Raw genomic sequence first — 50,470 nt, forward strand, 5'->3', positions numbered from 1 at the left:
CTGGGGATCCACAAGAAGAAGGAGCGGGTGCTCTTCGACATGGAAGCCCGCCGCCAGCTCGAAGTCTAACCGAGGGAGGTCAACGAGATGTCGAGGATTATTTGTGCTGCCGCGATCCGCGGGGCCCACGCCATCGTGGACCGCGTGGAGAAGAAGGTCAACGACGCCATCGCCAAGTTCGGCGAGGACAAAGAGGTCAAGCTCCCCAACACCGGGTACTACCTGCCCGTGATCTACGGCATCCTGGGCCACAAGGTGGAGAAGCTCGCCGACATGAAGCCGGTTCTGGCCAAGTGCCGGGAGCTCCTGCCGCCCCAGGTGGAGGAGAAGCTGTGGGTGCCCTACCTGGGCCACGCCCTCGACGCCGGCATGGCCACCCTGTTCGCCTACGACATGGAGGAGGCGCTGAAATACCTCGAGGATCCGATCCCCTACGTCACGGGTGAGGAGCCCACCGAGGACAACATCTGGCTCGGCGCTGCCGACGACGTGATCATGCGCAAACGCGGCGTCGAGTTCGTGGACGGCTCGGCCCCCGGGTTCGCGGCCGTCGTGGGCGCGGCCCCCGACAACGAGACCGCGGTCAAGATCGCCAAGGAACTCCAGGAGAAGGGCATCTACGTGTTCATGGCCTCGGAGCACAACGGCAAGACCTTTGCCGAGCAGCTCGTGGAGGCCGGGGTCCAGGTGGGCTGGCCCACCCGGCTCGTGCCCTTCGGCCGCGACACCTCGGCCGCCATCCACGCCGTCGGGTTCGCCACCCGGGCCGCCATGGCCTTCGGCGGCGTGAAGCCGGGCGACTATCGGGGCATCCTCCGGTACAACAAGAACCGGATCTTCGCGTTCGTGCTGGCGCTGGGCACCGTGACCGACGAGTGGTACGCGGCCGCGGCCGGGGCCATTAACTACGGGTTCCCGACCATCGCGGACTCCGACATCCCCGAGATCCTGGTCACCGGGATCTGCACCTACGAGCACGTGGTCTCCAACGTGCCCCACGACCAGATCGTGTCGAAGGCCATCGAGGTCCGGGGCCTCAAGATCCAGATCTCCAAGATCGACATCCCGGTCTCCTACTCCCCGGCCTTCGAGGGCGAGCGGATCGGCCGCGACGCCATGCACGTGGAGCTCGGAGGTCCCAAGGCCGACGGGTTCGAGTTCTGCCGGATGCTCGACCTCGACCAGGTGGAGGACGGCAAGTTCGAGGTCATCGGGCCCGATCTGGACGAGATGGAGGTGGGCAAGACCTACCCGATCGGCATCTGGGTCGAGGTGGCCGGCCGGAACATGCAGCCCGACTTCGAGCCGATCCTGGAGCGCCAGATCCACCACCTCCTGAACGGCGCCGAGGGCGTGCTTCATATCGGGCAGCGCGACATCCTGTGGATGCGGATCTCCAAGAAGGCTTACGAGGCGGGCTTCCGCCTGAAGCACTTCGGCACGATCCTCCACGCCAAGTTCCACAACGAGTTCGGGAAGATCCTCGATAAGGTGCAGGTCAAGATCTACACCGAGCCCGAGAAGGTCAAAGAGCTCATCGAGGAGGCCCGCAAGACGTACCGCGAGCGGGAGTCGCGTCTCGGTGCCATGACCGACGAGAGCGTGGACACGTTCTACTCCTGCCTCCTGTGCCAGTCGTTCGCCCCGGACCACGTGTGCGTGATCAGCCCCGAGCGGCCTGGGCTCTGCGGCGCCTACAACTGGCTCGACGGCAAGGCCGCCTACGAGATCAACCCCACCGGCCCGAACCAGCCCGTGAAGAAGGGCGAGGTGATCGACGAGCGCCTCGGCCAGTGGAGCGGCGTGAACGAGTACGTGTACCAGAACTCCCACGAGTCCGTAACCGCGTTCAGCGCCTACTCCTTGATGGTCGATCCCATGACTTCCTGCGGGTGCTTCGAGGCCATCGTGGTGCTCCTGCCCATGGCCAACGCGGTCATGGTGGTGGACCGGGACTACCCGGGCATGACCCCCTGCGGCATGCCGTTCTCGACCCTGGCCGGGTCGGTGGGCGGCGGGGCCCAGACCCCGGGCTTCGTGGGCATCTCGAAGTTCTACATCGGCTCGAAGAAGTTCATCTCGGCCGAGGGCGGCATCAAGCGGCTCGCCTGGATGCCCAAGCACCTCAAGGAGGCCCTCAAAGAGGTGATCCAGAAGCGGGGCGAGGAGGAGGGCGTGCCCGACCTCTACGACAAGATCGCCACCGAGGAGGACGCCACCACCGAGGAAGAGGTGATGGAGTTCATGCAGAAGGTGGGCCATCCCGCCCTCGAGATGGAGCCCATGATGTAAGGCGTCGGCCGGGGGAGGGCCGCCGCCCTCCCCCGGCCGGTTCGTGGTTCAACGGTTTGCGCGGACTGCGCATTGACGAAAGGAGTTAGGGATCATGGGACTCACGGGAATTCAGATCTATAAACTGCTCCCCCAGACCAACTGCAAGGAGTGCGGGGAGCCCACCTGTCTCGCCTTCGCCATGAAGCTGGCGGCCGGGAAGGCCGAGCTCGAGAAGTGCCCCTACGTGAGCGAGGAGTCGAAGGCCCAGCTCTCCGAGGCGAGCGCCCCGCCGATCCGGGAGGTCACCCTGGGCCAGGGCGACGCGGCCTGGAAGGTGGGCGGAGAGACCGTGAAGTACCGCCACGAGAAGACCTTCGTGAACCCCACGGCCATCGTGGTGGCCCTCTCCAACGACCAGCCGGCCGACCACGTGGACGCCCAGCTCAAGCTCCTGAACGAGCAGAGCTTCGAGCGGGTGGGCAAGACCCTGGCCCCCAACTGGGCCTTCCTCTGGGACCAGAAGAAGGACCAGGGCTCGTTCCTGGAGCTCGTGAACAAGGTCGGCGGCGCCACGGAGAAGGGGATCATCGTGTCCTCCGAGGACGTGGCCACCCTGAAGGCCGCGGCCGAGGCCCTGAAGGGCAAGAAGTTCGCGATCCACCCGGTCACCAAGGACAACGCCGACGAGCTCATCGCCTTCGCCAAGGAGGTGGGGGCCGTGCCGGTGGCCAAGGGAGACACCCTCGACGACCTCGCGGCGGTGGGCGAGAAGATCGTGGCCGCGGGCCTGAAGGAGGCCCTCCTCGACACCGGCTGGAAGGGCATCCGGGAGACCGTGACTGCGAACATCGGAATCCGGCGGGCCGCGCTGGACAAGAAGTTCCGGCCCTTCGGGTTCCCCACGATCGCGTTCCCCTGCGCCATGACCGACCACGTGGAGCTCCAGGCCACCTACGCCGCGCTCCTTATCGACAAGTACGCCGGCGCCGTGGTGCTGAGCACCCTGGACCCGGCCGTGACCTACCCGCTGCTGGTGAACCGGCTCAACATCTACACCGACCCCCAGCGGCCCATGACCATGGACCAGGGCATTTACGAGATCAACAACCCCGGCCCGGACAGCCCGGTCATCATCACCACGAACTTCGCCCTGACCTACTTCGTGGTGAGCGCCGAGGTCGAGGCGAGCCGGGTGCCCACCTGGCTCCTGATCATGGACACCGAGGGCATGAGCGTGCTCACCGCCTGGTCGGCCGGGAAGTTCGTGGCCGACGCCATCGCCCCGTTCGTGAAGAAGAGCGGGATCACCGAGAAGGTGAACCACCGCAAGATCATCATCCCGGGCTATGTGGCCCAGATCTCCGGCGAGCTCCAGGAGGAGCTGGGAGAGGGCTGGGAGGTGGTGATCGGCACCCGCGAGGCAGCCGACATTCCGAAGTTCCTCAAGGACTACGTGGCCCAAAACAAGTAAGCCCGGCCGGGGGCGCCGCCGGCGCCCCCCGGTTTTCGCCTTTGGAGGGATAAGATGAAAATCTTCACGATTGCCGAGAGCATCAACATCATGAGCAAGACGATCGGGCCCGCGATCCGCGAGAAGAACAAGGGCCCGATCCAGAAGATGGCCGAGGAGGAGCTGGCGGCCGGCGCCGACATGCTGGACCTGAACCTGGGCCCGGCCCGGAAGGCCGGCGACGAGATGATGCGCTGGCTCGTCGAGACCGTGCAGGAGGTCAAAAAGGACGTCCGGCTCGCGCTGGACACCACGAACACCGCCGCCGTGGAGGCGGGCCTGCAGGTGTGCAACGAGCGGGCGCTCATCAACTCCATCTCGGCCCAGCCCCAGAGCATGCAGGAGCGGCTGCCGCTGGTGAAGAAGTACGATGCGGACTTCGTGGCCCTGACCATGAGCGAGGAGGGGATTCCGCGGGACGCCAGCGAGCGGGCCGTGGCCCTCACCACCATCATGGCCATGGGCGATGAGCTTGGGATCGACCACGCCCGGTACTGGGTGGACCCGATCGTCCTCCCGGTGTCGGTGGACATCAACCAGGTGAAGGCCTACATGGAGTTCCTGCCCATGGTGAAGGACATCATCCCCGGGGCCACGAACACCTGCGGGCTTTCCAACGTCTCGAACGGCGCGCCCAACGAGCTCCGGCCCATCCTGAACCGGGTGTACCTGATGATGCTCTACCACCTGGGCCAGGAGTCGGCGATCGTGGACTCCTACGACTCCGAGATGATGGCGATCTGCCGCGGCGAGCGGATGGACCAGGTGGAGTACATCGGCAAGCTCATGAAGGGCGAGGACGTCCAGCCCACGAACGACACCGAGAAGGTGCTCTACAAGACCTTCAAGGTGCTGAACGGCGACGTGCTCTACTCCCACAGCTGGCTCGAGGACTAACGGATCCGTTCCGACCGCTCGGAACCTCGCGCCCCGGGCCCCACGGCCCGGGGCGTTTCTTTCGGGGGGACCGGTATAGCCATGCTGGAAACGAAGCGGGAGGAATGGGGGTACGCCGCCGTGGCGGCCGCCGCCGTGCTGTGGGCTTCGTCGGGGGTGGCGGGGAAGGCCCTGTTCCGGGGCGGGGTGGAGCCCCTGGCCCTGGTGCAGATGCGGGCCACCCTGGGGGCCGTTGCGGGATTCCTGGTCCTGGGCCTCCGGGGCGCGCCCCTGCGGCTCCCGCGGGCCGAGTGGCCTTGGGTCGCCCTGCTCGGGGGCGGGGCCCTGGCCTTCGTGCAGGTGACCTATTTCTACGCCATCAGCCGGATCGAGGTGGCCGCCGCGATCCTGCTCCAGTACCTGGCGCCGGCACTGATCGCCGCCGTGGCCGTCGGGACCGGAGCCGAGCGGGCCACCCGGGCGAAGCTCATCGCCCTCGTCCTCGCGCTCGGGGGGGCCTACCTCGTGGTGGGGGGCGGGGGACTCCGTCTCTCCCGCATGGACGGGCTCGGGGTTTCCGCCGGGCTCGCCTCGGCCGTGTGTTTCGCGGCCTATAGCCTCCTGGGGCAGCGGGTCATGGCCCGGGTGCCCCCTTGGACCGCCCTCGTTTACGCCCTGGCGTTCGCCGCCGTGACGCTGCACCTTCTGTACCCGCCGTTCCACTACCTCCGGGCCGGGTACTCCCCCGGGCAGTGGGGGCTCATCGCCTACGTGGCCCTGATGGGAACGCTGGTTCCCTTCGGGCTCTACTTCGTGGGGATCGAGCGGATCCGCGCCACCCGGGCGAGCATCGTGGCGCTCCTGGAGCCGGTGGCGGCGGCGGCGATCGCCTTTGCCGTGCTGGGCGAGGCCCTGGGCACCGGCCAAATCGCCGGCGGGGCGCTCGTGCTGGCGGCGGTGGCGGTGCTCAATCGGGAGCGGGAGGCCGGCCGGGCCCCCGCGGGATGAGGAGACGGACCGATGCAGCCGAACGATCACGACGCGCCCCTCCTGGCCGGGGGCGCGTTCCTCCTGGAACACCGGGACGCGGCCGAGACCTTCACGCCGGAGGACTTCACGGCCGAGCAGCGCATGATGGCCCGCACGGCCCGGACCTTCATGGAGAACGAGGTCCTCCCCGTTTCGGACCAACTCGAGGGAAAGGACCTCGACCTCCTGCGCCGGCTGCTGCGAAAGGCCGGCGAGCTGGGGCTTCTCATGGCCGACGTGCCGGAGGACTACGGCGGGCTCGGGCTCGACAAGGCCACCTCGGCCCTGATCGCCGAGAACCTCTCGGGGCAGGCCTCGTTCCAGATCACGGCCCTGGTGCAGACCGGGATCGGGAGCCTCCCCCTGGTGTACTACGGCACCGAGGCCCAAAAGCGCCGGTACCTCCCCGGCCTTGCCGACGGGAGCCTCCTGGGCTGCTACGCGCTTACCGAGCCCACGGCCGGGTCCGACGCCCTGGCCATCCGGACCCGGGCCGTGCCCTCGCCCGACGGGCGGTCCTACCGGCTCACGGGCACGAAACAGTTCGTCACCAACGCCCGGATCGCCGACGTCCTGACCGTGTTCGCCAAGGTGGACGGCCGGCATTTCACGGCGTTCCTGGTGGACCGGGACGCCCCGGGGCTCACGTTCGGCCCCGACGAGCGAAAGATGGGGCTCCACGGCGCCACGACCTGCGGCGTGCACCTGGATGAGGTGGTGGTACCGGCCGAGAACGTGCTCGGCGAGGTGGGCCGGGGCCACAAGATCGCCTTCAACATCTTGAACATCGGCCGGTTCAAGCTGGGGGCCGTGGCCGTGGGGGCGGCCAAGCGGGCGCTGGAGCAGGCCCTGGCCTACGCGCTGGAGCGCAGGCAGTTCGGCCGCCGGATCGCCGCGTTCGGGGCCATTCGGGAGAAGCTCGGCGAGATGTACGCCCGCATCTGGGCGGCCGAGGCGGCCGTGTACCGCACCGTGGGCCTCATTGACGCCCTGGTGGCCCGGGCTGGCCACGGCCGCGGCGAGGGCGGGCTCCGGTCGATCGAGGAGTACGCGATCGAGTGCGCCCTGGTGAAGGTGCTGGGGACCGAGACGCTCGATTTCGTGGCCGACGAGACCGTGCAGTGCCTGGGGGGGTACGGGTACTGCGCCGAGTACCCGGTGGAGGCCTACTACCGGGACAGCCGGATCAACCGGATCTACGAGGGCACGAACGAGATCAACCGGATCCTGGCGCCGACCTTGCTCAAGCGGCGCGCCGGGGCCGGGGAGCTCCCCCTGGAGCGGCGGATCGCCGAGGTGCGCGCCGCCCTCGGCCGGGGCGGGTTGCCGGGCCCGGGCATGGCCGAGGGCCCCCTGGTCGGGGGGCGGCGCCTCGTGCAGGGGCTCAAGGCCCTCGCCCTCCTGGTGCTCGGGGCGGGCTGGGACGCCGGGGACCAGGCCGTGGACCTGCGGATCGCCGACCTCGCCCTTCTCGCGCTCCAGGCGGAATCGGCGGTGCTGCGGGCCGAGAAGGCGGTGCGGGCGAACGGCGAGGCGCGGGCCGCGATCCCCCTGGCGGCGGCCCGCCTCACGGTGGAGCAGGCCGTCCGCAGGGCCGCATCGCTGGCCGAGGAGACCCTGGTCCACCTGGGCGACCGGGAGGCCCTGGCGAGGCTCCCCGGCGTGTTGCGGCGCGACCCGGCCGACACCCTGGCGCTCCGGGAGGAGATCGCGGGGTGGTTGGTGGAGCGGGAGCGGGTGGACCTGTAGCGCGGGGCCGATCCGGGAATTCGTTACTCCTCCAGGAGCTCGATCCCCTCGCGTTCCGCCCAGGCCCGGAGTGCCTCCTTTTGGGCCTCCTCCTCGAACCGATGCCAGTCGTCAAGGAGCCCCCGCTCCTCCAAGAACGCCTTGAACCGACGGTACGCCCCCTTGCGGCGGAAGAACGCGGCGACCCGACCCGCCTCCTCGGGGATCCGGCGATCCACGAACTCGCTCACCACCCGGCTCCCCAGGGCGAGCTCGTGGCGGCCGGGCACGGGAACGTAGTCTTCGCCCAAGCGACCCGGGTCCTCGATGCCCTCGGGGCCGTCTTCGTCAAGCCAGCCCAGATCCTCGCTCCAGAACCAGATGGCGCCGGTGGGCCGGTGCACGAACGCGAGGTGTTCGACAAATCCGGAGCTTTCCACGAAAATGTAGGCCTCGTGCAGGTCGTCCAGCTTGACGGGCATGGCGTTTCCTCGGTTTCACGGTAGAACGCTCGGTGGGGCCGATCCCAGCGGGATTTTGACGTACTGCGGCAGTATGGGCAAGGCCGTGATCTCGAAACCACCGTCCCCCCGAACCGGGTGCGACGGGCCCGTGTTGTCAGGAGTCGGTGGACAGACGACAGAGGACAGGGGGCTCTCTGACCTCTGACTTCTGAATTCTGGCCCCTGATACGGCAGCCGCTCCCACAGGTTGGGACAGCCGCTGACGCTGGAATCACAAAGGATTTTGGCGTTCTAGCATCCCAGCCTCCCAGCGTCCTAGCGGGAAGTGACTTGGAAGGACGCGGGCTGCCCTCAGGGGCGTTCGGCAAACCCGCAATAGGGGAAGTGGCAGACGGGGCACCGTCGGCAGAGTCCTCCGACCCCCCACCGGCGGACCTGTTGGGGGGTGGGGATGACCCCGGCGAACAGGAGCCCGAGCAGGGGGTCCAGGCTGGTCCACTCGTCGTGGACCACGCAGGCCGGGGCACCGACCGCGATCCGGTGGCCCCGCGTCCCGAGCATCAGCATAGACCCCGGCAGCACGGGCACGCCCCGAAATCGCACCTCGGAGCATACCGAACGGATGGCCGCAGGGGTCCGATCGTCCGCGTCGACGCTCATGCCGCCGGTGCACAGAACGACCTCGGCCCCTTCGTCCCAGAATCGGCGAACGGCTTCGGCGATCCGTCGGGGATCGTCGGACACGACGGTGCCGCCGGTGAGGTCGGCCCCGTAGCGGGCGAGTTTTTTCCGGAGTTTGGGGGCAAAGGCGTCTCGCACCAGTCCATCGGCCAACTCGCGACCGGTCACCACCAACGCGACCCGGAGTTTTCGAAACGGAAGCACGCTGACGACGGGGGCCACCGAGAGGGCGCGCTCGAGTTGGGAACGCTGAATCGCCAGGGGCACCACGCGGAAGGCCGCCACGGGGTTCCCAACGTCCACGACCGCGTTCGGGCTCACCGTGGCAAAGATCCAGTCGGGATCCTCGTTCACGCGGTGGACGGAGTCGGGGTCGAACGAGGCAAGGCCCCGTGCGGCGGCCACCAGCGTGCAGCGGCCCTCCGCAGGGCCCTCGACCGTCACGTGCGTTCCGGCGCACCGGGCCGACATTCGTAGCGCGGCCCGGTCCTCGTGGACCTCCTCGGGGTCCAGTTCCAGCACGGTCAGGTGGGCCCGGCCCATGGCACGCAATACGGGCAGGTCTTCCGGCCGGACCACGTGGCCGCGCCGAAATCTGGGTCCCTTGAACCCGGCGGCCGCGTCGATCTGGGTGAGGTCGTGGCTGAGGGGCAACCCAACCGCCTCTTCCAAGGGGATTTCCTTCCGCCTCATCCGAGCCTTCTCCTGTTTCCAGACGCCCTCGGCCGGGGCGAGCGCGGGCGGGCTCGAAAGGCCCAGCCGCCCGTGGGGTTCCCGCGTTTTCGCCGGCCCGTCGAACCCTGCCTTCTTGCGCGGCGGTGCGCGGAGCCCGATGGAGTACCGATGACCGCCGGCACGAAAGGGGCGAACGTGGGATCCCCGGCCTTCGAGCCGCTCCATCGCCTCCGGTCCCCGGGGCGCGCTTCGGTTCGGGCGGGTCCGGGGACCCCGTCCGCCTCGTCAAGGGAAAGCGGCGAAACGCCGGGGAACGAGGGCAGGGATTACCCGTCGGTCGCTTCCGGGTCGTAGGGCGCGGCGGCGTTCTCCAGGCGCTTTCTGATATTCGCAACCACGTTCAGAAAAGCCCGCGCGGCGGGGGACTCCGGCGCCTCGTCGAGGAACGGGCGGCCTTGGTCGCCGGCCCTCACGAGGCGCGGGTCAACGGGGATGCGGCCCAGGAACGGCAAGCCGGCCTGCCGGGCGGTTGCCTCCCCTCCCCCTTGCCCGAACAGGGCCTCCTCGCGGCCGCAGTGGGGGCACACGTAACCGGCCATATTCTCCAGAATGCCGAGGATCGGCAGGTGAACCTGGCGGCAGAACTGGATGGATTTTCGCACATCGGCCAAGCTCACCTCCTGCGGGGTGGTGACGACCAGAGCCCAGGCGTCGGGGATGGTCTGGGCGACCGTGAGGGGTTCGTCTCCCGTCCCGGGGGGGCAGTCGATGACAAGGCAGTCCAACTCGCCCCACTCCACGTCCCCGATGAACTGGCGGATCGCACCGATTTTCAGGGGGCCCCTCCAGATGACGGCCCGGTCGGGGCGATCCAACAGGTTTCCCATGGAAACCACCTTGAGGTTGGGCCCGCAGTCGATGGGTTCAATCCCCTGGCCCGTTACCTTGGGGACCCGGCCGACCACGCCGAGGAGAACGGGCACCGATGGGCCGTGCAGATCCACATCCAGTAGTCCGACCCGGTTCCCCGTACGCGCCAGGGCCGCCGCGAGGTTGGTGGCCACCGTGGATTTTCCGACCCCGCCCTTGCCGCTCATGACGAGGATTTTGTGCCGAATGCCCTCTAACCGTTCTGCGAGTCGACGATCCTGCGCCGCCATCTCGGGGTCCCGCAGGGGCTGCATGGATGAACAGGCCTCGCTCATTCGGTTTCCCTCCTTGTCGTTTCTTCGAGGATTGGTGCCGACCGACGTTTCACGAGTGCATTCAAACGTATCGCCGGACGCGGGCGGGGGACCGGCGCCGGCCGGGCGTGAATTGCCGTTCCTTCCGTGCCCTCGGGTTCGGCGGTCGGGGGGATTTCATCCGATGCCCAGGACCCCTCGTACGGCCTCCCAGCAGGCGCAAAAGTCGTCCCGCAGGGGGCCGGACGCGTGCTCCGGGACCGTGGTTTGGGCCACCTGGGCATCGATCACCCCGGGGTCGTACCGGATTCTGCCGCCGATGGTGAGACCGTTCTCCCCCGCCCATCGCTCCGCCTCTTCGGTGAGGTCGGGGTTGAGATCCCATTTGTTCACACACACCGTGGCCGGCACCCCGAGCTGGTCGGCCAGCGCGGCCACCCGGCGGAGGTCGTGGAGCCCGGACACGGTGGGTTCCGTGACGATCACGGCGTGGGAGGCGCCGGAGAGCGAGGCGATAACGGGGCAACCCACCCCCGGGGCCCCGTCCACGATGACGAGTTCCAGGCCCCGGGCCTCGGCGATCCGGTCCGCCTCCTGCCGGAGTTGGGTGACGAGTTTCCCGCTGTTTCCCTCGGCGATGCCCAACCGAGCATGAACCAAGGGCCCATGGCGGGTCGCGGACACATACCATTCCCCGCTTACGGCGGGCTCGAACGCCACGGCACCGGAAGGGCAGAGCCGCCAGCACAGCCCGCAGCCCTCGCAGGCATAGGGGTCCACGCGGTATCGGTCTCCGTCGGGCCGGATCGCGTCGAAGCGGCACGCCTCGTGACACTGCCCGCATCCCGTGCACGCGTCGGAACGGATGCTCGCCTTTTTTCCCCCCACGAACTCGTGGCGGGACTCCTGTCGCGGACCGAGGATCAGGTGCAGGTCGGCGGCGTCCACGTCGCAGTCCACCAGAATCTTGTTCTCGCTCAGCGCGGCGAACGCGCCCACGAGGCTCGTTTTCCCCGTTCCGCCTTTTCCGCTGATGACGACCAGCCGCTTCATCGGAGCCCCTCCACGATGGCGGTGAGGAGGTCCCGGAACCGCTGCCCGTACTCCGGGATCTGTTCACCGGCCAGTTGTCCCCGGGAGTACGCCTCGGCGACCCTCCGGTCGAACGGCAACTCCATGAGCAGGGCCAGCCCCTGGGCGCGACAATAGTCCCGTACCGACGGGGCCCCCCGGTCGGCGCGGTTCAGCACGACCCCGCAGGGGAGCCCGAGGGCCCGGACCATCTCCACAGCCAGGTGCAAGTCATTGAGCCCGAACGGCGTGGGTTCGGTGACGAGGATCACGAAATCGGCTCCCCGAACGGCCTCCATCGCCGGACAGGAGGTGCCGGGTGGGGCATCGATCACCACGAGATCCGCCCGCTCGGCTCCGTTCCGCACCGCATGAATCACCGGTGGGGCAAGGGCTTCTCCGACGTTCAGCGTGCCCATCCGAAACGCACACCCCAGGGCGGTGCCCTCTTGCACGGTGCCGATCGGCCGGGGTTCCTCGCGGATGGCCTGCTCCGGGCACAGGGCGGCACAGGCCCCGCAACCGTGGCACATGTGATCGAACACGAGCACGGTGCCGCCGAAGCATCCGATGGCGTTGAACTCGCACACCCGGGCGCAGGTGCCGCAGGACGAACACCGGCTCTCGTCCACCCGCGGAACCGGCACGGTGACCGGCTCGACGCGGGAGATGCGGGGCCGAACGAAAAGGTGGCAGTTCGGTTGCTCCACGTCGCAATCGAGAAGCGCCGCCCCCGCGCCACCCGATGCGGCCCACGCCAGGTGCGTGGCCACGGTGGTCTTTCCGGTTCCCCCTTTTCCACTTGCTACGGCGATTTGCACGGCGAGACGACCTCCTGCGGGGCTGACCCGAGCCCGCGGACGGGGGTGTCGAGCAGGGGCGAGGCGGGGTCGCGAATCCCAACCCAAGGCATTCCCGAACGCGGCGTTCTTGCCCCCGAGGAGCCGCGGACGGGTACGGCACTCGCGCCCGGCCGAAGCCGGCCCCCAACTTCGTGGCATGGCAACACGGTCCATGATCTTTGTTGTGCCCGGAAACGGTGCAGAAAAATGGGTAGCCCGACCGAGGTAGCGCCGGGCTACCCGAAACCTCGGCAGTCCCGCGACCCGGGCCCCCGGAGGGCGGGGCCCGGCCACGGCATCACCGACAACGGGAACGTACCTTCCCGGAAACCGGGGGCCTCCGCATCTCTACGGGGAGGCCTGATCCTCGCCTCGGGCCCTCAGCCTCTCTTCCACGGCTTTCAGCTGGGCCCGTAGCGCGGCCGCCCGGGCTTCCAGCCAACTGCGGTCGTCATCCGCATCCGCCCATCGGAACCACCCACACCCGGGCCCCGGCCCTCGGCCCCAGCCTGCCGCGGACCGGGGCGCACGACGGCAGAACCCGCGTCCCCAACCGGTTCCCGGACCCCTTCCCATCGGTCCTGTTCCGTCTCCCCACGGCATGGCTCTCACCTCCTTCTTGCTTGGATTACGCGTGGCTGTGGTGCCCCCCGCACACATCGGTTTCTTGGATGGGGCGGACCAACCCATCGAGGTACGCCTGGACCACCTCCCCCACGGTGGTTCCGGGGCCCACCAGGACGTCGATCCCCGCCTGCTGGAACCCGAGCAGGGGCCGCATGCCGATGCCGGCGACCACGAGGCAGGTTGCTCCCTCCCGGTAAAGAAGTTGCACAGGGACGAGGCACCCCCCCTCCGTATGCTCGACGTTGGGGACCACACGGGTGTCGAGCACCTGTTTGTCTTTGACGGCCACCAGGGTGAAGGCGTCGCACCGGCCGAAATGGCCCGACCGCGGGGCGTCGAGGCCCCCGGGGGCCTGGGAGGGTACAGCGATGACGGTCTTGTCCATTGTCGTCTCCTTTTCCCCTTGCTCACGTGTGGGGCTTCCCCGCCGCGGTGGCGGCGGTGGCCCGGGGGAGTTTGCCTTCGCGCCAGGCTCGAAGGGCATCGGCCACGGTGCCGGTGGCGCCCTGATACGCCTCGATGCCGGCCGCGGCGAGGGCTTGGTACGCCTTGGGACCCACGGCCCCTGTGATGACGACCTTTGCCCCCCGTCCGGCCACGACCTGGGCGGTGGCGATGCCGGCCCCCTGCACCGCGTTGACCCCCTCGGAGTTTTCGAATGCTTCCCACCGGTCCGCGGCGTCGTCGTAGAAAAGAATCCAATACGCCCGGCCGAACCGCTCGTCGACCTTGTCCTCGGGGGAGGGCCCCCTCGATGTGATGGCGATCTTCATGCGAACTCCTTTGCCCTTCGAGGTTTATTCCCTTGGCGTTCCCCGCCCCGGACGCCCATGCCTCCGGGCACCCCGGCGGCATCCGGGGGAAACGCACAACTCGCCCTCTTCCCCCCGCGCCCACCGGCGAAGCGCCTCTTCGGCGGGGCCCCGGTATCCCCAAGCCACCTCCAGGCCCTGCGCCTCCAGCGCGGCGCGATGCCGTGGGTGAATCCCGCCGCAGACCACCCAGCGGACCCCGAGGTCCCGCAACCACAGCGGAAGGGGCGGGTCAACGACCGGGTCCCACTGGACCCACCGAAGGGGCTTGCCGTCGCTGCGGCACCAGTCCTCGCCCGCGAGGCAAAACATCCGGGCGAAACAAAACCGCGGCAGAATGCGGCCTCGGTAAACGGGCGCCGCCGCGAGCCCGGGTACCCGAAAGCGTTCCCTCTGTGCCATGCCCGACCGAAGAGCAAAGGGCGTGCCAGCAGCTATGGACAACGGATGCAGGAATTATGAGGTGATATCGGTGTGTTAGGCTTAGGACCCTGAAAAGGTCCGCCGGAGGGAGTGTTGCAAATGCAACGGTCGGAAACGGTCAGGGCATTGGAATGGCCGGATCACCAGGTGGGAAGCAGGGGGCGGGCCCGGTGTTGCAATGCACACCATGATGCATCACGTGCAACGCAGGTCAGGGCTGGTTTGCCCTTTCGCGTCGAAGCCACCGCCACAGGGTCGTGCGGTGGACCCCGAGCGCCCGGGCGGCCTTGGAAAGGTTGCCCCCGTGCTGGCGCACGATTCGCTCGAGTTCGGCGGGGCTGGGGCGGTTTCGGGAGGGGGGGGCAAGTGCGCGGTCGGCCGATGCATTCTTGATGCTCGGGGGAAGATGCTCGGGGAGAATCTCGTGCCCCCGGCACAGGATCACGGCCCGCTCCACGGCATGAAGCAGCTCGCGCACGTTGCCCGGGTACTCGTAGGCCAACAGCAGTTCGAGGGCCTGCGGAGCGTACGCTTGCACTTTCTTTCCGTATCGCCGGGTGTACCTGTCGAGGGCGAACTCCAACAGCAACGGGAGGTCGTCGGGGCGCTCCCGCAACGGGGGAATCCGTAGCGATACCACGTTAATCCGAAAAAAGAGGTCCTGGCGGAATGTCCCCTCGGCGACCATCCGCTCCAGATTCCGGTGCGTCGCCGCCAGGAACCGCACGTCGGCCCGCCGGGGGCGTTTGGCACCCAGCGGTTGATATTCGCGGTTTTCGATCACGCGCAGCAACTTCACCTGGAGCGGCAGCGGAAGATCCCCGATCTCGTCGAGGAACAAGGTGCCGCCGCTGGCCTGTTCCAACCGACCCGGCCGATCCTCCACCGCCCCGGTGAACGCGCCCCGTTTGGCCCCGAAGATCTCCGCCTCCAACAGGGATTCGGGCAGCGCCCCGCAGTTGACAACGACGAACGGCCCTTCGCGGCGTGGGCTCAGTTGGTGGATCGCCCTCGCAAAAAGGTCCTTACCCGTGCCGCTTTCCCCTTCCAGGAGCACCGTCACATCGCTGGCGGCCACGTCCGGGAGAACGTCGAAAATCTTTCTCATGGCCGCGTTGCGGCTCACGATGTCCTGAAACGAGCACCTGTCCAGGACCTCCTTGCGCAGGGCATCGAGTTCGGAAAGGTCCCGGAACGTCTCCACGCCCCCCACGGGCTCGCCGCTCGGATCTCGCAGCACGGAAGCGCTGACCGAGATCGGAATGGGTCGGTTCGCGCGGTCCAGGATGTCCACGACGCGGTTTCGGACTGGGGATCCCGTGCGCAACGCTTCCCGCACGGGACAGTCCGAAAAGCAGACGTTGGATCGGAAAATCTCGCAACAGGGTTGCCCCAGGGCTTCTTCCCGCCGAAATCCGGTGATTTCCTCGGCAGCCCGGTTGAAGGAGGTGATCCGCATTTCGGTGTCAACGGTGAACACCCCGTCGGCCACGCTGTCGAGGATCGTGGCCAGGTGCACGTCGGGGGGCTGCGGGGACGGATCCCTCATGTCCGGTACCTTACGCCCTGATTCCTTCGAAGGGAAGACGCCTCGCCGGGCGTGCGGCCGCGGAAGTTCCCGGGAAGGGAACCGCCGCGCTTATTTCCCTTAATGTATCGGGCAACACGGCCGATAAGCAAGATAAACCACTTCAAGGAGGTGTGTTATGACCAAGTGTGAGTGTCTCCCCCGGTGCCCCTTCTTCAACGACAAGATGGCCAATATGCCGCGCATGGCCGAAACCTACAAGAAAAGGTATTGCCTGGGTGACAACAGCCAGTGTGCGCGGTACATGGTGTTCAAGGCGTGGGGGAGGGAAAGGGTGCCCCCGGACCTGTTTCCCAACCAGCGCGAGAGGGCCCGGCAACTCCTGGGAAACTGACGCGCGGGCAGCGATCGCCTTGCCGGGATTCCCGCCGTTGGAGCGCCCGCGGGCGTCGGCGGTGCCACCGTGGTCGCAGCAACGGGCTGATGCACGATGCCGGCTGGAATCGCAAGGGTTTTTGGCTTTCTACCCCCGCCTCCTGACGACAAGATCTTTGCTGAGCCGGCGGTTCCGGCCAAGTGTGGCCGACGGGGCCGTCGGCCGGTCCCCGGGAGGGTCCCATGAAGCCTCGCGTCCTCTCCGCCGGCATCGTGCCGGTGCGGCGGTTCCCCGAGGGGCCCCGGTATCTGGTGCTCCGGGCCTACCGGTACTGGGACTTCCCCAAGGGGGAGGTCGAGCCGGGGGAGGACCCCTTGGCCGCGGCGCTCCGGGAGGCCCGGGAGGAGACCGGGCTCGACACGTTCGTGTTCCGGTGGGGGACGGGGTTTCGGGAGACGCCTCCCTACGGCCGGGGCAAGGTGGCCCGGTACTACGTGGCCGAGGCGCCCGAGGGAGACGTGCGGCTTCCGGTGAGCCCGGAGTTGGGCCGGCCGGAGCACCACGAGTTCCGGTGGCTCCCCTACGGCGAGGCCCGGGCGCTTCTGGCCGAGCGGGTCCGGCCGGTCCTCGACTGGGCCCACGGCCTGGTCACCGGTGCCGCACCGGCTCCTTCCGGCGGCCGTCCCACAGATGGAGAAGGGCCAGAATCGGGTGGCGGAGGAGCATCCGGGGGCCGGAGTAGCGCATGACCGCGCGGACCCGCTCTCGCATCGAGGGCTTGTAGCAGTGCACCGGGCAGTGGGCGCAGGTGGTTTTGCCCTCCTGGAACGGGCAGCGGTCGAGCCGCTCCAGGGCGTAGGCGAGAAGCTCCCGGCACTCGGCGCACGGCCGCTCCGGCCCCGGGTGGTGGCCGCGGCAGTAGAGCCGGATCATGGCCGCGATGGTTTTCCGCTCCCGCTCCATGCGGGGGTTGCGTTCCTTGGGCATGATGGTTCCCCGTCCATCCTCCAGATCGGCAACGGGACCCCTCGCAGGCCTGGTCCCGGCCTCTTCCGTGGGGAGTTGCGCTCGACAGCCACTAACACGGGGGCGACGTGAACGCTCACGTCCATCGCGAGGGCACGGGAGTGGCTTGCGGCCGTGCGTGAGCACAGCATCCGACCACCGAGGGATCCACGTCCCGCCGCCGTCACCATCCCCTTGGTTGGTCCCGTTGCCCCGAGCCGCCGCCCTCCTGCCGTTGCTCGCACCCTCCCGGGTCGTGACGTACCCAGGGGAGGACTTCCGCAACCTCCAAGCCGCCCCGTTGCCCTGCCGAGGGTACCAAAAAAGGGGCCGGCGCGGCAGCGCCGACCCCTCGGTGGGCCGTTCAAGGACAACCGGTCCGGTCTACTTGGTGTGGTCGTCGTGGCAACTCAGGCAGTTCATGCTGCCCTTCTGGTTGTTGTCGGCCTTGGGGCCGTGGCAGCTCAGGCAGTGCTCCGTTTCGGGCCTGATCTTGGCTCCTGCCATCACGTACTTCCCTTCCACGTGCTGGTTGAGCATTTCCACCATGCGGTACACGGTGTCGCCGGCGACCTTCGCGCAGCGGTTCTTCCTTTCCTTGTCCTTGTAGGACGCCCCGGCCGCCATCATCCAGCCGGACACCGAAGCATGGCAGAGAGGAGAATTGGGCACAGTCTGAATCTGATCCTTGTAGTCCGCGATGGCATCGAACCGCTTGGACGGAAAGCTGGTTTGCGAATACCAGTGAATCAGTTCCGCCACCAGTTTCGAGTGGGTTTTCTTGTCGTCAAACGCCACGAGGTTGATGATCGCGGCACAGGCCCCGAGGGAGCCGCACAGCGTCCCCTGGCCTCCGTACCCTCCGGCCGCATGATGGAACATGTCCTCCGGCAACAGGGTGTAGGGAAACCCGACCTTCTCTTTGAGCAAGCTGAGGACCCCCAGCCAGGCGCCGGTGCCTCACCCACCCTTCTCGAAGTAGAGCCGAAAAGCCCTCTCTCCCGCCTCCTGCGGGTCGAGTTTGGGCCAGGGCCAGGGAAGGGGCCCGGGATCCGTGGGCTTCGCCTGGGCGAGGGTGGGCATGCTGCCGGCGGCCACCACCCCGCCGGCCGCCATCGCCCCGGCCCGGGCGAGGAAGTTGCGACGGGAGAGGACTGTGCTGCCTTTCCGCTTGGGTTTCACGCTTCACCTCCTTGGCTTTGTGATGAAAGCCACACGCCCAGCCCGCTCTTCCCCCACTCTGTCGCCGCCAGACACCGACGACCCAAGTGGGGGAAATCGGGACCCTGTCCATCTTTTCGTCGAGTGTCTTGCTAGGCTTTAGCCCTGGGGACAAAAAATCCGAACCCTTCGCCCAGGTCAGAAACCAAGAGGCCTGTCCCCCGGGGCACACACCCGGGGTTCTTGTTCAAAGATTCACTCGTGAGTAGGGGAGAGGCGGGCCGCGGAGACGGGGGGCGGAAAACCTAGGCCGCTGCCGGCCCGGGCGCTACCGCCACCCCTTGAGTCGGGCCTCGCGCCAGCGGCGCTCGCGCTCGGCGATCTCCTCGGGGGTGGCCAGGGTGTTCTCGACGCGGAGGCCCCGGCGCTCGGCCTCGGCCAGGAGGGCCGCGGCGGCCGGGACCTCGGAGGGGGCCCTGCGGCCCAGGGGCAGGTAGAGGAGTTCGCGGCCGTCGCGAAGGAGAAGGGTCACGGTGAAGGGATCGCGCTGGCCCCCCGAGCCCAGGGACCCCACGACCACGCGCCGGATCGCCCCCCAGGGCACGAACAGCCGGCCCAGGGCCCAGCCGATCGCCACGCCCTCGTCGTCGAACCGGGTGGTGAGGCGCCAGGGGAGCGTCGTGACCACGAGGGCCGCGGCGGCCAGGGCGATCGTGGCCAGAGCCCAGAACCCCCAGCCCGGCTCGAGGCGCGACGCCTCGACCCCGGTGCGAAGCGCGAGGGCCCCAAGCCCCAGCCCGCACCCCACGGTGGCCCAGGCCCGCCACCCGGTGAGGTGGCGGAACACCGGAGGCGTCGAGAGCGAGGCCCGGGGCCGGGTCATGGGTTCCGACCGCCCGGCCGAAGCCGGCGCAGCCGGCCGCCGGCCCGCCCCCCGTTCGCCCCAGTGCCCGACGCCCCGGCACCGGTGAGCAAGCGCCCCGCTGCGCTGTCAACGGTCCTTCCAGCCTTCCAGCTTCCCAGCCTTCCAGCCTCCGCGCCGTTCACCGCTTCTCCCCGTGGCGCACCACGTCGTAGGTGACCTCGAGCCGGATCCGCTCGCCGTCCCGGACGACCTCCACCGGGCCGGTGTCGCCGGGCTTGTGCTGGCTCACCTGGAAGGTCAGGTCGAAGAGCTCCTCCACGGGTTCCCCGTCCACCGCCACGATCACGTCGCCTTCCCGGATGCCGGCCTTGGCCGCGGGGCTCCCGGGCATGACGCCGTTGACGAGGGCGCCTCCCCCTTCGGCCTTCTCGATCCGGACCCCCAGCATGACCCGGTCGTCCTCCAGGTCGTCGTAGCCCACGGCCCAGTACACGTCGGCCGGCCGCAGGGGGAGATCGGGCAGCTCCACGTCCATGAGCAGTTTTTCCTTCTTGTCCTCGGGGATCTCGATCGTGAGCGGGTCCACGATCACATAGGCCGCCGGCACCCGGCGGAACACCCGGCGGGGAATGCCGAACCCGTAGCGCACGTGGTTCCCCCCGGCGAACACCACCAGCCGCATGTCCCGGTGTTCCGGATCGGCCAGGAACCGGGCCGCGGTCTCGGCCATGGTTTCGTCCCAGATGGCTTGGACCCGGTAGAAGGCGTCGCCGTAGCTCGTGCCCTTGGAGTGGCCGCCGAAGATGCCCTGGATGAACGCCCGGTGGTAGGGGTCGTCCAGGTCCAGATCCTCCGGCACCCGCTCGCGAAGTTCCGGGGCGAGGTCTTCGAGCCGCTCCACCCGCACGGCGGCCCGGGTGAGGTCGCGGCCGGCGTTGAGGGCCAGCACCGGGATCTTGTTTTCCCGGGCGTAGAGCAGGATTTCCCGGTAGTAGGGCCAGGACTGGGGTCCCCAGGACTTGGCCCAGACCTCCCGCACGAACTCCCGCTCGCCCATCTCCCCGGCGAGGAACCGGTCCACCCCCTCCTGGTAGGGCCGGCGGAGCATCTCGAGCCCCAGGGCCACCCGGCCGGGGAACCGCTCGGTGAGGCCCTTTAGGATCCGCAGCTCCACGTCGTGATCGAACACGTTGTCATGGGTTTCGCCCACGTACACGACCCGGTAGCCGCTCAAAAATTCGAGGAGTTCCTCCTCGGTGAGGAGCCGCCCGGTGGGCAGGTGCACGATGTCGCCCTTTTCGAGGGTCGACAGATCCCGGTAGGGCGACTCCACCCGGTCCACGGTCAACAGCGTCTGGGCGCAGCCGCCCAGGAGGACGGCCGCCGCCAGGATCACGAGGAGTTGGGTTCGCATGGGGCCTCCCTTCTCGAGTCCGCGCGCCCTCACCCGGCGCGCTCCCCCCGCCGGGCCCATAGGAGCCACAGCCCGAACAGGAAGAGCGGGATCCCCAGGGCCTGGCTCGTGCTCAAAGGGCCCAGGGCGCCCCGGGGGTCGTTGCGGAAGAACTCCACGACAAACCGGAACGCCGGATACAACACGAGGTAGAGCCCGAACACCCGGCCGGTGCCGCCCCATCGCTTCCGGAAGCCCAGGTAGAGCACGAGGAAGATCGCCAGGTTCCCCAGGGCGCTATAGAGCTGGGTCGGGTGCAGGGGCAGGTTCAGGGGCGCCAGGCCCCGGGGATCGGTGAAGGTGACGGCCCAGGGCAGGTCGCACTCGGCGCCGTAGCAACACCCGGCGAAAAAGCACCCGATCCGGCCCAGGGCCTGGCCCAGGGCGAGCCCCGGGGCCACGGCGTCGCCGGTGGGCCACACCGGAAGCCCGGCGTGGCGCACGTAGGCCAAGCTCGCCAGGGCCGCCACCACGAACCCCCCGTAGAACACGAGCCCGCCCTTCCAGATCTCGAACACCTGCCAGGGGTGCTCGACGAAGTACTCCCACTCCACGAGCACGTAGAAGAGCCGCGCCCCCACGAGCGCCGCGATCAGCACCACCAGGCCCAGGTCCTGGACCTTCCGCGGCTCGAGCCCCAGGCGCTCGGCTTCCCGTCCGGCCACCCAGAGGGCGGCGAAAAACCCCAGGGCCACGAACAGCCCGTAGGTGTACACGGTGAGCTTGCCGAACTGAAACAGGATCGGATGCATGGGGGGTTACGCGGCTCGAAGGTTGGAAGATGGGAACGCGGGACAGCTCCCCCCGACCCGGGACGGAGACGACGCCGGAGCGACGATGGGGCTCGGCCGCCGCGCGGCCCAGCCGCCCAGCCGCCTAACCGGAACCTGTCGGACCCGAGTCATCCCGGCCTTTCCTCCCCGACCTTCCGGCCCAAAAACTCCTCTAAAAGGAGCAGGGCCACCCCCACGGTGATGGCCGAGTCGGCCACGTTGAAGGCCGGCCAGTGGTAGCTTCGCCAGAACACGTCGAGAAAATCCACCACCTCGCCCCACCGGAGCCGGTCGATCAGGTTCCCCACCGCCCCGCCGGCCACGAGCCCCAGGGCCGCCAGGGTCCAGCGCCGATCGGCGCCGAGCCGCTTCACGGCCACCCCGATCGCTACCAGGGCCACCAGGGTCACCCCGATGAAAAACGGCGTGCGAAACGCCTCCCCGTGGCCGGCCAGGAGGCCGAAGGCCGCCCCGGGATTTCGGATGTAGGTCAGGTGGAAGAACCCCTCGATCACCGGGCGGCTCTCGTAAAGCCGAAAGGTCTCCATGACCCAGGCCTTGGTGGCCTGGTCGAGCCCGAGGACGAGGCCGGCCGGCAGGCCGAACCGCAGGAGCTTTTCCCTCACCCGGCCGCCTCGGCCAGATGGGTCACGCACCGGGCACAGGCCTCGGGGTGCTCGGGGTCCTGCCCCACGGTGGGGGAGTAGTTCCAGCACCGCTGGCACTTCTCGCCCTCGGCGCGCTCCACGCTCACCCCCACGCCCGGGAGGTCGGGGTCGGTAAACGCCCCCCCGGCCCCGGGCACCAGGTCCACCTCGCTCACGATGAAGAGGAACGGCAGCTCCGAGGCGTAGGACCCCAGAAACGCCTCCCACCGGTTGTCCACGTGGAGCACCACCTTGGCGTCGAGGGAGTGGCCGATGACCTTCTTCGCCCGGGCGTCCTCGGCGGCCTTGGCCACCAGGGCCCGGAGCTTCCGGATCCGGTCCCACCGGTCGGCCAGCTCGTCGTCCACGGCCGCGGCGTCCACCTCGGGGAACAGCTCGGCGTGCACGCTCCCCTCGGCGCCGGGCAGGTGCTGCCACACCTCGTCGGCGGTGAACGCGAGCACCGGGGCCATGAGCCGGCAGAGCTTGTGGAGCACCTCGTGGAGCACGGTCTGGGCCGCCCGCCGGCCCAGGCTCCGGGCCGGGAACGTGTACAGCCGGTCCTTGAGGATGTCGAGATAGAAGGCCGAGAGGTCCACCGCGCAGAAGTTGTGGATGCGGTGGAAGATCACGTGGAACTCGTACTCGTCGTAGGCCCGGCGGCACCGCTCCACCAGCCGGTTCAGACGGTCGAGGCAGTAGCGGTCGATCTCCCAGAGCTCCGAGCGGTCGACCCGGTCGGCCTCGGGGTCGAAGTCCGAGAGGTTCCCCAGGAGGAACCGGCAGGTGTTTCGGATGCGGCGGTAGGCCTCCACCAGCCGGGTCAGGATCTCCTCGGAGATCCGGATATCGTCCCGGTAGTCCTCGGCCGCCACCCAGAGCCGTAGGATCTCGGCGCCGTAGCGTCGGATCACCTCTTCCGGGCTCACCACGTTCCCCTGGCTCTTGGACATCTTCCGGCCTTCGCCGTCCACCACGAACCCGTGGGTCAGCACGGCCCGGTACGGCGCCTGGCCCCGGGTGCCCACGCTCGCCAGGAGGCTCGAGTGGAACCAGCCCCGGTGCTGGTCGGAGCCCTCCAGGTAGAGGTCGGCCGGGCTGTCGAGCTCGGGGCGCTTTTCGCACACGGCGGCAAAGGAGACCCCCGAGTCGAACCACACGTCCAGGATGTCCTCCTCCCGCTCGAGGTTCGTGCCCCCGCAGGCGGGGCACGCGGCGTCGTCGGGCAGGAAGTCGGTGATCGGCCGCTCGAACCAGGCGTCGGCGCCCTCTTTCTCGAACACCTCGGCCGCCCGGTAGCTCACCCGGGGGTCCAGGTACGTGCCGCCGCAGTCGGCGCACCGGGCGGCCGTGATCGGCACGCCCCAGGCCCTCTGGCGCGAGATGCACCAGTCGGGGCGGTCGCGCACCATGTTGTAGATCCGGTCCCGGCCCCACCGGGGGATCCACCGAACCCGGTCGATCTCCGAGAGCGCCTTCCGGCGCAGGCCGGTCTTGTCCATCGAGATGAACCACTGCCGGGTGGCCCGGAAGATCACGGGCTGCTTACAGCGCCAGCAGTGGGGGTAGGAGTGCCGGATCTTCTCCTCCCGCAGCAGCGCACCGGCCTCGGCCAGGGCCCGGTTGACCGCCGCGTTGGCCTCGAACACCTGCTGGCCCGCAAACGGCCCCGCATCGGGCAGGAACCGGCCCTGGTCGTCCACCGGGGCGTAGGGCTCCAGGCCGTACCGGAGCCCCACCTCGTAGTCCTCCTGGCCGTGGCCCGGGGCGGTGTGGACGATGCCGGTGCCGGCTTCCAGGGTGACGTGGTCGCCGAGCACCACCACGCTGTCCCGGTCGTACAGGGGGTGGCGGAACGCCTTGCCCTCCAGGGCCTTGGGGTCAACCGGAGCGAGCTCCTTCCAGCCGTCCACCCCGGCCGCCTCGAGCACCACCGGCGCGAGCCGCCGGGCCAGGATCCAGACCTCCCCGGAGCCGGCCGGGGCCTCGTAGGCCGCGTACTCGAACTCGGGGTGGAACGCCAGGGCCAGGTTCGCCGGGATCGTCCACGGCGTGGTGGTCCAGATCACGGCCGAGACCCGCTTGCCGGCCAGGGCCGGGGCGATCTCCGCCGGATCGCCGGCGTAGGGGAACTTCACGTAGATGCTGGGGCTCGTCTTGTCGGCGTACTCCACCTCGGCCTCGGCCAGGGCCGTGCGGCACGAGGCGCACCAGTACACGGGCTTTCGGCCCACGTACACGGCCCCGGTCTCCACGAACCGGCCGAACTCCCGGGCGATCTGGGCCTCGTAATCGTAGCTCATGGTGAGGTAGGGGTCGTCCCACAGCCCGAACACCCCGAGCCGCTGGAACTCCCGCCGCTGGATCTCCACGAACCGCTCGGCGTAGGCCCGGCACCGGCGGCGCACCTCGGCCTTGGAGAGGTTCTCCTTCTCGGGCCCCAGCTCCTTGTCCACCTGGTGCTCGATCGGGAGCCCGTGGCAGTCCCAGCCCGGCACGTAGGGGCTGTGGTACCCCGCCATGGACCGGCTCTTCACCACGATGTCCTTTAGGATCTTGTTCACCGCGTGGCCCATGTGGATGTGGCCGTTGGCGTAGGGGGGGCCGTCGTGGAGCACGAAGAGCGGGCGGCCCTTCGAGCGCTCGAGAATCCGGTCGTAGAGCCCCATCTCCTCCCACCGCCGGAGCATCTCCGGCTCCCGCTGCGCCAGGTTCGCCCGCATGGGAAAGGCGGTTTTGGGAAGGTTCAGGGTATCCTTGTAGTCCATCGGCTCTCCCTCCAAAGGCCGCCGGCCGCCCGGGGCGGTCCGCGGCGCAAATCCGCACGGGTTTCCGGCAAAAAGAACGCCCTACCTTAGCAAACCGACCCCCGGAGTCAAGAGGCGCCGGCCCGGAGCCGGGCGATGGCCCCGGCGTAATCCTCGGCCCCGAACACGTACGAGCCGGCCACGAAGGCGTCGGCCCCGGCCCGGGCGCACCGGCCGACCGTCTCGTGGGTGATGCCGCCGTCCACCTCGATGTGGAACGAGAGGTTCCGCTCGGCCGCCATCCGCTTCAGGGCCTGGATCTTGGGCACGGCCAGATCGAGGAAGCTCTGGCCCCCGAACCCCGGGTTCACGCTCATCACCAGCACCAGGTCCACCAGGTCGAGCACGTGCTCCACGGCGCACACCGGGGTCGAGGGGTTCAGGCTCACCCCCGCCCTCTTCCCCAGGTCGCGAATCTGCTGGAGGTTCCGGTGGAGGTGGGGGCAGGCCTCGGCGTGCACCGTGAGGAGATCGGCCCCGGCCTCGGCGAAGGCGGCCACGTACCGCTCGGGCTCCACGATCATCAGGTGCACGTCCAGGGGCTTCTCCGTGGCCCGGCGCACCGCCTTGACCACGGGGGGGCCGATGGTGAGGTTCGGCACGAACCGGCCGTCCATCACGTCCACGTGGATCCAGTCGGCCCCGGCCCGGTCCACGGCCCGGACCTCCTCGGCCAGCCGGCCGAAGTCGGCGGAAAGGATGCTCGGCGCGATGATGGGCATGGGAGGACTCCGTTGGAAAAGGCTAGAAAGCTTGAAAGCTAGGAGGCTAGGAAGCTGGGAAGCCTTCTTGGGCCTCCCGGGACCCTGCAAGCAGCAAGATACCGCTCGGCTCGGGGCCCGTTGTGGGAGCGGCGTCCGTGCCAGTCATGGGTGGACAGACCACGGAGGACAGGGATCCTCTGACACCTGGCCCCTGGAATCTGGTCCCTCGTGGGGAGACCACTTCCCCAGGGCGGGACGCATGGTAATCCCAAAATCACCAAAGATTTTTGCATCCTAGCGCCCTAGCTTCCCAGCCTCCCAGCCGAAGTTACGAGGAAGCTGGGAAGCATCAAGGCAAGAACCCCATGGTTCTCGTCCGTTCTCCTCGGGCGGCCGCGGCATCCTCGGCTTTCCGGCCTCCCCGCCTTCCAGCCTCCTTCACAGCCCCAGCTCGGCCGGGGTGGCGGTCTGGACCGGTCGGCCGTCCACCCAGAGCTCCACCCGGTCGGCGAGCCCGGCGGGCACGGCGGCCCGCACCGCCGTGCCCCGGGGCACCCATTCGTCCCGCACCGTCCAGGCCCGGCCCGCCGCGCGCCACACCACCTGGACCCGGGCCTTTCCGAACCCGGGGGGGATCCGGTGGAACAGGTACACCGCCCGGGCCGCCCCCAGCGCCGGCGCCGTGCCCGCCACCGTGAGCGACACGAGTCGCCCCTCCTCGGCCGGGAACCCCGGCAACGGGTCTTGGGCCACCACCCGGCCGGCCTGGGCCGGGTCCAGGATCTCCACCTCCTCGATCCGCCCCACCCGGAGCCCCAGTCGGTCGATCCGGTCCAGGGCCTCGGTCAGCGGCAGCCCCGCCAACCGGGGCATGCGCCACAGGGTGGGCCGGGGCCCCCGGCTCACGGCCAGGGGCACCTCGGCCCCCCGGGGCAGGGTCTGGCCCGGGGCCACCCCCTGGCCCACCACCCGCCCCTCCGGGCCCCGGTGGACCCGGGCCTCGACCCTGGCCTTGAGACCCAGCTCCTCTAGGCGGATCCTCGCGTCCTCGAGGGAGAGCCCCCGCAGGTCCGGCGCCGGGTGCCGCTCGGGGCCCCGGGAAAGGATCACGCCGACCCCCCGGCCGGCCTTGACCCGGGCCCCGGGCCGGGGATGCTGGAGCAGCACGTGGTTCTCGGGCACGGTGTCCGAGTAATCGAAATCCCGCACCTCCAAATCGAGCCCCGTGCCCTGGAGCCGGTCGAGGGCCTCCCCCAGGGCGAGGCCCCGGAGGTCGGGAACCTCCACTTCGGGGGTCCGCTCCACGAGCCAGGCCACGGCCAGGTACGCCCCGAGCCCGGCCGAGACCACAAGCAAAAGGGCGTACACCGTGACGACGACACCCCGCCTCACGCGGCTCCCCCGGTGCGGCGAAGCCGGGCCGCGAAGAAGCCGTCCACCGCCTCGGCCCCCTCGCCGGCGAGGCCCTCGGGGAAGGTGCGAAAGAACCCCTCGGGAGTGACGAACCGCGCCCAGGGGGCGCCTTCGGCGGGCGGCGGCTCCAGCCGGTAGTCGGGCCGGGCCGCAAGGAAGGCCTCGACCACGGCCTCGTTCTCGGCCCGCAGCGTGGTGCAGGTGGCGTACACCACCACCCCGCCGGGCCGCACCCGATCGGCCGCGGCCCTCAGGATCTCGCCCTGGAGCACGGGAAGCCCCTCGATGTCGGCCGGGGTCCGCCGCCATTTGGCCTCGGGGGTCCGGGAGAGCACCCCGAGCCCGGAGCACGGCGCGTCCACCAGGGCGGCGTCGAACCCGCCCCCGACCGGCGGCCGGCGGGCGTCGGCCGCGGCGCCGAGCAGGTTCCCCGCCCCCATCCGGCGGGCCAGGCCGGCCAGGCCCCGCACCCGATGGGGGTGAAGGTCCAGCCCCACCACCCTCCCCCCGGGCCCCACCCGTTCGGCGACCTGGAGGGCCTTGAGGCCCGGGGCCGCGCAGGCGTCGAGCACCTTCCACCCGGGTTCGGGGGTGAGCACCTCCACCACGAGCTGGGAGGCCTGGTCCTGCACCACGGCCGAGCCGTCCCGCACCGGGCCGAGATCCCCGGGGGCGCCCTGGAACCGCACCCGGATCCCCTGGGGGGCGAACGAGGCGGGCTCCGCCTCCACCCCCTCGCCCCGAAGCCGTTCGAGGAGCCCCTCCCGGTCCCCCCGGGCCCGCAGGAACCTGTCCGGGATCCGCGAGGCCGCCCGGGCGAGCCCCTCGGCCCCGGCCTCGCCCCACTCGGCGAGCCACCGCTCAACGATCCACTCGGGGCAGCCGAAACGTAGGGCGAGGCGGCCGGCGGGGGTGGCCGGCTCCGGGAGCGGGTCCCCGGCCCGGCGGGCCACGGCCCGGAGCACGGCGTTCACGAACCCCGAGGCGTGGCCGAGCCGGCGGCGGCGCACCTCCTCCACGGCCTCGTGCACCGCGGCCCGGGCCGGCACCCGGTCCAGGAACAGGATCTGGAAGGCCCCGACCCGCAGCACGGCGAGCACCGTAGGATGGAGCTTCGCCAGGGGTCGGGAGCTCGCCCGGGCCAGGTGCGCGTCCACCACGTTTCGCCACCGCAGCACGCCGTAAGCGAGGTGCGCCACCAGGGCCCGGTCGCGGCCGGGCATGCCGCCCGCGCGGCGCAGCCGGGCGTCGAGGGCCTCGTCAGCGTAGGCCCCCCGGCGGTCCACGTCCTCCAGGACCGCGACGGCGACGGATCTGGGATTGGGGGATCGGGTCACGGGCGAACTCCGGGGGCGGCACTATAGCCCCGGGGGTGGGGGAAGTCAAAGAGCGGAAATCCGTGGCGTTCTCGGCGTTTGTGGGCGCCCGGCCCGGATGATAGACTCGCCGGCGCGCCTGCCAGGCGCCGGGGAACCACGGAGAACACGGAGAGCACGGAGGGGAACGGGAAGGGGACGGTCGGCTCACGATTCGACACATGGGGCCGGCCCGCTCCGATCGCGATCCCAAGCCTTCCCGCTTGCCAGCTTTCCAGCCGAGACAGAGGGTGATCCATGCGTATCGACATGGGGTACAAGTTCATCCTGGGATTCATCCTGGTGATCGCGGCGGTGGTCCTGGTGCCCTACCTGGTGGGGTTCCTGGACCTGCCGGCCTGGGCCCAGAGCCTCATCCCGCCGCTCGCGGCCATCGCCGTGGGGCTCGTCATGGGCAGCGCCTTCACCAAGGGCCTCACCCGGCACGTGGGGGAGCTCCGGGCCGCCACCCTGCGGATCGCCGAGGGGGATCTCCGGCACGCGGTGAGCCTGGGAAAGCGGCGGTTTCCCGACGAACTGGACGACCTGGCCGGGGCCGTGAACGCCATGCTCACGAACCTGCGCCAGATGGTGGGTCACATCCTGCGGACGTCGACGGAAGTGGCCTCGGCCGCCCAGAACCTGTCGGCCACGGCCGAGGAGGTGAACGCCTCCACCGAGGAGATCGCCGTGACCACCGAGGAGGTGGCTCGGGGGGTCGCCGAGCAGAAGGCCGAGGTGGAGAAGGTGGTCCACCGGATCCACGAACTAGAGGCCGGGCTCCAACGGATCGAGGGCACCTGCCGGCTCGCGGCCGAGGCGGCGGCCACGGCCGAGGCCCAGGCCCAGGAGGGGAACCGCACGGCCCGGGAGGGGTTTGCGCGCCTGGAATCGGTGCTGACCGACCTGGAGAGCTCGGCCGAGGCCGCGGTGAAGTTCTCCGAGCAGATCCGGCAGGTCCAGCGGTTCGCCGACGTGATCACGAACCTGAGCCGCCAGACCACGCTGCTGGCCCTGAACGCCGCCATCGAGGCCTCGAAGGCCGGAGAGGAGGGCAAGGGGTTCGCCGTGGTGGCGAGCGAGATCCGAAAGCTCGCCGACTCGGCCGAGAAGAGCGCCGACCAGATCACGGCGCTCCTCAGGCGGCTCGACGAGGCCGGCCAGGGCGTGCGGGGCGTGCTCGAGTCGTCCCGGGCCAAGGTGCGCGAGGGCCGGGAGGGGCTGGAGTCCGCCGGCCGGGCCCTTGAGGAGATCAGCGGGTTCGTGGCCGACAACGCCCGGCGCATGGACGACGTGCTCGCCGTGATCCAGGAGCAGGTGGAGGGCGGCCGGGAGATCGCCAACTTCGCCGACCGGGTGGCCGCCGTGGCCGAGGCCAACGCCGCGGCGACCCACGAGGTCTCCACGACCCTGGAGCACCAGACCGCGGCCATGGAGGACATGGCCCACGCGGCCATGCGCCTGAGCGAGATGGCCGAGGACCTCAACGCCCGGGTGGCCCGGTTCCGGCTGCCCGAGGGGGAAGAGGCGTGAGCACGCCCTCGGTGCTCGTGGTGGAGGTGGACGGCGAGCGGTTCGGCCTGCCCGCCGACCGGGTGAACACCGTGGTGGGCTACGAGGAGCCCGTGCCGATCCCCGGCCGCCCCAAGCCGTTCCTCGGCGCCCTGAACCACCACGGCGAGCTCCTGCCCGTGGTGCACCTGGCCTCGGTCCTGGAGCTCAAGCCCCGGGTGGACCCCCTGCGGTCCGTCGTGGCGGTGGTGGACTGGGAGGACGGCATCCTGGGGCTTCTCGTGGAGCGGGCCCAGGGCCTCGTGACCCCGCTCGCCCGGGCCCGGGTGGCCCAGGTGCTCGGCCGGTGGGACGGGCCGTTCCTCGACCGGACCCTCGAGGTGGAGGGCGCCCGGATCCACGTGCTGGATCTCGACGCCCTCCTGCGGGATCTCGCGGAGCGGGTGCGGTGAGCCGGGTGCTGGTGGTGGACGACGCCGTGTTCATGCGCCGGACCCTGCGCGACATCCTGGAGGCCGCGGGTCACCAGGTGGTGGCCGAGGCCGGCGACGGGGTGGAGGCCCTGGAACGGTACGAGGAGCACCGGCCCGACGTGGTGACCCTGGATCTCGTGATGCCCCGGATGGGGGGCCTCGAGGCCCTGCGGGAGCTGCGGCGGCGCCACCCCGAGGCCCGGGTGATCGTGTGCTCGTCGGTGAGCGACGAGGCCTCGATCCTCGAGGCCATCCGGCTGGGGGCCCGGGACTACGTGATCAAGCCGGTCGCCCCGGAGAAGCTCCGGGAGGCCGTGGACAAGGCGGGAGCGGGCCGATGAGCGGCCAGATGGAACGCTACCGGGAGCTGTTTCTCGAGGAGAGCCTGCGGCACCTGGACGCGGCCGAGGAGATCCTGGGCCGCGACCGGATCGGGCCCGGGGACCTGGAGGCCGTGTTCCGGGAGATCCACAGCCTGAAGGGCATGGCCGGGTCCATGGGGTTCGAGGCCATGGCCGCCCTGGCCCACCGGCTGGAGGACGTGTTGGACGCCTGGCGCGCGAGGCCCGAGCCGCCCACGGCCGAGGAGCGGGAGCTCGCGCTGCGGGCCTGCGACCGGCTCGCCGAGATGCGGGACGACATCGCGGCCGGCGGCACCGGGGACGTGGACTGGGCCGACCTCGGCCGGGACCTGGGCCGTCCCCCGCCGGCCGGGGACGAAGGGGCCTTGCGGGTCCGGGTGCGGCTCGCCCCCGACTGCGGCTCCCCGGCCGCCCGGGCCTACCTGGTGCTCCTGCGGTTCCGGGAGGCCGACCCCGAGGTCGCCTGCGACCCGCCGGAATCCCGGATCCTCCAGGGGGAGCCCGTGGAGGCCCTCGAGCTCACGGTCCACGGCCTCGACCGGGCCGACGTGGAGGCGATCTACGAGACCCTGAGCGAGGTGGCCGGGCTCGAGTTCCCCGACGAGGCGGACGCGGCGCCACCCGAGGCCCCGGAGCCCGGCGCCCCGGCGGTGGAGGCGCCGGCCGAGCCCGAACCCGGCCGGGTCCGGCTGCCCGACAAGGTCCAGGTGCCGGTGGCCATCCTCGACGCCTTCGTGGACCTCCTGGGGGAGCTCACCATCGCCCGGAGCCACATCGAGACCACGGCCCGCCGGCTCGGCTCGGAGGTGCTGCTGGAGGAGGTGGACCGGCTCGGCCGGATCGTCCGGGGGTTCCACGGCAAGGTGATGGAGCTCCGGATGCTCCCGTTCGGGCTGGTGGTGGGAAGCCTGCGCCGCCTCGTGCGGGAACAGGCGGCCCGGCTGGGGAAATCCGTGCACCTGGAGGTGCGGGGCGAGGAGATCGGCCTCGACAAATCCATCCTGGGCCAGCTCTCCGACCCCCTGGTGCACCTGGTGCGAAACGCCCTCGACCACGGCATCGAGCCCCCCGAGGTCCGGGAGCGCCTGGGGAAGCCCGCCCGGGCCCTCCTTCGGATCGAGGCCGAGCGGGTGCGAAACCGGGTCGAGGTGCGGGTGCGCGACGACGGCCGGGGCATCGACGTGGAGGCGGTGCGGCGCCGGGCGGTGGAGCTCGGGCTCGTGTCCGAGGCGGACAGCCGGGCCCTGAGCCCCGGGGAGATCTTCGCCTTCCTGTTCCGCCCCGGGTTCTCCACCCGGGACGAGGTGTCGGAGCTCTCGGGCCGGGGCGTGGGGCTCGACGTCGTGAAGGCCCAGGTGGACGCCATGGGCGGCACGGTGGACCTCTCGTCGTCGCCGGGGGAGGGCACCGAGGTGCGCATGAGCCTGCCCCTCTCGGTGGCCATCGTGCCGGTGCTCCTGGTGGAGGTGGGGGGCCGGGTGCTCGCCCTTCCCACCGGGGCGATCCACCGCACCGTGGAGGCCTCGCCCCGGGACGTGCGCCGCACCCCGGACGGGCACGTGCTCCTCACCGAGAAGGGCCAGGTGCCCATCGAGGCCCTGGGGAAGATCGTGGGGTTTCCGTGCCGCACCCAGTTCGAGCGGATGCCCCTGGTGCTGGCCACCACGGCCGCGGGGGTGGTGGGGCTGGCCGTGGACGCCTTCCTGGGGGAGGAGGACCTGTTCATCAAGCCCCTCAAGGGGCCCCTGCGGGCCCTGCGGGGCGTGAGCGGCTACTCGGTGCTGGGGGACGGCCGGCTGGTGTTCCTGCTGGACCCCCCGAGCCTGGGGGGGGACTGAAAGGGGGGGCGCGGGGGTCTCTCGGCCCCGGGCGCCCAGCCGTGTCGCGTTTCACGATTGACGGCCGTCGAGCCTCCTCGGCTCCGGGGTCCCGGCCTCCTCCAGTCCCGGGAACACCCGGATCTCCTTTACGAACCCGTGGCGCCGGAGCGAGCGGATCAGGCGGTTCAGGGTGCGGTCGCTCCCCGGCTGGATCCGGGCCGTGAGGACCTCGTTGCCCCGGGGCAGCTGGATTCGCTGGATGTCGAGGCCCAGGTCCCGGAACGCGGCCAGCACCCCGTAGAGCACCCCGGGGCCGTCCTCGAGCCGGATCTCGAGCTCCACCGTTCCGGGGTCCCTGAGATCCCCCCGGCCGCCCCGGTCCCAGTCGAGGGGCACCCCCCCGCCGCCCGCCACCCGCGGGCACACCACCCGGTGGACCCGTAGCCGCCCCTCCTCGGGCACCCCCACGATCTCGTCGCCCTCCACCGGGGCGCACTCGGGGCAGAACCGGATGTGGGGGTCGTCGAACACATACCGCCGCACCCGGCGCACCGGCTGGGGCCGGCGCCGGCGAAACAGGGAGAGCCGGCCGCCGGCCGGGCCCGGGCCCAGCACGGCATCGATCTCCTCCTCCCCCAGGCAGACCCGGCGGTAGAGCTCCTCCACCGGGATGTCTCCCAGCTCCCGCGCCCGGAGCATGGCCCGCTCGTCCACCTGCTCCTCGGCCAGGCCCCGGGCCCGCGCCGCCTCGACCACCCACTGCCTCCCGGTGGCTGCGGCCCGGTCGGCCTCCTTCCGGCGCATGTACCGGCGCAGGGCGGCGAGCGCCTTTCGCGTGTGGGCCCAGTCCAGGTACCGGTCGTCCGCCACCGGCCCGTCGGCCGTGACGATCTCGATCCGGTCCCCCGGTTTCAGGGGCGTGCCCAGCCCCACCTCCTCGTCGTTCACCCGGGCCCCCACGGCCCGGAGCCCGAGCTGCTCGTGGACCGCGAAGGCGTAGTCCAGGGCCGTGGCCCCCTCCTCCAGGCTGAACACGTCGCCCCGGGGGCTCGTGACCTGGATCGCGTCGGGTTTGTGGAACCGCAGGAAGTCCTGGATGTCCATGTCCTCGTTCTGGAGGAACTCCCGCAGTTCCTCCAGGTACTCCAGGTTGAACTCCGGGCTCGTGATGTCCATGGCCAGCAGCCCCAGCCGGTTGAACCGGTCGGCTGCCGACGGCGCCACGTAGAAGCTCAGGATCCGCCCCTGGTAGGACACCCGGGTTTCCAGGGCCCGGAACCCGTTCTTCCGGGGCACGCTCAGGGTGTCCGAGAACCCGCCGGGGAGGGCCCGGAAGTTCAGGTGGACCCGCCCCAGGGCCCGGTAGGCGTCCTCGGACGAGGCCGTGACGATCCGCACGGTGAACAGGTGCTCCGTGGTGGGGGGCACGTCGGGCCGGAACCGGTTCCAGCGGACCTCGATCCGGGCCTGGAGGTCCCCGGGGAACGCCTCGGCCAGCTTCTGCCGCAGGTCCTCCAGGGGCCGGGCCCAGCCCTTCTTGAGCTCCTCCTGGGCGGCCCGGAACCGCTCGAACGCCTCGGGGTAGAGGATCGGCCCGATCTTCTCGGTGAGCCGCTCCGCCAGGTCGAGCATGCACAGGCGCCGGCAGATGTTGGCGTACATCTCGGCGCTCTCCCGGGCGATGCGCACCTGCTTGTCGCGCCGGAACACCGAGAGGCTCTCCAGGTTGTCGAGCCGGTCGGCGAGCTTCACCAGGAGCACCCGGATGTCCTGGAGCACGTAGCTGAAGAGCCGCTGGTAGGTGAGGACCCGGCTGTCCTTGATCTTGGTGAGCGCCGCCACCAGGGGGGCGGCCTCGGGAAACTCGGCCTCGAGCTCCCCGTAGGTGTAGTCGGTGTCCTCCAGGGTGTCGTGGAGGAGGGCCGCCTCCACGGAGGCCCAGTCCACGATCCGGCCGTACCGGCTCACCTCCATGGCCGTGCGCACCGGGTGCCAGATGTACTCCTCCCCAGTTTTCCGGCGCTGGCCGGCGTGGAGCGCCTCGGCCTTGGCCAGGGCCCGGTCGAGGCGCTCGGCCAGCTCGCCTACCTCGGCCTCGTCGAGGGCGTGGTGGAGGATGTACTGGGTGAGGATCTGTTCCTTCTCTCGGGTGAACCGGTCCGACACGCGATACCTTCCCTGTGGGTGCCGCTGGGAGACGAGGAGGCTAGGAAGCTAGGAGGCTATAAGGCTCGGACGCCAAGATCCTTCGCAATTCCAGCGTCATCGGCTGCTCTAACCTGTGGAAGCGGCCTCCAAGCCGCGATACCGTACCCCGCGGGGTGAAGGCCGCAGGGGTTCGGGGTCCAAGGGGTTACCGGGAACTTCCTGGGTACCACACAAGGGGAAAGACCGGAAGGGGGGCGTCAGAACTTTCCGGTGCGCAGGATCGCGATGGCGAGCCCGAACCCCAGGAACCCTGCCACCAGGAACCCCAGGATCCCGAACACCGGGAAGTCCCACAGGAGCGGCCCCCGGCCGGCCAGCACGATGAGGCTCGAACCGATGATCAGGGCCGACACGATCATGGCGAACGACAGCCGGTTCGTGGAGCGGTCCATCTCGTGGAGTACCGGTTCGTAACCCTGGTGCACGAAATCCACCGCCAGCTTCCCCTCGAGGAGCTTCTGCAGGATGCGGGTGATCTGGCCCGGCACGGCCCGCACCAGGTCCCGGAGGTCCCGGGCCGTGCGGTACGCCAGGCGGGCCTGGCGGCGGGGGTCGAGACGCCGCAGCAGGAGCTTGCGGGCGTAGGGAACGGCCTCGTCGAGCACCACGAACTCGGGATCGAGCGTTCGGGCCAGGCCCTCCACCGTGAGGATCGACCGGGCCAGGAGAATGAGATCCGGGGGCACCCGCACCCGGTGGCGCAGCGCGATCTCCGAGGCCTCCCGGAGCAGATGGCCGATCCGCAGGTCTTTGAGGGGCCGGCCGAAATAGGGCTCGATGAGCTCCTTCAAATCCCGCTGGAAGGCCCGCAGGTCCACCGAGTCCTCGGCGCTCCCGAGCCGCACGAAGCCCTCGGCCATCTGGGCGTAGTCCCGGGTCACCAGGGCCAGAAAGAGCTCCCCCAGGTGCTCCTGGGCCTCCTCCGAGAGGTATCCCACAGCGCCGAAATCGAGGAACGCGACCCGCCCCTCGGGGGTCACCAGCACGTTGCCGGCGTGGAGATCCCCGTGGAACAGGCCGTCGTCGAACACCTGCTTCAAAAACGCCCGGGCGAGCACCCGGGCCCGGGGCCCGGGCTCGATGCCGTGGGCCCGGAGGGTTTCGGGCTCGTCGGCCGGCCAGCCCTCGATGGCCTCCATCACGAGGAGCCGCTTGGAGGTCAGCTCCCAGTGGACGGCCGGGATCACGACGTCCTGGAACTCCTCGAAGTTCTGCCGGAACCGCTCGATGTTGGACGCCTCGAGGAAGAAGTCGAGCTCCCGGTTCAGGGTACGGGCGAACTCGTCCACGATCTCCCGGGGCCGAAACGGCCGGGCCTCGGGGATGTAGCGTTCCACCAGCCCGGCCAGGAGGTACAAGGTGGAGAGGTCCTGGGACACGGTGCGGTCGATGCCGGGCCGCTGGACCTTCAGGACCACGGCCGCGCCGTCCACGAGCCAGGCCCGGTGCACCTGGGCGATGCTCGCGGCGGCCAGGGGCTCGGGCTCGATGCGGGAGAACACGGCCTCCGGGTCCTCCCCCAGCTCCTCGGCCACGATGCGCCGGACCTCCTCGAAGGGAAACGGGGGAACCCGGTCCTGGAGCTTTCGGAACTCCTCGGCGTAGGCCGGGGGCACCAGGTCGGGCCGGGTGGAGAGCATCTGCCCCAGCTTGACGAAGGTGGGGCCCAGGTCCTCCAGGGCCAGCCGCCACTCCACCGGGGCCGGCACGTCCCCCTCCACCCCGCTCCGGCCCCGGATCCGTCGGGAGAACGGCACGAGCCGTCCCAGACCCGCCCGCTCCAGGAGCTGGTTGAACCCGTGCTTGGAGAGCACGAGGGCGATCTCCCGGATCCGGCCCAGGGACCGGTAGGTGCGGGTCAGGGCGAGCACGTTCACGGCCGGGGCGCCTCCGCCAGCGCGAAGTCGATCTGCCGCCGGGGCACGCTCACCCGGTCCACCCGCACCCGGACCCGGTCGCCGATCCGGAAGGTGCGGCCCGTGCGCTCCCCGATGAGCGACTGGGTCTCCTCGGAGAAGTGGTAAAAGTCGTCCCGGAGGCTCGACACGTGGACCAGCCCGTCCACGAAGTACGTCTCCAGTTCCACGAAGAACCCGAAGCTCGCCACCCCCACGATGAACCCCCAGTGCTCGGTGCCCACCTTGTCGGCCATGAACTCGCACTTTTTCCACTGCACGGCCTCGCGCTCGGCCGCCTCGGCCGCCCGCTCCCGGGCCGAGAGGTGGGGACAGGCATCCTCCAGGTACTTCCGCTCCTTCTCGCGCCAGGCCTTAGACGCGGCCCGCCGCTGGAGGGCCTTCTTGAGCTCCCGGTGCACGATGAGGTCGGGGTACCGCCGGATCGGCGAGGTGAAGTGGAGGTAGCGCTCCGAGGCCAGGCCGAAGTGGCCGATGTTCTCCGGGGAGTACACGGCCTTGGCCATGGTCCGGAGCATCATGTTGTGGATCATGCGCTCCTCGGGCTTGCCCTCCACCTGGGCGATGAGCGCCTGGAAGTCCTTGGGGTGGGGCCGGGCCCGGCCCTTCAGGGTGTAGCCGAAGTTGTGGACGAACCGCCGGAACTCGGCGAGCTTTTCGGGGTCGGGGGCGTCGTGCACCCGGTAGGGGCACGGGATGCGCTTCTGGGTGAGGAAATCGGCCACGGCCTCGTTGGCCGCGATCATGAACTCCTCCACCAGGAAATGGGCCTCGTTGCGCTGGCCCCGCACGATGTCCTCGGGCCGGCCGCGCACGTCGAGCACGATCTCGGCCTCGGGCAGGTCGAAGTCCACGCTGCCCCGCTCGCGCCGCCGGGCCCGGATCAGCCGGGCCAGCTCCCCCATCTTGAGGAGCATGGGGGTCACGTCGGCGAGCTCCTCGGCCTCCGGGCAGTCCGGGTCGCCCAGGATCCGGGCCACCCGGGTGTAGGTGAGCCGGTGCCGGCTTCGGATCACGGCCGGATAGAACCGCGAGGCCTCCCGCCGGCCGCCCCGGGTGAAGGTCATCTCGGCCACCATCGCCAGCCGATCCACCCCGGGATTCAGGGAACAGATGCCGTTGGAGAGCCGCCCCGGGAGCATGGGAAACACCCGGTCGGGGAAATAGGTCGAGGTGCCCCGGGCGTAGGCCTCCTCGTCCAGGAGTCCCCCGGGTTTCACGTAGTGGCTCACGTCGGCGATCGCAACCCGCAGCCGGAACCGCCCCCGCTCGAGCTCCTCGAGCTCCAGGGCGTCGTCAAAGTCCCTGGCGGTCTCGCCGTCGATCGTCACGAAGGGGCGATCCCTGAGGTCCTCCCGGTCTTTGAGGTCCGACGGCCGGACCTTGGTCGGCACCTTGTCGGCGGCGGCCAACACCTCCGGCGGAAACTCCACCGGGATGCCGTGCTTCAGGGCGATGGCCTTGGCCTCGGCCGACGACTCGCCCCGGTTCCCCAGCACCCGCACCACCCGGCCCTCGGGCCCGGCCTCGTCGGTGGGGAACGCCGTGATCTCCACCTCCACGATCTGGCCGTCGGCCGCGCCCCCGAGATCGTCGGGGGCCACGTAGACCTCGTGGAGGAGCCGCTCCTCCAGGGGAACCACCACCGCGGCCTTGCGCCGCACCCGCACCACCCCGATGACCCGCGGGTTCGCCCGCTCCAGGATCCGGATGATCCGGCCCTCGGGCCCCTTGGGGGGCCGGCGCTCGATGCGGGCCACCACCCGGTCGCCGTGCATGGCGGCCCGAAGCCAACGGGGCTTGATGAACACGTCGGGCTGGTCGGGCTCCTCGGCCACCACGAACCCGAACCCGTCCGGGTGCACCGTGAGCCGGCCGACGACCAGGCCCACCCGCGAGGGGTGGGCGTAGCGGCCGCCCTTGATCTCCACGACCTGGCCGGCCTCGACGAGCTCCCCGAGCCGGGCCAGGAACTCGGCCTCCTGGGCCCGGGGCACCCGCAGCCCCTTCATGAGCTCCCGGGCGGTCAGGGGGTGGGGGGCCTTCTCCCGCAAAAAGCCGACGATGGTTTCGGGTTTGGGGGCCATGGGTGGAGTCCTTTCGCTGCCGCAAGAAACGCCGTCAGCCGGCGCGGGTACGCACGAGCTTGGCGGTGGCCCGGGCCGCCGGGGTGCCGTCCTCCAGGAGGGCCTCGGCTTCGCCCGTGAGCAACCGTCCCCGGCCGTTCGAAACCCGGCCCGTGACCCGGAGCGGCCGGCCCACGGGCACGGGTTTGAGATACCGCACGGTGAGCTCCGCGGTCACGGCCGGCGTGCCCAGGAGGGTGGTGAGCTTGCCCAGGGCCTCGTCCAGGAGCGTGGCCACCAGGCCGCCGTGCACGATGCCCTCGTACCCGATGTGGACCGGCCGGGGCGTCCACACGGTCTCGATCGTTCCCGCGGCCTCGTCGAACCGGAACTCCAGCCGGAGCCCCTCGGGGTTCTCCTTGCCGCAGACGAAACAGTTGTCCTGCCAGCGCAGTTCCATGGCCGGTCGTTCCTCCGGAATGCGCCCGTTGCACATGGGCCCGGCAGTATAGCGGCGGGCGCCGGGGCGGGCAACGATCCCCCCGGGGCCCGGGGGGCGGCGAAGGCGCCTACCCCGCGGGTTTTCTTGATTTTCCGCCGGGCTTTGGGGTAGCGTACCCGGCTTCGTGCGACCGTCCGCGTTTCGATCCAGACCGGGAGACCTCGGCCATGCTGAACCAGATCCGAAAGAACGTCCGGAACCCCTACGTCCAGGCGGTTCTGGGGCTCATCATCCTCGTGTTCATCTTCTTCTTCGGGTGGGGCGTGCGGTCCCAGAAGCCGGCCTACGTGGCCAAGGTGAACGGCACCGAGATCGATCTGGCCACCTACCAGCGGGCCTACGGGAACCTGGCGGAGCTCTACCGCCAGGCCTACGGCGAACGCTGGAACGCCCGCATGGCCAAGGAGCTGGGGCTGGCCCGCCGGGCCCTGGACCAGCTCATCGACCAGGCCCTTCTGCTGCAGGAGGCCGACCGGCGGGGCATTGAGGTCACCGACGAGGAGCTCGCGGCCGCGATCCAGGCGGTGGGGGCGTTCCAGGAGGGCGGCCGGTTCAGCAAGCAGCGCTACCTCCAGCTCCTCGACGCCAACCGGATCACCCCGCTGGAGTACGAGCAGTCCACCCGGCGGGAACTCCTCCTGCGCAAGGTGGAGCAGGCCATCCGGGCCCAGGCCCAGGTCACCGACGCAGAGATCGAGGCCGAGTACCGCGACCGCAACACCAAGGCCCGGATCTCGTTCGTGGCGTTCCGGCCCGAGGCCTTCGAGCCCCAGGTCGAGGTGACCGACGAGGCCCTGGCCGAGTACTACGAGGCCCAAAAAGAGCAGTACCGCACCCCCGAGCGCCGCTCGGCCCGGTACGTGCTCTTCGCCCCCGAGGCGTTCGAGAAGGACGTGGAGGTCACCGACGAGGAGATCCGCCAGGAGTACAACTGGCGGGCCGGCGAGTTCGCCGAGAAGGAGGCGGTGCGGGCCCGGCACATCCTGGTGCGGCTGCCCCAAAACGCCTCCGAGGACGAGGAGAAGGCCGCCCGCGAGCGGATCGAGAAGATCCGGAAGCAGATCGAGGAGGGCGCCGATTTTGCCGAGCTCGCGAAGAAGGTCTCCGAGGACCCGGGCTCCAAGGACAAGGGCGGGGACCTCGGGTACTTCGAGCGGGGCAAGATGGTGCCCGAGTTCGAGAAGGTGGCGTTCTCCCTGGAGCCCGGCCAGGTGAGCGAGCCCGTGCGCACCCCCTTCGGGTACCACCTGATCCGGGTCGAGGACCACCGGGAGGCCCGGCAGAAGCCCCTCGAGGAGGTCCGGGACCAGATCGAGCGGGACATCCGGCGGCGCAAGGCCCTGGAGCTCGCGTTCACCGCGGCCGACAACACCCTGATGGACCTGGAGGACGGCAAGGTCACCTGGGAGGACCTGGCCAAAGACCACGAGGTGAAAACCACCCCGCTTCTGGCGAAAACCGAGCCCGTGCCCGGGGTGGCCAAGCCCGAGGAGTTCCGGGAGGTGCTCTTCTCCCTGGAGCCCGGGCAGCCCGGCGAGGTGCTCGAAACCCCCCAGGGCACCTACCTCATCGCCCTGGCCGAGCTCAAACCGGCCGAGGTGCCGCCCCTGGAGGACGTGCGGGACCAGGTCGAGGCCGCCTACCGCAAGCAGGAGGCGGTGCGCTTGGCCCGGAAGAAGGCCGAGGAGTTCCTGGCCACGGCCCGGGAGAAGGGGTGGGACGAAGCCTTGAAGGCCTCGGGCCTCACGGCCGAGACCACGGACCCCTTCGTGAAAAAGGGCGGGGCCGTGCCCAAGATCGGCTGGTCGCCCGAGCTCAAGGAGGCGGTGTTCGGGCTGGAGCCGGGGCAGGTGGCCGAGGAGCCCTTCGAGGTGAACGGCAAGATCTACGCCGTGCGCCTAGAGGAGAAGATCGAGCCCGACATGGCGGGGCTCGAGGCCGAGCGGGAGAAGATCCGCGCCGAGCTCCTCGCGAAAAAGCAGGAGCAGGTGTTCGAAGAGTACCTCCAGCAACTCCGCAAAGAGGCCGAGATCGAGATCAACGAGGATCTGGTCCGGCTGGAAGGGTAGGGAGGCCTCCCACCACGGAGGGCACGGAGGAGTTGGGGATTCGGCGGCCCGGCGTTCAGCGCCGGGCCGTTTCCGTTTCCGCGGCCCAGGAGACGACGGCGTCGAACCCCGGGCCGGACAAAGGGCCGGGGGGAAGCAGGGCCTCGATGTGGGCCGAAAGGGTCTCGTGGCCCGGGGTGCCCGGGGGGCACCACCGGGGGGCGGCCGGGCCCGGGACCGTGCCCACGAGAAAGCACGGGGCGCCGGCGGCCCGCAGCCGGCCCCCGAGCTTTCCCCCGGCGCCCCAGGCGTGGAGGTTCCCCACCAGCGCGAGCATCCGGGGGGCGCCCGCCGCCAGAGCCTCCGCGACGCGACGGGCCATGTGGCCGTCCCGGTCGCCCAGCTCGCCCCGGGGCAGGTCGAGGGCCACCAGCCGGACCGCCCCCTTCCGCCGGAGGGCCTGGAGGTCCCCGAGCAGGCGCCGATACGACGGGCCCCCGATCACCGGCGGAAGGTCCGGCGTCTCGCCCCGGTCGAGCGCGGGCTGGAGGTCGGCCGGCAGCTCCAGCCCCACGGCCAGGCCCGGGAACCGGCGGGCCGCCGCGACCGCGACCCGGCCGAACCACCGGTGGCCCGGTTCGAACCCGTGGCGCTCCCCCACCACCACGACCCGGTGGGTCTCCAGGGCGGCGAGCAGCCGGGTTTCCACCCCGGCGCCCGCCGATCCCGCCGTCAACGCAACGAAAAGGGCGGCCGCCAAGGCCGTCCGGCTGCCTCCGTGCATGGATGAATCCGCTGGAAAGCTAGAAAGCTGGGAAGCTGGGAAGCTCTAAGGCCGCACGTCGCAGGTCGTTACGGGCTAACGACAAACGACAACCGACCGGCGACGAACGAAAATCCACCGATTCCCGGCCCTTCGCGTCCCATTGGGCCGACGCCCCTCAGCCCTTCCAATCCAGCAGGGTCCCGAGCATCTCGTCGGCCGCCCGGAGCACCTGGAGGTCGGCCTCGAACCCCCGCTGTCCCTCGATCAGGGTGGCCATCTCCCGCACCGGGTCCGCGTTGGACCCCTCGGCCGGCTCCGTATCGGGGGGCTCCGGGGGAACCGGCGGCCCGGGGGTCTCCTCCCGCGCGGCCTCGGCCCGGACCCCGCCGGGGGTCTCCTGCAGGGTCACCTCGAGGCGCTTGTACCCGGGGGTCGTGGCGTTGGCGAGGTTCTTCGCGGCGGCGTCCACCTGGGTCTGCCGGGCGAGGGCGCCCGAAACGGCGGCGTGCAGGGCTCGGATCATGACAACCTCCCGGGCAAGAGCGACCTCCGGATTCAGGATCCGCATCGATCCAGGGTCCTTCCTTTCCCTTCTCGGCCGCCGGAACCAACGGCTTGAATCCGCGCGGCAGCGAGCTATCTTTCTCGCGCACCGGAGGAAGCAGATGGACCGACGCCGCCTTCTCGCCGTGGCCCGGGGCGACGAACCCGCGGACCTCGTGTTCCGAAACGCCCGGGTGCTCGACGTGTTCCGGGGCACCCTCGAGACGGCCGACGTGGCCGTGGCCGGGGGCCGGATCGCGGGGGTGGGCGCCGGGTACCGGGGCCGGGAGGAGGTGGACGCCGCCGGCCGGGTGCTCGGCCCGGGGCTCATCGACGCCCACGTGCACCTGGAGAGCTCGCTGCTCCACCCCCGGGAGTTCGGCCGGGCCCTGGCCCGCCGCGGCGTCACCACCGCGGTCACGAACCCCCACGAGATCGCCAACGTCTCGGGCCTCCCGGGCCTGCGCTGGCTCCTGGCCGAAGGCCGGGGCGAGCCCTGCGAGCTCCTCGTCACCCTGCCCTCCTGCGTGCCGGCCACCGATCTGGCCACCTCGGGGGCCCGGATCGAGCCCAAAGACCTGGCCGCGCTCCGGGAGCTGCCCGGCGTGGTGGGGCTCGGGGAGCTCATGGACGTGGGGGGCGCGGTGCGGGGGGATCCCCGGGTCCTCTCGGAACTGGAGGTCGGCTTCGACCGGGTCGACGGCCACGCCCCCGGGGTCACGGGCCGGGTTCTCAACGCCTACCTGGCCCTGGGCCCCTCCACCGACCACGAGGCGGCCGGCCCCGAAGAGGCCCGGGAAAAGCTGGCCCGGGGGATGCGCATCCTGATCCGGGAGGGAAGCGCGGCCCGGAACCTGGAGGCCCTGCTGCCCCTGGTGACCCCGACAACCGAGCGGCGGTTCTGCCTGTGCACCGACGACCTCTCCCCGGCCGACCTCCTGGAGCGGGGCGGGGTCGATTTCGCCCTCGGCCGGGCCATGGAACTCGGGCTCGACCCGTTCGTCGCCTGGCGGCTCGCCACCCTGAACCCGGCCGAGGCCTACGGGCTCTCTGACCGCGGCGCCGTGGCCCCGGGCCGGCGGGCCGACCTGGTGCTCTGGGACGACCTGCGGGAGCCCCGGCCCGTGGCGGTGTACCGGGAGGGCCGGAGGGTGGACACCGCCCCGCCCGGCGAGCCGCCGCAACCCCCGGCTGCGCTCCGCGATACCGTCCGGATCGCCTGGGACCGGGTCCGGCTCGACCTGCCGACCGCCGGCCGGGCCCGGGTGATCCGGGTGGAGCCGGGCCAGATCGCGACCCGCTGTGAGGTGGTGGACCTCGGCGGCAGGGCGCCCGACCCGTCCCGGGATCTGGCCAAACTGGCCGTGATCGAGCGCCACCGGGGCACCGGCCGGGTGGGCCTGGGGCTCGTGCGGGGCTTCGGGCTCCGGCAGGGGGCGCTCGCGAGCACCGTGGCCCACGACCACCACAACCTGATCGTCCTCGGCATGGACGACGCCTCCATGCTCACGGCCGCCCGGGCCGTGGCCGAGGCCGGGGGCGGCATGGCCGCGGCCTCGGGCGAGCGGGTGCTCGCGCTCCTGCCGCTCCCGGTGGCCGGGCTCCTTTCGCTGGCACCCCTCGAGGAGGTCGCCCGGGCCCAGCACGAACTCGACCGGGCAGCCCGGGAGCTCGGGGTGGCGATCCCGGAGCCGTTCTGGACCCTGAGCTTCCTCGGGCTCGAGGTGATCCCCGAGCTCAAGCTCACCGACCGGGGGCTCGTGGACGTGGGCGAGGGCCGAATCGTTCCGTTGGCCGCAAGCGGCCAACCGCTGGGCAGCTAGTGAGGCGTTCCCGAAAACCCGTGGTTTTCCCCAGGGGTGGGGCTGGGGGCCCCTCCTTCGCTGAACGGCCTCGCGCTTCGTCGGAACCCCCAGCCCCACCGCCGCCATTTGCATACGTTTTTGTGCGACGGACCACTAGGCGGCTTGGCGGCAGCCGCCCAACTACCTCGCCGCCTAGCCGCATGCGGTCGGCGCCTCTGTCCTCTGTCCTCAGACGTCTGATCCCCGGTACGGAGGACCCATGGCCGAGCGGATACGGATTTTGTACGACGAAACCCAGATCCGGCGGAGGGTGGCCGAGCTCGCCCGGGAGGTGGACCGGGACCACCGTGGGGTGGACGAGCTCGTGCTCGTGGGGGTGCTCAAGGGGAGCTTCATCTTCCTGGCGGACCTGGCCCGGGCGCTCACGGTGCCCCGGCGGGTGGATTTTCTGGCCGTGTCCACCTACCCGGGGGAAACCCGGGAGCCCGGCGCGGTCCGGCTCCTCATGGACCTACGCATCGACATCGCGGGCCGGCACGTGCTCCTGGTGGAGGACATCGTGGACACCGGATCGACCCTGGCCTACCTCCAGGGGCTTCTCCGGGCCCGCAGGCCGGCCGCGCTCCGGACCTGCGTACTCCTTCGTAAGGGCGCCCGCCTCGGCCACGACGTCACCCTCCACTACGTGGGCTTCGACATCCCCGACGTCTGGGTGGTGGGGTACGGGCTCGATTACGCCGAGCGGAACCGGTGCCTGCCCTACATCGGGGTCGTGGAGCCGCCCGAAGCGAGCGCGAGCCCGGCCTGAACCACGAGCCCCGGGTCGAGCTCGCCCAGGCACCGGGGATCCGGGCATCCGATCGGGCCCCCGGCCGTGCACGGGGCGCAGGAGGCGCCGGTCCGCACCACCCGCACGCGGGGCCCCAGGGGCCGCCAGAGCCCCGGGTTGGTGGGCCCGAAGGCCGCCACCGTGGGAACCCCGAGGGCCGCGGCGAGGTGCGTGGGGCCGGCGTCGTTCCCCAGGTAAAGGGCCGCGCCGGCGAGGATCCCGAGGAGCTCCGGCACCGCCCCGCACACCGTGACCGGGCCCACGGCCTCCCACCCCGGGGCGCCCCGCTCGGCCTCGGCCGGGCCCAGGATGACCCGCACCGGAAGCCCGAGCGCGCGGCCGAGCGCCCCGCAGGCCTCGGCCCAGAACGCCGGGGGGAAGTTCTTCTTGGGGTCGCCGCTTCCGGCGTGCACCGCGATCCACCGGGGCTCCCGGGCCGGGAGGACCGCCCGACGCCAGGCCCGAAGGAGGGGCCCCGGCGGCCGGGGCACCCCGGCCCGGTCGAGCTGGAGCGCCTGGAACCGGGGCACCCAGGGGCCCCCCGGGGGCGGGAACGAGGCCACCCCCAGCGCCCGGTCCCCGGCGTGGCGAAGCCACCGGGGCGGCGCCCGGCCGCCGAACCCCGCAACCCACCCGAACCGGCCCAGGGCCCCCCGCACCGTCTCCGACGGCGCCTCGCCGAAGAGCTCGTGGCCCCGGCGGAGGAGCTCGCCCGGTGCCGGGCCGAACCCGGGTAGAAGGGCGAGCCGGTCCGAAGGCCCCCAGAAGGCCCGCGGCCCCCCGGCCCAGGCCGCGAGCCGCAGGATCGCCGGCACCGAGAGCACAAAATCCCCGAGGCCCCCCTGGTGGTACACGAGGAGCCCGGCCCCAGGGGCCCTGGAGGTTCCGTCACGGTGCCCGCAGAGGAGCGTTTCCACCGACCGATCACCTCCTTCATTTGGCCTGGCGGCCGGGCTGCGCGGCGGCTAGTGGTCCGTCTCACAAAAAAGTATGCAAATGGCGGCGGTGGGGCTGGGGGTTCCGACGAAGCGCGACGGCCGAGCAGCGCGGGCCGCCCGGCGCCAGGGGAGCGGCCGCGGCGCGTGCCCTCACGCGCCGCAGCGGATCGCGCCGAGGCGGCCCCTGTGAGGCCGTTCAGCGAAGGAGGGGCCCCCAGCCCCACCCCCGGGGAAAACCACGGGTGTTCGGGAACGCTTCACGAGATCCTGCCGGGTCCCGAGAACGGCGCCGGTTCCTCCCTGTAGGAGCGGCTTCCACGCCGCGACACACCCCCCAACCGGGCCTTCGGCCCGGATCGCGGCGAGCACGCCGCTCCCTCGACCGGCCCCCCGCACCGGCGCGATCATGCCCGGGGAGCCCCTTCCCCGTCCAGGAAGCCCCCCGCGTCTTCCCGGAGCGTTGCGGCCTCCGGTCCGGACGGGCTAGCATTCCGGCGGCGCGGGCCCCATGGTTTCGCGTTCCAGCGTCCCAGCCTCCCGGCGTCCTAGCCGTCTACGAGGTTTCCGCCATGAAACCCCTGCTCCACCGGATGCCCGGCCCCCTCAACGGGGTCCTTTCGCTCGCGTTCCTCGCCGTGAACACCGTGGTCTGGTGCCTGCCGCTCTTCGCGGTGGCACTCCTCAAGCTGGCCGTACCCCGGAGCCGCTGGCGGGCCTGGTGCGACCGGGTGCTGAACGCCATCGCCGAGGCCTGGATCGCGTGCAACAACACCGGCCTCGACCTCACGAAGCCCATCCGCTGGACCGTGACCGGCCTCGAGGGCCTCGAGCGCCGGGGGTGGTACCTGGTGCTCGCCAACCACCAGAGCTGGACCGACATCGTGGTACTCCAGAAGGTGTTCCACCGGCGGATCCCGTTCCTCAAGTTCTTCATCAAGAAGGAGCTCATCTACGTGCCGCTCTTGGGGCTCGCCTGGTGGGCCCTGGATTTTCCCTTCATGAAACGCACGCCCAAGGCCGTGCTCGAAAAAAAGCCCCACCTCCGGGACCGGGACCTCCGGGAGACCCTCAAGGCCTGCGAGAAGTTCAAGACCATCCCCATCTCGGTCGTGAACTTCGCCGAGGGCACCCGGGCCACCCCGGCCAAGCGCCGGGCCCGGGGCTCCCCCTACAGGCACCTCCTCCGGCCCAAGGCGGCCGGAACGGCCCTGGTGCTCGCGGCCCTGGGCGACCGGCTGAGCCGGATCCTCGACGTCACCATCGTGTACCCCGAGGGGCCGCCCCGGTTCTGGGCCTTCCTGTGCGGGAGGATCCGGGAGATCCGCGTGCACGTGGAATCCCTGCCCGTGACGCCCGATCTCCTGGGCGACTACTTCCACGACCCCCGGTTCCGGGAGCGGTTCCAGGCCTGGCTGAACGGGATCTGGGAGGAAAAGGACCGGCGGATCGAGGCGATGCTCGAGGAGTACGGCGTCCGGCCCGCGCGCCTCGCGGCCCGGGCGTAGGGGCCCCTGGCTATTCCAGCAGGCGCGAGTCCGGCTCCCGGCGGCGCCAGGCCTCCCACGACGTGTCGGCGGAGGGAAACGCGGGGAGCCGCCGGCCCGCAAGCGGGCCCTGGATGCCCCGGAGGCCGCCCTGTTCCGGGTACCAGAGGGTTCCGGTCTCCCGGTCCACCAGCACGAAGGTCCAGCGGTAGGTCCAGCCCGAGGGGGTGAGGGTGAGGGTTCGGCCGTCGATCCGGCGGCTGTACACAGCCGCTAGGTCCACGAGGGGTCAGTAGGCCACGGCGACCGGATCTTCCCCGACCCAGGCGTTCGCCACCTCGTGGCCCCGCAGGAGCGGCACCGAGTACGCCCGGGCCTCGCGTCCGCGGCCCACCCCGATCACCCGGAGCCCCGGCGGGGGCGGCGGGACGGGCTCCCGGAGCCCGTCGTCGGTGAGGGGGACGAAGGCGTCGCGGCCGATGCCGTATTGGAAGCCCTCGGGCCGGAACCCGCGGCGTTCGGCCTCGGTCACCTCCCAGCGCTCGCCCCGCTGGTCCACCAGGAACACCCGGCCCCCCTGCCGCTCCACCTGGGCTCCCGGTGCGCCCGTGGCGGCGAGGACCGCCGCCATTCCCAACACGATGCCCCAACGCATGGTTCTCCTCCCGCGTGAGAGACGCTACCCGGCGTTGGGTCGCCGCCGCGGGGGGAACCTTTCGCCGGCCGGGGAAAGGGAGGAAAACCGATGGGTCGGAAGCACGCGCGGTCGGTGGCTCGGCGATGAGGCTCTGGTCGTTGCATCCCCGGTACCTCGACGCCCGGGGGCTCGTGGCCCTGTGGCGGGAGGGGCTCCTGGCGAAGGCCGTGCTCGAGGGGAAGACCCGGGGCTACACCCGCCACCCCCAGCTCCTTCGGTTCCGGGCCCAGCCCGACCCCGTGGCCGCCCTCCAGGCCTACCTCCTGGCCGTGCTCGCCGAGGCCCGGGCCCGGGGGTACCGGTTCGACCCGGGCAAGGTGGACCCCGCGGCCCGGGCCGACCCCATCCCCGTGACCACCGGCCAACTCCGGTACGAGTGGGACCACCTGCTCCGAAAGCTCGCGGTCCGGGACCCTGAGCGCCACCGGTTGCTGCGCTCCCTCTCCGACATCGAGCCCCACCCCGCCTTCCGCCCCGTGCCGGGCCCGGTGGAGCCCTGGGAGGTCAGGAAGTAGGCACGCGCCGCCCCTGCCGGGCCGGGCGTGGGCTCGGGCCGAACCGGCCCACGGGGCGGGGCAAACCACAACCAACTGGATGGCGCTCCCCCCCCGGCGGCGACGCTCACAGGAGCCGCACGGGCCGCTCCAGCCCACGGGCCAGCCGTTCAAACCGGCGGTCGAAGGTGAAGAATTCGTCCGCGTCGGAACTCGACGAAAGATGCAAAGCGTCGGCGAGATCCATTCCTCCGTCGTACAGATCGATCGCCTCCGCCACCCGTTCGGCATCCTCCACGACCACATTGGGTAGGCCGAGCACGTGGAGCAACGCGTTCCTCACGTTCTCCCGTGGCAGCCCGTAAACGGCCCTCAACACCCACTCCGTCTCCAGCACCACGGTCTTCGGAACAAAGACATCCCGGGAGTGTTTCAGTAGTTCGAACGCCCGCGCCGCCTGGGCCGGGTCGTCGTTCGTCACGTACCGAACGAGCACATGGGTGTCGACCGCTTCCTCGATGACGAACTCCGTGCCCGGCTCCCAACGGCGCGCCTGCCGGATGTGTTTCGGGATGACGATCTGCCCCTTGCTCGACAGCCGGGTTGTATCCATGGCGGTCCTCCGCTCCGGTAAGATTCGATCTTTCGAACCTAGCGCCCTCGGGCGGCCCCGTCAATCTCCGTGCCGCCCCGTCATGGGTTTCTGCCTGGGCGGCGCCTTTGCCGGCAACCCGTGCCCGGTGGTCCGGGAGCCTGGCTGCCGGGATGCCCGCGCACGCTACGGCTACCCTGCGGCCCGCCCGCGGGGGGCTGCCCTTCAGCCCAAACCCGACCTCGCTAGCCCGCCTTGTCCACCCGACGGACACCGGCCGGCCGTTCGACGGTCCGATCTGCGCCTTCCGGTTTACAAGAAGGCAATACAGCGGCATAGTGTAAACTAATCGGAGGAGCGACATGGCAATCGGAGAGCGGATCAAAGCGGCTCGGCGGAGGGCGGGCATCAGCCAGCGGGAGCTGGCCGAGAGGGCCGGCGTGAGCGCGATGGCGATCTCGAAGTACGAACGCGGCCTGGCCGTGCCCCGTTCGGGTGTGTTGATCCAACTGGCACGGGCGCTGGACGTAAAGGTCGAATTTTTGCTGAGGCCCCAAACCATCCGCCTTGCCCCGCCGGAATACCGTCGCCGACTGGCTCTCGGGAAAAAGCACCGGCAGGCGGTCTTGGAACAGGTGCGCGAGTGGCTCGAACGATACGTCGCGGTGGAGCGGCTCTTCGCTCCGGACGAGACGCCCCTGTTCGCCATCCCGGACGACTGGAGCCGCCTGGTGGAGCGCCCCGAGGATGCAGAGCTGGCTGCCGAAAGGCTCCGTGAGGCATGGGCGTTGGGGCAGGGCCCGTTGGACAACCTGCCCGAACTCCTCGAAGACAAGGGCGTAAAGGTCGGGCTGGTAGACGCCCCCGAGGACTTCGACGCCCTCACGGTCTGGGCGAACGACGAGATTCCGGTGATCGTGGTGAAGCGAGGGGTTCCCGGAGACCGACAACGCTTCAGCCTGGCCCACGAGCTGGGTCATCTGCTACTCGAGCCGGCGGACACCCGCAGCGCGGAACGAACGGTGAACCGCTTCGCCGGGGCCTTCCTGGTGCCGCGGTGTGCGGTCTACCGAGAGTTGGGACAAAAGCGGCACCGGTTGGATTTTCACGAACTCCACTTGCTCAAACATAA

Annotated in this window: 47 protein-coding genes; 17 read left to right on the top strand and 30 right to left on the bottom strand. The window is 70.5% G+C overall.

Annotated elements, in window-relative coordinates; translation table 11 throughout:
• Window positions 1-87 precede the first annotated feature (87 nt).
• The 5 genes from acsB (at window position 88) to ACYQ8L_RS08440 (ending at window position 7,438) form a co-directional block, all read left to right on the top strand.
• On the top strand, window positions 88-2,292 hold the full coding sequence (gene acsB, locus ACYQ8L_RS08420) for an acetyl-CoA decarbonylase/synthase complex subunit alpha/beta (protein ID WP_459941341.1): 2,205 nt from the start codon (window positions 88-90) through the stop codon (window positions 2,290-2,292).
• A 94-nt stretch (window positions 2,293-2,386) separates the two neighbouring features.
• Window positions 2,387-3,745 (top strand): acetyl-CoA decarbonylase/synthase complex subunit gamma, encoded by a 1,359-nt coding sequence (gene acsC, locus ACYQ8L_RS08425; RefSeq protein ID WP_459941342.1) that lies wholly within the window; start codon window positions 2,387-2,389, stop codon window positions 3,743-3,745.
• Between the two features lie 54 nt (window positions 3,746-3,799).
• Window positions 3,800-4,681, top strand: coding sequence for a dihydropteroate synthase (locus ACYQ8L_RS08430; RefSeq protein ID WP_459941343.1), 882 nt, complete (start codon window positions 3,800-3,802; stop codon window positions 4,679-4,681).
• 81 nt (window positions 4,682-4,762) lie between these two features.
• Window positions 4,763-5,668, top strand: a complete 906-nt coding sequence (locus ACYQ8L_RS08435) for a DMT family transporter (protein WP_459941344.1) — start codon at window positions 4,763-4,765, stop codon at window positions 5,666-5,668.
• A 12-nt stretch (window positions 5,669-5,680) separates the two neighbouring features.
• On the top strand, window positions 5,681-7,438 hold the full coding sequence (locus ACYQ8L_RS08440; protein ID WP_459941345.1) for an acyl-CoA dehydrogenase family protein: 1,758 nt from the start codon (window positions 5,681-5,683) through the stop codon (window positions 7,436-7,438).
• Window positions 7,439-7,461: 23 nt separating this feature from the next.
• Here the strand turns inward: ACYQ8L_RS08440 and ACYQ8L_RS08445 are convergent, their stop codons facing one another.
• The 9 genes from ACYQ8L_RS08445 to ACYQ8L_RS08485 all read right to left on the bottom strand — a co-directional run bounded on the left by ACYQ8L_RS08445 (window position 7,462) and on the right by ACYQ8L_RS08485 (window position 15,745).
• Window positions 7,462-7,899 carry a hypothetical protein gene (locus tag ACYQ8L_RS08445; protein WP_459941346.1) on the bottom strand — a complete coding sequence of 146 codons (438 nt, stop codon included), beginning with the start codon at window positions 7,897-7,899 and terminating at the stop codon, window positions 7,462-7,464.
• A gap of 333 nt (window positions 7,900-8,232) precedes the next feature.
• On the bottom strand, window positions 8,233-9,255 hold the full coding sequence (locus tag ACYQ8L_RS08450; RefSeq protein WP_459941347.1) for a molybdopterin-binding protein: 1,023 nt from the start codon (window positions 9,253-9,255) through the stop codon (window positions 8,233-8,235).
• Window positions 9,256-9,563: 308 nt separating this feature from the next.
• Window positions 9,564-10,442, bottom strand: a complete 879-nt coding sequence (locus ACYQ8L_RS08455; protein ID WP_459941348.1) for a P-loop NTPase — start codon at window positions 10,440-10,442, stop codon at window positions 9,564-9,566.
• Between the two features lie 156 nt (window positions 10,443-10,598).
• Complete coding sequence (locus ACYQ8L_RS08460) at window positions 10,599-11,474, bottom strand: ATP-binding protein (protein ID WP_459941349.1); 876 nt, start codon at window positions 11,472-11,474, stop codon at window positions 10,599-10,601.
• On the bottom strand, window positions 11,471-12,313 hold the full coding sequence (locus ACYQ8L_RS08465) for a nucleotide-binding protein (protein ID WP_459941350.1): 843 nt from the start codon (window positions 12,311-12,313) through the stop codon (window positions 11,471-11,473). The genes ACYQ8L_RS08460 and ACYQ8L_RS08465 overlap by 4 nt, the downstream gene beginning before the upstream one ends.
• A gap of 369 nt (window positions 12,314-12,682) precedes the next feature.
• Window positions 12,683-13,024 carry a DUF5320 domain-containing protein gene (locus ACYQ8L_RS08470; RefSeq protein WP_459941351.1) on the bottom strand — a complete coding sequence of 114 codons (342 nt, stop codon included), beginning with the start codon at window positions 13,022-13,024 and terminating at the stop codon, window positions 12,683-12,685.
• Window positions 12,963-13,346, bottom strand: coding sequence for a NifB/NifX family molybdenum-iron cluster-binding protein (locus tag ACYQ8L_RS08475; protein ID WP_459941352.1), 384 nt, complete (start codon window positions 13,344-13,346; stop codon window positions 12,963-12,965). Before ACYQ8L_RS08475 ends, ACYQ8L_RS08470 begins: the two co-directional genes overlap by 62 nt.
• Before the next feature lie 22 nt (window positions 13,347-13,368).
• Window positions 13,369-13,734, bottom strand: a complete 366-nt coding sequence (locus ACYQ8L_RS08480; RefSeq protein WP_459941353.1) for a NifB/NifX family molybdenum-iron cluster-binding protein — start codon at window positions 13,732-13,734, stop codon at window positions 13,369-13,371.
• A 673-nt stretch (window positions 13,735-14,407) separates the two neighbouring features.
• Window positions 14,408-15,745 (bottom strand): sigma-54 interaction domain-containing protein, encoded by a 1,338-nt coding sequence (locus ACYQ8L_RS08485; protein WP_459941354.1) that lies wholly within the window; start codon window positions 15,743-15,745, stop codon window positions 14,408-14,410.
• Between the two features lie 157 nt (window positions 15,746-15,902).
• On the opposite strand from ACYQ8L_RS08485, the gene ACYQ8L_RS08490 reads away from it, so the two are divergent.
• Both ACYQ8L_RS08490 and ACYQ8L_RS08495 read left to right on the top strand, forming a co-directional pair.
• Window positions 15,903-16,118, top strand: coding sequence for a hypothetical protein (locus tag ACYQ8L_RS08490; protein ID WP_459941355.1), 216 nt, complete (start codon window positions 15,903-15,905; stop codon window positions 16,116-16,118).
• A 224-nt stretch (window positions 16,119-16,342) separates the two neighbouring features.
• Window positions 16,343-16,849, top strand: a complete 507-nt coding sequence (locus ACYQ8L_RS08495) for a bis(5'-nucleosyl)-tetraphosphatase (RefSeq protein WP_459941356.1) — start codon at window positions 16,343-16,345, stop codon at window positions 16,847-16,849.
• Here ACYQ8L_RS08495 and ACYQ8L_RS08500 read toward each other — a convergent pair.
• From ACYQ8L_RS08500 to rsmB, 11 genes are all read right to left on the bottom strand, one after another.
• Window positions 16,749-17,087 carry a nitrous oxide-stimulated promoter family protein gene (locus ACYQ8L_RS08500; RefSeq protein WP_459941357.1) on the bottom strand — a complete coding sequence of 113 codons (339 nt, stop codon included), beginning with the start codon at window positions 17,085-17,087 and terminating at the stop codon, window positions 16,749-16,751. The genes ACYQ8L_RS08495 and ACYQ8L_RS08500 overlap by 101 nt on opposite strands.
• Before the next feature lie 402 nt (window positions 17,088-17,489).
• Window positions 17,490-18,035, bottom strand: a complete 546-nt coding sequence (locus tag ACYQ8L_RS08505) for a C-GCAxxG-C-C family (seleno)protein (RefSeq protein ID WP_459941358.1) — start codon at window positions 18,033-18,035, stop codon at window positions 17,490-17,492.
• Between the two features lie 30 nt (window positions 18,036-18,065).
• Window positions 18,066-18,287 (bottom strand): twin-arginine translocation signal domain-containing protein, encoded by a 222-nt coding sequence (locus ACYQ8L_RS08510; protein WP_459941359.1) that lies wholly within the window; start codon window positions 18,285-18,287, stop codon window positions 18,066-18,068.
• Window positions 18,288-18,594: 307 nt separating this feature from the next.
• Window positions 18,595-19,149 carry a hypothetical protein gene (locus ACYQ8L_RS08515; protein WP_459941360.1) on the bottom strand — a complete coding sequence of 185 codons (555 nt, stop codon included), beginning with the start codon at window positions 19,147-19,149 and terminating at the stop codon, window positions 18,595-18,597.
• A gap of 160 nt (window positions 19,150-19,309) precedes the next feature.
• Window positions 19,310-20,545 carry a ChaN family lipoprotein gene (locus tag ACYQ8L_RS08520; protein ID WP_459941361.1) on the bottom strand — a complete coding sequence of 412 codons (1,236 nt, stop codon included), beginning with the start codon at window positions 20,543-20,545 and terminating at the stop codon, window positions 19,310-19,312.
• A gap of 29 nt (window positions 20,546-20,574) precedes the next feature.
• Window positions 20,575-21,336 (bottom strand): prolipoprotein diacylglyceryl transferase, encoded by a 762-nt coding sequence (gene lgt, locus ACYQ8L_RS08525; RefSeq protein WP_459941362.1) that lies wholly within the window; start codon window positions 21,334-21,336, stop codon window positions 20,575-20,577.
• Between the two features lie 149 nt (window positions 21,337-21,485).
• Window positions 21,486-21,983, bottom strand: coding sequence for a signal peptidase II (lspA, locus tag ACYQ8L_RS08530; protein WP_459941363.1), 498 nt, complete (start codon window positions 21,981-21,983; stop codon window positions 21,486-21,488).
• On the bottom strand, window positions 21,980-24,772 hold the full coding sequence (gene ileS / locus ACYQ8L_RS08535; RefSeq protein WP_459941364.1) for an isoleucine--tRNA ligase: 2,793 nt from the start codon (window positions 24,770-24,772) through the stop codon (window positions 21,980-21,982). The genes lspA and ileS overlap by 4 nt, the downstream gene beginning before the upstream one ends.
• 107 nt (window positions 24,773-24,879) lie before the next feature.
• Complete coding sequence (rpe, locus tag ACYQ8L_RS08540) at window positions 24,880-25,533, bottom strand: ribulose-phosphate 3-epimerase (protein ID WP_459941365.1); 654 nt, start codon at window positions 25,531-25,533, stop codon at window positions 24,880-24,882.
• A gap of 420 nt (window positions 25,534-25,953) precedes the next feature.
• A complete protein-coding gene (locus ACYQ8L_RS08545; RefSeq protein ID WP_459941366.1) occupies window positions 25,954-26,907 on the bottom strand; it encodes a PASTA domain-containing protein in 954 nt (317 codons plus the stop codon).
• Window positions 26,904-28,265, bottom strand: a complete 1,362-nt coding sequence (gene rsmB, locus ACYQ8L_RS08550; RefSeq protein ID WP_459941367.1) for a 16S rRNA (cytosine(967)-C(5))-methyltransferase RsmB — start codon at window positions 28,263-28,265, stop codon at window positions 26,904-26,906. Before rsmB ends, ACYQ8L_RS08545 begins: the two co-directional genes overlap by 4 nt.
• Before the next feature lie 276 nt (window positions 28,266-28,541).
• Between rsmB and ACYQ8L_RS08555 the strand changes: the two genes are divergently transcribed.
• The 4 genes from ACYQ8L_RS08555 to ACYQ8L_RS08570 are packed head-to-tail and all read left to right on the top strand — an operon-like array spanning window position 28,542 to window position 32,468.
• On the top strand, window positions 28,542-29,816 hold the full coding sequence (locus ACYQ8L_RS08555) for a methyl-accepting chemotaxis protein (RefSeq protein WP_459941368.1): 1,275 nt from the start codon (window positions 28,542-28,544) through the stop codon (window positions 29,814-29,816).
• Window positions 29,813-30,247 (top strand): chemotaxis protein CheW, encoded by a 435-nt coding sequence (locus tag ACYQ8L_RS08560; protein ID WP_459941369.1) that lies wholly within the window; start codon window positions 29,813-29,815, stop codon window positions 30,245-30,247. Before ACYQ8L_RS08555 ends, ACYQ8L_RS08560 begins: the two co-directional genes overlap by 4 nt.
• A complete protein-coding gene (locus tag ACYQ8L_RS08565; protein ID WP_459941370.1) occupies window positions 30,244-30,609 on the top strand; it encodes a response regulator in 366 nt (121 codons plus the stop codon). Before ACYQ8L_RS08560 ends, ACYQ8L_RS08565 begins: the two co-directional genes overlap by 4 nt.
• On the top strand, window positions 30,606-32,468 hold the full coding sequence (locus ACYQ8L_RS08570; protein WP_459941371.1) for a chemotaxis protein CheA: 1,863 nt from the start codon (window positions 30,606-30,608) through the stop codon (window positions 32,466-32,468). Before ACYQ8L_RS08565 ends, ACYQ8L_RS08570 begins: the two co-directional genes overlap by 4 nt.
• Before the next feature lie 51 nt (window positions 32,469-32,519).
• Here the strand turns inward: ACYQ8L_RS08570 and ACYQ8L_RS08575 are convergent, their stop codons facing one another.
• The 4 genes from ACYQ8L_RS08575 to ACYQ8L_RS08590 all read right to left on the bottom strand — a co-directional run bounded on the left by ACYQ8L_RS08575 (window position 32,520) and on the right by ACYQ8L_RS08590 (window position 39,100).
• Window positions 32,520-34,616: an HD domain-containing protein gene (locus tag ACYQ8L_RS08575; protein WP_459941372.1), complete on the bottom strand. Its 2,097-nt coding sequence runs from the start codon at window positions 34,614-34,616 to the stop codon at window positions 32,520-32,522.
• Window positions 34,617-34,855: 239 nt separating this feature from the next.
• Window positions 34,856-36,535, bottom strand: coding sequence for an ABC1 kinase family protein (locus ACYQ8L_RS08580; RefSeq protein WP_459941373.1), 1,680 nt, complete (start codon window positions 36,533-36,535; stop codon window positions 34,856-34,858).
• Window positions 36,532-38,661 carry a ribonuclease R gene (gene rnr / locus ACYQ8L_RS08585; RefSeq protein ID WP_459941374.1) on the bottom strand — a complete coding sequence of 710 codons (2,130 nt, stop codon included), beginning with the start codon at window positions 38,659-38,661 and terminating at the stop codon, window positions 36,532-36,534. The genes ACYQ8L_RS08580 and rnr overlap by 4 nt, the downstream gene beginning before the upstream one ends.
• A 34-nt stretch (window positions 38,662-38,695) precedes the next feature.
• Entirely contained in the window at window positions 38,696-39,100 is a 405-nt protein-coding gene (locus tag ACYQ8L_RS08590; RefSeq protein WP_459941375.1) for a PaaI family thioesterase, read from the bottom strand.
• A 209-nt stretch (window positions 39,101-39,309) separates the two neighbouring features.
• On the opposite strand from ACYQ8L_RS08590, the gene ACYQ8L_RS08595 reads away from it, so the two are divergent.
• Window positions 39,310-41,211 carry a SurA N-terminal domain-containing protein gene (locus ACYQ8L_RS08595; RefSeq protein WP_459941376.1) on the top strand — a complete coding sequence of 634 codons (1,902 nt, stop codon included), beginning with the start codon at window positions 39,310-39,312 and terminating at the stop codon, window positions 41,209-41,211.
• A 55-nt stretch (window positions 41,212-41,266) separates the two neighbouring features.
• On the opposite strand, the gene ACYQ8L_RS08600 is transcribed toward ACYQ8L_RS08595, so the two are convergent.
• Both ACYQ8L_RS08600 and ACYQ8L_RS08605 read right to left on the bottom strand, forming a co-directional pair.
• Window positions 41,267-41,974 (bottom strand): hypothetical protein, encoded by a 708-nt coding sequence (locus ACYQ8L_RS08600; protein WP_459941377.1) that lies wholly within the window; start codon window positions 41,972-41,974, stop codon window positions 41,267-41,269.
• Between the two features lie 157 nt (window positions 41,975-42,131).
• Entirely contained in the window at window positions 42,132-42,479 is a 348-nt protein-coding gene (locus ACYQ8L_RS08605) for a flagellar basal body rod C-terminal domain-containing protein (RefSeq protein WP_459941378.1), read from the bottom strand.
• A gap of 142 nt (window positions 42,480-42,621) precedes the next feature.
• Here ACYQ8L_RS08605 and ade point away from each other — a divergent pair, with 142 nt between their 5' ends.
• Window positions 42,622-44,322: an adenine deaminase gene (ade, locus tag ACYQ8L_RS08610; protein ID WP_459941379.1), complete on the top strand. Its 1,701-nt coding sequence runs from the start codon at window positions 42,622-42,624 to the stop codon at window positions 44,320-44,322.
• 241 nt (window positions 44,323-44,563) lie between these two features.
• Entirely contained in the window at window positions 44,564-45,112 is a 549-nt protein-coding gene (gene hpt / locus ACYQ8L_RS08615; protein ID WP_459941380.1) for a hypoxanthine phosphoribosyltransferase, read from the top strand.
• Here the strand turns inward: hpt and ACYQ8L_RS08620 are convergent.
• The gene (locus ACYQ8L_RS08620) at window positions 45,064-46,050 is read right to left on the bottom strand and encodes a glycosyltransferase family 9 protein (RefSeq protein ID WP_459941381.1); all 987 of its coding nucleotides are present in this window, start codon (window positions 46,048-46,050) and stop codon (window positions 45,064-45,066) included. The genes hpt and ACYQ8L_RS08620 overlap by 49 nt on opposite strands.
• Window positions 46,051-46,649: 599 nt before the next feature.
• Here ACYQ8L_RS08620 and yihG point away from each other — a divergent pair.
• Entirely contained in the window at window positions 46,650-47,576 is a 927-nt protein-coding gene (gene yihG, locus ACYQ8L_RS08625; RefSeq protein ID WP_459941387.1) for a 1-acylglycerol-3-phosphate O-acyltransferase, YihG family, read from the top strand.
• Window positions 47,577-47,586: 10 nt separating this feature from the next.
• Here the strand turns inward: yihG and ACYQ8L_RS08630 are convergent, their stop codons facing one another.
• Both ACYQ8L_RS08630 and ACYQ8L_RS08635 read right to left on the bottom strand, forming a co-directional pair.
• Window positions 47,587-47,838: a DUF3179 domain-containing (seleno)protein gene (locus tag ACYQ8L_RS08630; protein WP_459941382.1), complete on the bottom strand. Its 252-nt coding sequence runs from the start codon at window positions 47,836-47,838 to the stop codon at window positions 47,587-47,589.
• 6 nt (window positions 47,839-47,844) lie between these two features.
• Entirely contained in the window at window positions 47,845-48,210 is a 366-nt protein-coding gene (locus ACYQ8L_RS08635; RefSeq protein WP_459941383.1) for a hypothetical protein, read from the bottom strand.
• A gap of 125 nt (window positions 48,211-48,335) precedes the next feature.
• Here ACYQ8L_RS08635 and ACYQ8L_RS08640 point away from each other — a divergent pair, with 125 nt between their 5' ends.
• Window positions 48,336-48,767 carry a pyrimidine dimer DNA glycosylase/endonuclease V gene (locus ACYQ8L_RS08640; RefSeq protein ID WP_459941384.1) on the top strand — a complete coding sequence of 144 codons (432 nt, stop codon included), beginning with the start codon at window positions 48,336-48,338 and terminating at the stop codon, window positions 48,765-48,767.
• Window positions 48,768-48,873: 106 nt separating this feature from the next.
• Here ACYQ8L_RS08640 and ACYQ8L_RS08645 read toward each other — a convergent pair whose 3' ends face one another.
• Complete coding sequence (locus ACYQ8L_RS08645) at window positions 48,874-49,359, bottom strand: PIN domain-containing protein (RefSeq protein ID WP_459941385.1); 486 nt, start codon at window positions 49,357-49,359, stop codon at window positions 48,874-48,876.
• 341 nt (window positions 49,360-49,700) lie between these two features.
• Here ACYQ8L_RS08645 and ACYQ8L_RS08650 point away from each other — a divergent pair.
• Window positions 49,701-50,470: helix-turn-helix domain-containing protein (locus ACYQ8L_RS08650; protein ID WP_459941386.1), on the top strand; the 770-nt coding region annotated here is incomplete at its 3' end.

This window comes from Deferrisoma palaeochoriense (genome assembly GCF_054656955.1).

Excerpts from the sequence above, each read along its gene's own strand:
- acsB (WP_459941341.1), top strand. The coding sequence starts at position 88 with ATGTCGAGGATTATTTGTGCTGCCGCGATCCGCGGGGCCCACGCCATC.
- acsC (WP_459941342.1), top strand. The coding sequence starts at position 2,387 with ATGGGACTCACGGGAATTCAGATCTATAAACTGCTCCCCCAGACCAAC.
- ACYQ8L_RS08430 (WP_459941343.1), top strand. The coding sequence starts at position 3,800 with ATGAAAATCTTCACGATTGCCGAGAGCATCAACATCATGAGCAAGACG.
- ACYQ8L_RS08435 (WP_459941344.1), top strand. The coding sequence starts at position 4,763 with ATGCTGGAAACGAAGCGGGAGGAATGGGGGTACGCCGCCGTGGCGGCC.
- ACYQ8L_RS08440 (WP_459941345.1), top strand. The coding sequence starts at position 5,681 with ATGCAGCCGAACGATCACGACGCGCCCCTCCTGGCCGGGGGCGCGTTC.
- ACYQ8L_RS08445 (WP_459941346.1), bottom strand. The coding sequence starts at position 7,899 with ATGCCCGTCAAGCTGGACGACCTGCACGAGGCCTACATTTTCGTGGAA.
- ACYQ8L_RS08450 (WP_459941347.1), bottom strand. The coding sequence starts at position 9,255 with ATGAGGCGGAAGGAAATCCCCTTGGAAGAGGCGGTTGGGTTGCCCCTC.
- ACYQ8L_RS08455 (WP_459941348.1), bottom strand. The coding sequence starts at position 10,442 with ATGAGCGAGGCCTGTTCATCCATGCAGCCCCTGCGGGACCCCGAGATG.
- ACYQ8L_RS08460 (WP_459941349.1), bottom strand. The coding sequence starts at position 11,474 with ATGAAGCGGCTGGTCGTCATCAGCGGAAAAGGCGGAACGGGGAAAACG.
- ACYQ8L_RS08470 (WP_459941351.1), bottom strand. The coding sequence starts at position 13,024 with ATGGGTTGGTCCGCCCCATCCAAGAAACCGATGTGTGCGGGGGGCACC.
- ACYQ8L_RS08475 (WP_459941352.1), bottom strand. The coding sequence starts at position 13,346 with ATGGACAAGACCGTCATCGCTGTACCCTCCCAGGCCCCCGGGGGCCTC.
- ACYQ8L_RS08480 (WP_459941353.1), bottom strand. The coding sequence starts at position 13,734 with ATGAAGATCGCCATCACATCGAGGGGGCCCTCCCCCGAGGACAAGGTC.
- ACYQ8L_RS08485 (WP_459941354.1), bottom strand. The coding sequence starts at position 15,745 with ATGAGGGATCCGTCCCCGCAGCCCCCCGACGTGCACCTGGCCACGATC.
- ACYQ8L_RS08490 (WP_459941355.1), top strand. The coding sequence starts at position 15,903 with ATGACCAAGTGTGAGTGTCTCCCCCGGTGCCCCTTCTTCAACGACAAG.
- ACYQ8L_RS08495 (WP_459941356.1), top strand. The coding sequence starts at position 16,343 with ATGAAGCCTCGCGTCCTCTCCGCCGGCATCGTGCCGGTGCGGCGGTTC.
- ACYQ8L_RS08500 (WP_459941357.1), bottom strand. The coding sequence starts at position 17,087 with ATGCCCAAGGAACGCAACCCCCGCATGGAGCGGGAGCGGAAAACCATC.
- ACYQ8L_RS08515 (WP_459941360.1), bottom strand. The coding sequence starts at position 19,149 with ATGACCCGGCCCCGGGCCTCGCTCTCGACGCCTCCGGTGTTCCGCCAC.
- ACYQ8L_RS08520 (WP_459941361.1), bottom strand. The coding sequence starts at position 20,545 with ATGCGAACCCAACTCCTCGTGATCCTGGCGGCGGCCGTCCTCCTGGGC.
- lgt (WP_459941362.1), bottom strand. The coding sequence starts at position 21,336 with ATGCATCCGATCCTGTTTCAGTTCGGCAAGCTCACCGTGTACACCTAC.
- ileS (WP_459941364.1), bottom strand. The coding sequence starts at position 24,772 with ATGGACTACAAGGATACCCTGAACCTTCCCAAAACCGCCTTTCCCATG.
- rpe (WP_459941365.1), bottom strand. The coding sequence starts at position 25,533 with ATGCCCATCATCGCGCCGAGCATCCTTTCCGCCGACTTCGGCCGGCTG.
- ACYQ8L_RS08555 (WP_459941368.1), top strand. The coding sequence starts at position 28,542 with ATGCGTATCGACATGGGGTACAAGTTCATCCTGGGATTCATCCTGGTG.
- ACYQ8L_RS08570 (WP_459941371.1), top strand. The coding sequence starts at position 30,606 with ATGAGCGGCCAGATGGAACGCTACCGGGAGCTGTTTCTCGAGGAGAGC.
- rnr (WP_459941374.1), bottom strand. The coding sequence starts at position 38,661 with ATGGCCCCCAAACCCGAAACCATCGTCGGCTTTTTGCGGGAGAAGGCC.
- ACYQ8L_RS08590 (WP_459941375.1), bottom strand. The coding sequence starts at position 39,100 with ATGGAACTGCGCTGGCAGGACAACTGTTTCGTCTGCGGCAAGGAGAAC.
- ACYQ8L_RS08595 (WP_459941376.1), top strand. The coding sequence starts at position 39,310 with ATGCTGAACCAGATCCGAAAGAACGTCCGGAACCCCTACGTCCAGGCG.
- ACYQ8L_RS08600 (WP_459941377.1), bottom strand. The coding sequence starts at position 41,974 with ATGCACGGAGGCAGCCGGACGGCCTTGGCGGCCGCCCTTTTCGTTGCG.
- ACYQ8L_RS08605 (WP_459941378.1), bottom strand. The coding sequence starts at position 42,479 with ATGATCCGAGCCCTGCACGCCGCCGTTTCGGGCGCCCTCGCCCGGCAG.
- ade (WP_459941379.1), top strand. The coding sequence starts at position 42,622 with ATGGACCGACGCCGCCTTCTCGCCGTGGCCCGGGGCGACGAACCCGCG.
- hpt (WP_459941380.1), top strand. The coding sequence starts at position 44,564 with ATGGCCGAGCGGATACGGATTTTGTACGACGAAACCCAGATCCGGCGG.
- ACYQ8L_RS08635 (WP_459941383.1), bottom strand. The coding sequence starts at position 48,210 with ATGCGTTGGGGCATCGTGTTGGGAATGGCGGCGGTCCTCGCCGCCACG.
- ACYQ8L_RS08640 (WP_459941384.1), top strand. The coding sequence starts at position 48,336 with ATGAGGCTCTGGTCGTTGCATCCCCGGTACCTCGACGCCCGGGGGCTC.
- ACYQ8L_RS08645 (WP_459941385.1), bottom strand. The coding sequence starts at position 49,359 with ATGGATACAACCCGGCTGTCGAGCAAGGGGCAGATCGTCATCCCGAAA.